Origin of the sequence: Flavobacterium sp. WV_118_3 (assembly GCF_039778605.1) — a bacterium.
Taxonomy (GTDB): domain Bacteria; phylum Bacteroidota; class Bacteroidia; order Flavobacteriales; family Flavobacteriaceae; genus Flavobacterium.
Genome location: NZ_CP156060.1, coordinates 1,655,138 through 1,712,808, shown reverse-complemented (window position 1 = coordinate 1,712,808; position 57,671 = coordinate 1,655,138). Strand labels below are relative to the sequence as shown.

At 40.0% G+C, this 57,671-nt stretch carries 55 protein-coding genes (2 of these 55 running past the window's edge); 27 read left to right on the top strand and 28 right to left on the bottom strand.

The window, feature by feature from the left end:
- From ABFU83_RS07980 to ABFU83_RS07970, 3 genes are all read left to right on the top strand, one after another.
- Window positions 1-921, top strand: the end of a protein-coding gene (locus ABFU83_RS07980; RefSeq protein ID WP_347069999.1) for an efflux RND transporter permease subunit. 2,364 nt of this gene lie to the left of the window's left edge; only the last 921 of its 3,285 coding nucleotides appear in the window; its start codon lies beyond the left edge, outside the window; it ends in the stop codon at window positions 919-921.
- A complete protein-coding gene (locus ABFU83_RS07975; protein ID WP_347069998.1) occupies window positions 911-2,005 on the top strand; it encodes an efflux RND transporter periplasmic adaptor subunit in 1,095 nt (364 codons plus the stop codon). Before ABFU83_RS07980 ends, ABFU83_RS07975 begins: the two co-directional genes overlap by 11 nt.
- Window positions 2,006-2,117: 112 nt before the next feature.
- Window positions 2,118-2,630 carry a ClbS/DfsB family four-helix bundle protein gene (locus ABFU83_RS07970; RefSeq protein ID WP_347069997.1) on the top strand — a complete coding sequence of 171 codons (513 nt, stop codon included), beginning with the start codon at window positions 2,118-2,120 and terminating at the stop codon, window positions 2,628-2,630.
- Between the two features lie 48 nt (window positions 2,631-2,678).
- Here ABFU83_RS07970 and ABFU83_RS07965 read toward each other — a convergent pair whose 3' ends face one another.
- From ABFU83_RS07965 to ABFU83_RS07945, 5 genes are all read right to left on the bottom strand, one after another.
- Entirely contained in the window at window positions 2,679-4,514 is a 1,836-nt protein-coding gene (locus ABFU83_RS07965) for a hypothetical protein (protein ID WP_347069996.1), read from the bottom strand.
- 105 nt (window positions 4,515-4,619) lie between these two features.
- The gene (locus tag ABFU83_RS07960) at window positions 4,620-5,297 is read right to left on the bottom strand and encodes a response regulator transcription factor (protein WP_347069995.1); all 678 of its coding nucleotides are present in this window, start codon (window positions 5,295-5,297) and stop codon (window positions 4,620-4,622) included.
- Entirely contained in the window at window positions 5,294-6,058 is a 765-nt protein-coding gene (locus ABFU83_RS07955) for a histidine kinase (protein WP_347069994.1), read from the bottom strand. Before ABFU83_RS07955 ends, ABFU83_RS07960 begins: the two co-directional genes overlap by 4 nt.
- Window positions 6,043-6,681: a hypothetical protein gene (locus ABFU83_RS07950; RefSeq protein ID WP_347069993.1), complete on the bottom strand. Its 639-nt coding sequence runs from the start codon at window positions 6,679-6,681 to the stop codon at window positions 6,043-6,045. Before ABFU83_RS07950 ends, ABFU83_RS07955 begins: the two co-directional genes overlap by 16 nt.
- A 3-nt stretch (window positions 6,682-6,684) precedes the next feature.
- Window positions 6,685-7,302: a hypothetical protein gene (locus tag ABFU83_RS07945; RefSeq protein ID WP_347069992.1), complete on the bottom strand. Its 618-nt coding sequence runs from the start codon at window positions 7,300-7,302 to the stop codon at window positions 6,685-6,687.
- A 311-nt stretch (window positions 7,303-7,613) separates the two neighbouring features.
- Between ABFU83_RS07945 and ABFU83_RS07940 the strand changes: the two genes are divergently transcribed.
- Entirely contained in the window at window positions 7,614-8,105 is a 492-nt protein-coding gene (locus ABFU83_RS07940) for a DNA-deoxyinosine glycosylase (RefSeq protein ID WP_347069991.1), read from the top strand.
- Window positions 8,106-8,179: 74 nt separating this feature from the next.
- Here the strand turns inward: ABFU83_RS07940 and ABFU83_RS07935 are convergent, their stop codons facing one another.
- The 4 genes from ABFU83_RS07935 to ABFU83_RS07920 form a co-directional block, all read right to left on the bottom strand.
- A complete protein-coding gene (locus tag ABFU83_RS07935) occupies window positions 8,180-8,872 on the bottom strand; it encodes a Bax inhibitor-1 family protein (protein WP_347069990.1) in 693 nt (230 codons plus the stop codon).
- 79 nt (window positions 8,873-8,951) lie between these two features.
- The gene (locus ABFU83_RS07930; protein WP_347069989.1) at window positions 8,952-10,016 is read right to left on the bottom strand and encodes an FAD-dependent monooxygenase; all 1,065 of its coding nucleotides are present in this window, start codon (window positions 10,014-10,016) and stop codon (window positions 8,952-8,954) included.
- 29 nt (window positions 10,017-10,045) lie between these two features.
- Window positions 10,046-11,923 (bottom strand): LodA/GoxA family CTQ-dependent oxidase, encoded by a 1,878-nt coding sequence (locus tag ABFU83_RS07925; RefSeq protein WP_347069988.1) that lies wholly within the window; start codon window positions 11,921-11,923, stop codon window positions 10,046-10,048.
- 9 nt (window positions 11,924-11,932) lie between these two features.
- Entirely contained in the window at window positions 11,933-12,952 is a 1,020-nt protein-coding gene (locus tag ABFU83_RS07920; protein ID WP_347069987.1) for a hypothetical protein, read from the bottom strand.
- A 523-nt stretch (window positions 12,953-13,475) separates the two neighbouring features.
- Between ABFU83_RS07920 and ABFU83_RS07915 the strand changes: the two genes are divergently transcribed.
- The 6 genes from ABFU83_RS07915 to ilvA are packed head-to-tail and all read left to right on the top strand — an operon-like array spanning window position 13,476 to window position 20,680.
- Window positions 13,476-14,372 (top strand): branched-chain amino acid transaminase, encoded by an 897-nt coding sequence (locus ABFU83_RS07915; protein WP_347069986.1) that lies wholly within the window; start codon window positions 13,476-13,478, stop codon window positions 14,370-14,372.
- A complete protein-coding gene (ilvD, locus tag ABFU83_RS07910; protein ID WP_347069985.1) occupies window positions 14,369-16,045 on the top strand; it encodes a dihydroxy-acid dehydratase in 1,677 nt (558 codons plus the stop codon). The genes ABFU83_RS07915 and ilvD overlap by 4 nt, the downstream gene beginning before the upstream one ends.
- A gap of 12 nt (window positions 16,046-16,057) precedes the next feature.
- Entirely contained in the window at window positions 16,058-17,803 is a 1,746-nt protein-coding gene (gene ilvB / locus ABFU83_RS07905) for a biosynthetic-type acetolactate synthase large subunit (RefSeq protein WP_347069984.1), read from the top strand.
- A gap of 12 nt (window positions 17,804-17,815) precedes the next feature.
- Entirely contained in the window at window positions 17,816-18,334 is a 519-nt protein-coding gene (ilvN, locus tag ABFU83_RS07900) for an acetolactate synthase small subunit (protein ID WP_347069983.1), read from the top strand.
- A 34-nt stretch (window positions 18,335-18,368) separates the two neighbouring features.
- The gene (gene ilvC, locus ABFU83_RS07895) at window positions 18,369-19,415 is read left to right on the top strand and encodes a ketol-acid reductoisomerase (RefSeq protein WP_347069982.1); all 1,047 of its coding nucleotides are present in this window, start codon (window positions 18,369-18,371) and stop codon (window positions 19,413-19,415) included.
- A gap of 2 nt (window positions 19,416-19,417) precedes the next feature.
- The gene (ilvA, locus tag ABFU83_RS07890; RefSeq protein ID WP_347069981.1) at window positions 19,418-20,680 is read left to right on the top strand and encodes a threonine ammonia-lyase IlvA; all 1,263 of its coding nucleotides are present in this window, start codon (window positions 19,418-19,420) and stop codon (window positions 20,678-20,680) included.
- A gap of 86 nt (window positions 20,681-20,766) precedes the next feature.
- On the opposite strand, the gene ABFU83_RS07885 is transcribed toward ilvA, so the two are convergent.
- From ABFU83_RS07885 to ABFU83_RS07855, 7 genes are all read right to left on the bottom strand, one after another.
- Window positions 20,767-21,984, bottom strand: coding sequence for a lanthionine synthetase LanC family protein (locus tag ABFU83_RS07885; RefSeq protein WP_347069980.1), 1,218 nt, complete (start codon window positions 21,982-21,984; stop codon window positions 20,767-20,769).
- Between the two features lie 11 nt (window positions 21,985-21,995).
- Window positions 21,996-22,946 carry a T3SS effector HopA1 family protein gene (locus tag ABFU83_RS07880; RefSeq protein ID WP_347069979.1) on the bottom strand — a complete coding sequence of 317 codons (951 nt, stop codon included), beginning with the start codon at window positions 22,944-22,946 and terminating at the stop codon, window positions 21,996-21,998.
- Window positions 22,939-24,036, bottom strand: coding sequence for a phosphotransferase (locus ABFU83_RS07875; protein ID WP_347069978.1), 1,098 nt, complete (start codon window positions 24,034-24,036; stop codon window positions 22,939-22,941). Before ABFU83_RS07875 ends, ABFU83_RS07880 begins: the two co-directional genes overlap by 8 nt.
- Window positions 24,037-24,107: 71 nt before the next feature.
- Window positions 24,108-25,466 (bottom strand): hypothetical protein, encoded by a 1,359-nt coding sequence (locus ABFU83_RS07870; protein WP_347069977.1) that lies wholly within the window; start codon window positions 25,464-25,466, stop codon window positions 24,108-24,110.
- A gap of 348 nt (window positions 25,467-25,814) precedes the next feature.
- Window positions 25,815-26,561: a response regulator transcription factor gene (locus tag ABFU83_RS07865; RefSeq protein ID WP_347069976.1), complete on the bottom strand. Its 747-nt coding sequence runs from the start codon at window positions 26,559-26,561 to the stop codon at window positions 25,815-25,817.
- Window positions 26,554-28,284 (bottom strand): tetratricopeptide repeat-containing sensor histidine kinase, encoded by a 1,731-nt coding sequence (locus ABFU83_RS07860; RefSeq protein ID WP_347069975.1) that lies wholly within the window; start codon window positions 28,282-28,284, stop codon window positions 26,554-26,556. Before ABFU83_RS07860 ends, ABFU83_RS07865 begins: the two co-directional genes overlap by 8 nt.
- Before the next feature lie 42 nt (window positions 28,285-28,326).
- Window positions 28,327-28,785, bottom strand: coding sequence for a hypothetical protein (locus tag ABFU83_RS07855; protein WP_347069974.1), 459 nt, complete (start codon window positions 28,783-28,785; stop codon window positions 28,327-28,329).
- A 202-nt stretch (window positions 28,786-28,987) separates the two neighbouring features.
- Between ABFU83_RS07855 and ABFU83_RS07850 the strand changes: the two genes are divergently transcribed.
- The 10 genes from ABFU83_RS07850 to ABFU83_RS07805 all read left to right on the top strand — a co-directional run bounded on the left by ABFU83_RS07850 (window position 28,988) and on the right by ABFU83_RS07805 (window position 39,670).
- Entirely contained in the window at window positions 28,988-30,982 is a 1,995-nt protein-coding gene (locus ABFU83_RS07850) for an ATP-binding protein (protein WP_347069973.1), read from the top strand.
- A 64-nt stretch (window positions 30,983-31,046) separates the two neighbouring features.
- Entirely contained in the window at window positions 31,047-31,412 is a 366-nt protein-coding gene (locus ABFU83_RS07845) for a response regulator transcription factor (protein ID WP_136404239.1), read from the top strand.
- A 27-nt stretch (window positions 31,413-31,439) separates the two neighbouring features.
- On the top strand, window positions 31,440-32,261 hold the full coding sequence (locus ABFU83_RS07840; protein ID WP_347069972.1) for a hypothetical protein: 822 nt from the start codon (window positions 31,440-31,442) through the stop codon (window positions 32,259-32,261).
- A 10-nt stretch (window positions 32,262-32,271) separates the two neighbouring features.
- Window positions 32,272-33,702 (top strand): glycosyltransferase, encoded by a 1,431-nt coding sequence (locus ABFU83_RS07835; protein WP_347069971.1) that lies wholly within the window; start codon window positions 32,272-32,274, stop codon window positions 33,700-33,702.
- 148 nt (window positions 33,703-33,850) lie between these two features.
- Window positions 33,851-34,657 (top strand): AbaSI family restriction endonuclease, encoded by an 807-nt coding sequence (locus ABFU83_RS07830; protein ID WP_347069970.1) that lies wholly within the window; start codon window positions 33,851-33,853, stop codon window positions 34,655-34,657.
- Window positions 34,658-34,798: 141 nt separating this feature from the next.
- Window positions 34,799-35,152, top strand: a complete 354-nt coding sequence (locus tag ABFU83_RS07825; RefSeq protein ID WP_347069969.1) for a DUF1622 domain-containing protein — start codon at window positions 34,799-34,801, stop codon at window positions 35,150-35,152.
- 198 nt (window positions 35,153-35,350) lie between these two features.
- On the top strand, window positions 35,351-36,487 hold the full coding sequence (locus ABFU83_RS07820; RefSeq protein WP_347069968.1) for a helix-turn-helix domain-containing protein: 1,137 nt from the start codon (window positions 35,351-35,353) through the stop codon (window positions 36,485-36,487).
- A gap of 157 nt (window positions 36,488-36,644) precedes the next feature.
- On the top strand, window positions 36,645-38,114 hold the full coding sequence (locus ABFU83_RS07815) for a serine hydrolase domain-containing protein (protein WP_347069967.1): 1,470 nt from the start codon (window positions 36,645-36,647) through the stop codon (window positions 38,112-38,114).
- Between the two features lie 376 nt (window positions 38,115-38,490).
- Window positions 38,491-39,084, top strand: coding sequence for a hypothetical protein (locus tag ABFU83_RS07810; protein WP_347069966.1), 594 nt, complete (start codon window positions 38,491-38,493; stop codon window positions 39,082-39,084).
- A 109-nt stretch (window positions 39,085-39,193) separates the two neighbouring features.
- A complete protein-coding gene (locus ABFU83_RS07805; protein WP_347069965.1) occupies window positions 39,194-39,670 on the top strand; it encodes a hypothetical protein in 477 nt (158 codons plus the stop codon).
- A 268-nt stretch (window positions 39,671-39,938) separates the two neighbouring features.
- Here the strand turns inward: ABFU83_RS07805 and ABFU83_RS07800 are convergent, their stop codons facing one another.
- The 4 genes from ABFU83_RS07800 to mnmE all read right to left on the bottom strand — a co-directional run bounded on the left by ABFU83_RS07800 (window position 39,939) and on the right by mnmE (window position 43,423).
- The gene (locus tag ABFU83_RS07800) at window positions 39,939-40,643 is read right to left on the bottom strand and encodes a hypothetical protein (RefSeq protein WP_347069964.1); all 705 of its coding nucleotides are present in this window, start codon (window positions 40,641-40,643) and stop codon (window positions 39,939-39,941) included.
- 114 nt (window positions 40,644-40,757) lie between these two features.
- The gene (locus tag ABFU83_RS07795; RefSeq protein ID WP_347069963.1) at window positions 40,758-41,345 is read right to left on the bottom strand and encodes a nucleotidyl transferase AbiEii/AbiGii toxin family protein; all 588 of its coding nucleotides are present in this window, start codon (window positions 41,343-41,345) and stop codon (window positions 40,758-40,760) included.
- Window positions 41,346-41,398: 53 nt separating this feature from the next.
- Complete coding sequence (locus tag ABFU83_RS07790) at window positions 41,399-41,893, bottom strand: helix-turn-helix domain-containing protein (RefSeq protein WP_347069962.1); 495 nt, start codon at window positions 41,891-41,893, stop codon at window positions 41,399-41,401.
- 141 nt (window positions 41,894-42,034) lie between these two features.
- Complete coding sequence (gene mnmE / locus ABFU83_RS07785) at window positions 42,035-43,423, bottom strand: tRNA uridine-5-carboxymethylaminomethyl(34) synthesis GTPase MnmE (protein ID WP_347069961.1); 1,389 nt, start codon at window positions 43,421-43,423, stop codon at window positions 42,035-42,037.
- A gap of 156 nt (window positions 43,424-43,579) precedes the next feature.
- Between mnmE and ABFU83_RS07780 the strand changes: the two genes are divergently transcribed.
- From ABFU83_RS07780 to ABFU83_RS07760, 5 genes are all read left to right on the top strand, one after another.
- On the top strand, window positions 43,580-44,410 hold the full coding sequence (locus ABFU83_RS07780; RefSeq protein ID WP_300487162.1) for a universal stress protein: 831 nt from the start codon (window positions 43,580-43,582) through the stop codon (window positions 44,408-44,410).
- Window positions 44,411-44,497: 87 nt separating this feature from the next.
- Window positions 44,498-44,722, top strand: coding sequence for a hypothetical protein (locus ABFU83_RS07775; protein WP_347069960.1), 225 nt, complete (start codon window positions 44,498-44,500; stop codon window positions 44,720-44,722).
- A gap of 119 nt (window positions 44,723-44,841) precedes the next feature.
- A complete protein-coding gene (locus ABFU83_RS07770; protein WP_347069959.1) occupies window positions 44,842-46,140 on the top strand; it encodes an anthranilate synthase component I family protein in 1,299 nt (432 codons plus the stop codon).
- 55 nt (window positions 46,141-46,195) lie between these two features.
- Entirely contained in the window at window positions 46,196-47,509 is a 1,314-nt protein-coding gene (gene tilS / locus ABFU83_RS07765; RefSeq protein WP_347069958.1) for a tRNA lysidine(34) synthetase TilS, read from the top strand.
- A 20-nt stretch (window positions 47,510-47,529) separates the two neighbouring features.
- A complete protein-coding gene (locus tag ABFU83_RS07760) occupies window positions 47,530-49,539 on the top strand; it encodes a cytochrome c biogenesis protein CcdA (RefSeq protein ID WP_347069957.1) in 2,010 nt (669 codons plus the stop codon).
- Between the two features lie 29 nt (window positions 49,540-49,568).
- On the opposite strand, the gene ABFU83_RS07755 is transcribed toward ABFU83_RS07760, so the two are convergent.
- Complete coding sequence (locus ABFU83_RS07755) at window positions 49,569-49,946, bottom strand: PH domain-containing protein (RefSeq protein WP_211089559.1); 378 nt, start codon at window positions 49,944-49,946, stop codon at window positions 49,569-49,571.
- A gap of 234 nt (window positions 49,947-50,180) precedes the next feature.
- Here ABFU83_RS07755 and ABFU83_RS07750 point away from each other — a divergent pair, with 234 nt between their 5' ends.
- On the top strand, window positions 50,181-50,834 hold the full coding sequence (locus tag ABFU83_RS07750) for a DUF6624 domain-containing protein (RefSeq protein WP_347069956.1): 654 nt from the start codon (window positions 50,181-50,183) through the stop codon (window positions 50,832-50,834).
- Window positions 50,835-50,906: 72 nt separating this feature from the next.
- Window positions 50,907-52,442, top strand: a complete 1,536-nt coding sequence (locus tag ABFU83_RS07745; RefSeq protein ID WP_347069955.1) for a YifB family Mg chelatase-like AAA ATPase — start codon at window positions 50,907-50,909, stop codon at window positions 52,440-52,442.
- Here ABFU83_RS07745 and moaCB read toward each other — a convergent pair whose 3' ends face one another.
- The 7 genes in view from moaCB to moaA are tightly spaced (at most 20 nt apart) and all read right to left on the bottom strand, a layout consistent with a single transcriptional unit that may run on beyond the window.
- Window positions 52,443-53,351, bottom strand: a complete 909-nt coding sequence (moaCB, locus tag ABFU83_RS07740) for a bifunctional molybdenum cofactor biosynthesis protein MoaC/MoaB (RefSeq protein WP_347069954.1) — start codon at window positions 53,349-53,351, stop codon at window positions 52,443-52,445.
- A gap of 20 nt (window positions 53,352-53,371) precedes the next feature.
- Window positions 53,372-53,830, bottom strand: coding sequence for a molybdenum cofactor biosynthesis protein MoaE (locus tag ABFU83_RS07735; protein WP_347069953.1), 459 nt, complete (start codon window positions 53,828-53,830; stop codon window positions 53,372-53,374).
- Window positions 53,827-54,894, bottom strand: coding sequence for a HesA/MoeB/ThiF family protein (locus tag ABFU83_RS07730; protein WP_347069952.1), 1,068 nt, complete (start codon window positions 54,892-54,894; stop codon window positions 53,827-53,829). The genes ABFU83_RS07735 and ABFU83_RS07730 overlap by 4 nt, the downstream gene beginning before the upstream one ends.
- Before the next feature lie 11 nt (window positions 54,895-54,905).
- Entirely contained in the window at window positions 54,906-55,133 is a 228-nt protein-coding gene (locus ABFU83_RS07725; protein WP_347069951.1) for a MoaD/ThiS family protein, read from the bottom strand.
- A gap of 3 nt (window positions 55,134-55,136) precedes the next feature.
- Window positions 55,137-55,718 (bottom strand): molybdenum cofactor guanylyltransferase, encoded by a 582-nt coding sequence (locus ABFU83_RS07720; RefSeq protein ID WP_347069950.1) that lies wholly within the window; start codon window positions 55,716-55,718, stop codon window positions 55,137-55,139.
- 4 nt (window positions 55,719-55,722) lie between these two features.
- On the bottom strand, window positions 55,723-56,919 hold the full coding sequence (gene glp / locus ABFU83_RS07715) for a gephyrin-like molybdotransferase Glp (protein WP_347069949.1): 1,197 nt from the start codon (window positions 56,917-56,919) through the stop codon (window positions 55,723-55,725).
- Between the two features lie 16 nt (window positions 56,920-56,935).
- Window positions 56,936-57,671, bottom strand: the 3' portion of a protein-coding gene (moaA, locus tag ABFU83_RS07710; protein ID WP_347069948.1) for a GTP 3',8-cyclase MoaA. It continues 242 nt past the right edge of the window; 736 of the gene's 978 nt are visible here — the last part of the coding sequence; its start codon lies beyond the right edge, outside the window; the stop codon is at window positions 56,936-56,938.

Below are 57,671 nucleotides of genomic sequence, written 5' to 3'. Positions count from 1 at the left end.
ACGGAAAAGAATACCTGGATCGATGAAAAGGCCGGATTGTCGTATAACGTACAGGTTCAGGTTCCTTTGGACAAAATGACTGATATCAAGCAAATAGGAGAGATACCGTTGTTGAAAAATACAGCCCGTCCGGTATTGAGTGATGTGGCTACGATTACGCCGTCGTTTACCTATGGTGAAAATGATAACTTAGGTGCGATGCCGTATATTTCGATCACCGCAAACATTGATCATAAAGATTTGGGATCGGCTTCGAAAGATGTACAGCAGGCGATAACGGCGTTGGGCGAATTACCACGAGGTTTGTTTATCGAACAGATCGGTTTGGGGAAAGTGTTGAGTGAAACGATGGGAAGTCTGGAATCGGGCTTATTGGTTGCGGTAATCGTGATCTTCCTGATGTTATCGGCCAATTTCCAGTCGTTCCGTATTTCACTGGTTATTTTAACAGCTGTTCCGGCGGTAGTTTTGGGATCGTTGTTACTGTTATTGGCAACCGGATCGACCTTAAACTTACAATCGTATATGGGAATCATCATGTCGGTAGGGGTTTCGATCGCCAATGCCGTGTTATTGATCACCAATGCGGAACAACTGCGGAAACACAATAACGATGCGTTGGTTTCGGCACGGGAAGCCGCTTCGTTGCGATTGCGTCCTATTATCATGACCAGTATCGCGATGATTGCCGGAATGTTGCCAATGGCAATCGGACATGGTGAAAGTGGCGAACAGGTTTCCCCATTAGGAAGAGCAGTAATCGGAGGACTTTTATTTTCTACTTTTACAGTATTGGTAATCCTGCCGGTTATTTTTGCCTGGGTGATGGGTAAAACCGGAACCCAATCGGTATCTCTGGATCCGGAAGATAAAGAAAGTAAACATTATATAGCGGCATTAGCACAAACAGATGAGAAATAAAGTAATACAAGCAATTGCATTTTTAGGATCGGCAGCCTTAGTGGTAGGCTGCCAGACCAAAGCAAAGGAAAGTGAGAACCCGGTAACGGAAGCTGCGGCACCGGTATTGGAGACTTTTGTACCGAAAAAAGAAATATTGTCAACCGAATTACGTATGCCGGCCGAAATCAGCGGTTTCCAACAGGTCGATATTTATGCAAAAGTGAGCAGTTATGTAAAAGAATTAAAAGCCGATATCGGAACAGAGGTTAAAAAAGGACAGTTGTTACTGGTACTGGAAGCGCCGGAATTGAGCGCACAGTTAGCCGCGGCACAATCCCGTTTAAAATCGCAGGAAGCAGTGTATACGGCGAGTAAAAGTACGTACAACCGTCTTTTTGAAACCAGTAAAGTAGAAGGAACGGTTTCCCGTAACGATCTGGAAGTAGCGGAAGCGCGTAAAAATTCCGATTTTGCACAATATCAGGCGGCAAAAGCGTCGTATAGTGAAATTCAGACCTTATTGGGTTATTTACAAATCCGTGCTCCGTTCGATGGTGTTGTAGCTACGCGTAACGTCAACCACGGCGCCTATGTTGGTCCGGCCGGGAAAGGTTCGGAACAACCGTTGATGACGATTCAGCAACAAAATAAGTTACGTCTTTCGGTATATGTTCCGGAACAATATTCGGGTTATCTGAAAAACGGAGAAGCCTTGAAGTTTACGGTAAAATCGTTACCGGGTCAGGATTTTTCGGCCACCATTGCCCGTATGTCGGGTGCATTGGATAGCCGACTTCGTTCGGAACGGGTTGAAATGGATGTGATTAATACCGGAAACAAACTGTTACCGGGTATGGTTGCCGAAGTGCAATTACCGTTAACCGCAAAAGACAGTACCTATGTTGTACCGAAATCGGCAGTAGTTACTTCGAGTGAAGGAACGTATGTGGTATCGGTAAAAGACCATAAAACTAGTCGACTACCAGTTCAGAAAGGACGGATCCTGGAAGATAAAATCGAGATTTTCGGATCGATCACACCGGATATTCTTTTGATCAAACAAGCTACTGAAGAAATTCCGGATGGAACGCCGGTAAAATAAACGATACCGAAAACTATATAAATGCAGCTAAACCTGTCAGGGACTTTAAACCTGACAGGTTTTTTTATGATTTATGATTAAATTTGAAAGAGAAAAGAGAAAAGAGAAAAGAATGGCGGTACCAACAGATAAAACAGTTTTGATCAATGCAATACAAATCAATTACGGAAAACTTAAAAAAGAACTGATTACAATTCCCGTTGAATTGACGGTTAGTAAAGAATTGGAAGGGCATTCCAAAGGAACCCAAATGAGTCTTCACAATCTGGTTGCTTATCTGGTAGGATGGGGCGAACTGGTTTTAAAATGGAATCAGAAAATGGATGCTGGTGAAGCCGTTGATTTCCCGGAAACCGGTTATAAATGGAACGAGTTGGGAAAACTGGCACAGCAATTTTATAGCGATTATGAGCAGGTTGATTGGACTGTGTTGCTTCAGCAACTGGATCAAATGGTTAATCGGATTTTGGAGCTAATCGAGTGTAAAACAAATACGGAACTTTACGAACAAAGCTGGTATGGAAAATGGACGCTTGGCCGAATGATACAATTCAATACGGCTTCACCCTATACCAATGCCAGCGGACGAATCCGAAAATGGAAAACAGCGCGTAAGTTGTCATAAAAAAGGAGGGAGATAACCCAAACTCCCTCCATACTTATGAAATAGAAATTACCCCGCCATCTCGTTTACTTCCTTAGGAAGGACCGATCTGTGCGTGATGTTGTTGTAAATTTTGGTTAGCAATTCGGCGATAAACGTCGGACGCGCATATTCCGTATAATCGAGATAAAGGATATTTGGAAAATAACCGTTTGTATTAGGTTGTAGATACGACATAACCCGACCAAGATTACTATTGGCTTCTTTGGCGAACAACCAAACACCGGTTGGCGGTGTTAACGTCCACGATAGCAGAAAAAGGTCGCAAGGGGTTTGTGAAAACTCCTGACATTCCCAACTACTATTTTTTTGTTTGCTACAACATTGCCCGTTAAAAGCATTGAATTTTTGCAGCTGATCGGTTTTCATAGTATTATAACGCATCGTATTGGAATAAATATCAAAAACAGTCAGATCGCCTAGATTTGCCGTACTATCCTGCCAGTCGCGGTAGACCCAGAAGCCGTCTTTTGGTTGATCGGTTACTGCCCAGTCTCCGTCGATTACCACTAAAATTTGTCCGCTTTCTTTTAGGTAGGTTCCCATCGGAATATCGGCCAATCGTTGGTATCCTTCAGGAATAGAACGAAACAACCACGGCCCGATGGTGTCATTGATCATTGTTTTTAACTGCTCGTAAATGGCAGGTGTAAACGTATCGAAATGCGAAAATTTAAGGATAGCCAGTTCGCGATGGCCTTCTTCATAAAAAAGCTTTACGTCATTTAAGACTTCCTGTACCGAAGGTCCGGCAAGACCATGATAAATATTCAGATTTTTATCCGGTCGCAAGTCAAAATAACGCACGCCGGCTTGTAATTGTTGATAGAGGTCGAGATCCTGCGTTTTGCCAAGTGTTTCCAAGCCATGGGTGTACATTCCGGCATCGTGACTCGCCGGGAAAACCATTTTTTTAAACGGAAGATCCTGTGTTAAGGGGAGTAAGTTCCTCATAAAATCGGCGGTATTCATTAATCGGGACAGGGAATACCATAATCCAAAAGAAAGTCCTTCGCTGGCATGTACCTGTACGGCAACTTGTCCGCTGGATGAAATCGCGGCTTTCGGAGTCGAACCGGAATCGAAGTTTGTTGCTTCCGACCATAAGATTGACGTACCGTTTATCACACCGGACATTTGCCATAGTCCTGATATACCCTGCGATTCGTGTACTTCGATAATACGGCCGTCATCGGTAATTGCTATACTCGGATTACTACCATCCTGATACGGAATGCTATTGCTCCAATTGATAGAATCACCGTTGATGTGACCCACTCTGTAGTGTAATTTAGCTGCACTTTCGGATTGATGCACTTCAACAACCCATCCGGAGTTGGTAATGGCAACCGAAGGCTTACTACCTTTTTCATAGCTGCGACTCTTTCCCCAACTAATGGTTTTGCCATTGAGTTTTCCAACACGGTAATAAAGGACATCATGGGATTGCGATTTGTGAACTTCCACCAACACTCCATAATCATTTATTGCGATGTTGGGTTGGACGCCGGTATCGTATTTTTCATCTTCTCCCCACCATTCGATGGTAGAACCGTTAACAAATCCGACTTTAGCATACATCGAATGCGTAAGGATGTTACTGGTTTCGTGTACTTCGACCACAATGTTTTTATTGTTAAGAGCAACCGACGGAAAAAAACCGTCGCTATAAGGAGTGCTTTTTCCCCATTCGATAGTTGCTTTATTGATCAAACCGATATGGTACCACATTTTCCCGGAACTTTCCGAATTGTGTACTTCGATACTGATCTGTTCGTTGGTTGCGATGGAGTTATAGCGACCACTATCGTAATTGTTGGCCAATCCGAATTGAATACTTTCCATACTGTTACAAATTAAGTTGAGATAGGTTTGGGACCTGCATCTCAAAGATCGGATTAATTTTGTAACGTTGTATGGATGAAATTACCTGTTTTTCAGATAATTGGGTTAAATCATAGGAAGTTCTTCCACACTGATGATGTTATTCTGGATGGCATAAATCACCAGTCCGGCTATGTTTTTGGCACCGGTTTTAACAAAAAGATTGTTTTTATGGCCTTCAACAGTTCGGGCGGTAATAAAAAGCGCATCACCAATTTCTTTAGCTGTTTTCTGTTGACTGATCAGGCGTAATACATCGATTTCGCGTTTGGAAAGTTCAGTACCGTTGTCAAAAATTGACTTTTGGTTTGTTTTGGAAGCTGCCTGTTCCCGAATAGCTTCCATTTGATCTTCCATAAAAAAGATTCCTTTTTGATGGACAATCGGAATGATTTCGGCCAGTAAAATAGGGGAAACTCCTTTTGGAAGAAAGGCCGAAGCACCGGTTTTTAGCATAAAGTTCATAAACGACCGCTGGTAATGCGACGACACGATAATCACCTTGATATCCGGAAAATGGTTTTTAAGATGACGGGTGACTTCAACACCATCCATACCTTTCATTTTCAGATCCAGTAATAAGACATCGGGAAATTCGGTGGCTCTTTCGAGGTACGACAGCAAAACGTCACCACTTTCGGCGGTGTAGACCACTTCGAATCCCGGCTGCATACTCAGGAAGTTTTCCAGTAGTTTTACAATTAAACCATCATCGTCTGTTATGGCAATTCGAATGGTACTCATATCAGGTCTTTATAATCTTCAAGTAATAGTAAAGCCGAGGTTCCTTTGCGAAGCGGTTTGATACTGTGTTTACCGTTTAGGTAAAGCATCCGTAGCTCAATGTTTTGTAGTCCGAGTCCTTTTTTATTCTGATTCGGATCAAAACCTTTACCGTCATCTTTCACCAAAAGGCAAAGCAATCGATCACTTTGTCGCAGGTGAACAGTAATTACGGAAGCACCGGCATGTTTGTAAATATTGGTAATCAATTCCTGTAAAACACGGGTAAACTGAATTTTAATACTATTGGGTAACGTAACATCAGTACGTACATCATGATAAAAGTCGACCGCAATGTTTTTTTTCCAGGGGGTAATAATTCCGTCAATTAATTCACACAAAGATATGAATTCTAACATAGGTGGACTCAAATCGTGTGAAATTCTTCGCGCATCGGCTATACTTTCACTTAATAAATAGTCCATTTCGTCACTATTGTAATCCAGTTGGTGCTTTAATTTAAGCGAAGTGAGTTTTCCGATAAGCGAATCATGCAAATCGGCAGCAATACGCGTACGTTCCTGTTCCTGAACCAAAATACCGTTTTCAAGTAGTTTTTTTTGATGCTCCAGCTTTAAACGGGATTCTTCCAACTGGGCTTCCGTCATTTGCTTAAAGTTGAGATAGGCAAGCCGTATAAACGAAAAAACCAGTATGGAAACCACTGTAATCGCAATGATAATCCATAACATAATGGTTTTGGGGTCTAACCATTTTTCCATATTTCCCAGTTTATAAAAGCATAAAAAATAAGTGTAACGACCAGATTAGCCATCCAGAAATAAAACTTAAGTCCGGAACTTACATTGATCAGGAAGTTAATGGGCAGAAAAAACAAAAGGTGTAATGAAAAAAAGAGTAAAATGGCGGCATTAAGCCGTAATTCTTCCTTTTGCGTAGTTTTGTATTTTCCTACTTTCTGGAAAAAATAAGCCAGTGCAAATAATATGATTACAAAGGCATCCATAACTTTGGAATAGGACTGGAATTGTTGAGGAGCGATGGTACGTAATGAAAAAAGCTCCCAGACAATAAATCCACTGGCAACAAGCGTAAGCGAAAAAAGAGTTCTGCTTTTCTTTTCAAAAAAGCAGAACTGGTATAAAATTGTAAAAATGATCAGTTCTAATAAACTGAACATAATGATGAATATCAGGTTGTTTCCAAACAAATGACCGTAAAGGCGGCTGCTAAGATCCGTGCAGAGTGCCACACCGATGTAGAGCAACAGCATTTTATGAGAAAGGGCGAGCGATTTGTAACGATACATGCCAATCCCAATCCCGGTGAGCAGAAGCGCCGGTGATAAATACGTCAGATAGTCCAGAAACTGATAAAACGTCATATATTAGTTTTCGGCCAATTGTAATAAATAGAAATCACCTTCCAAAGGAGCAAATGGTGGAACCGGTCGTACCGTATCATAGTACACCGATTTTTTAAGTTCTTTATCCACGATAACCAAATCGGCTATATAACCGGAAACAGCTGCAGTACTGGCTCTAAGTGCAAAATCCGCATCATATGGAATCGCTACTTTTTCTTTGATATAATCGGTTGGAATGGCAAAAGCCTGGAAAATACCTTCCGGTGCATCGATTTGAACCGAAACCCATTCTTTTACGTTATTATCCCAGTTGTCAATTCGTTCTTGTGCCTCTTTTTCAGGAAGCTCCTGTCCTCCGTTGCCCATTCCAATATTTACCGGAGTAGCGTTAATATGCGCATCGATATCGGCAACTGCTTTCGAATCCGGGGAATCAAATTCCGAAGGGATCAAAAAGAAATATAAGTGGTTCTCGTAGATACCCGGATACGCATGCAGGTATTTTGAAGTCCCTTTGTCGGCACATTCAAAAGAGAAATATCGAGCGGTACTTAAATAGAAAGTTGCTAATTCACGGTCTTTACGGACTTTGTTCCACTCACGGATTCCATCCAGAATGTCTTGTAGAGGTAATTTCATAATTCAGGCTTTTTTGAGTTAATATCAAATGATTGATTCGTTCAAAATTAGATTTTTGAGACTAAAAAAACAAATAATATCGCGGGTAAGTTAGAATACTTTAACAAGATAATTTTTAAGATAAAGTAAAGAAGGGATAACCGCTTTAACACCAACCGCTAAAGCAACCGTTACAATTTTATTTTTGTTTTCCGGAAAGGCTGAAAACACTAGTAAATACAGACTTTTTTTAAGGCGATTACGCAAATCCTTTTTGAATTTTGCCGGATTGTTGCTACTTTGCAGTAGGAATCTTTTTAAAAATAATGTCCATGCTCATTTATTCTTTTCCTTCCGTATCGGAAACCAACGCCCGGATATTGATTTTAGGAACCATGCCCGGTGTTGCTTCTTTAATGGCAGAAGAATATTATGGCAATGCCCGGAATCATTTTTGGAAATTGATGTTTACCATTTTTGAAACTTCTTTTTCTAATGATTATGCCACCAAAAAAGCATTGTTGTTGCAAAATAAAGTTGCGCTATGGGACGTATTGCAGGCTTGTAAAAGAGAAGGAAGTCTGGATAGTGCGATCGAGCAGGAAGTACCTAATGATTTTAATGATTTTTTAGAAAAACATCCTGAAATCACGCATATTTTCTTTAACGGACAAAAAGCAGCTGCATATTTTAAAAAATATGTAAAAACAACCAAAGCCTATCATTTACAGGTATTGCCATCGACTAGCCCTGCGAATGCCGGTAAAGGTTTTGAAGCCAAATTAACCGAATGGAAAGGGATACGAATACCGTTAGGATTATAAAAGCAACATACGATACAATCAAAAAAGACTACCTATTCTGGCAGTCTTTTTTAGTATAAATATAAATTGTAAGATTAATTTCTTCGGCTCATCAGGATACGTAATACATACCAGAATAAAAGCATTACGGATGAAAATAATTGTAATGCAGCACCCACATATTGTTGCGTACCGTATTGATTTTTAATTTGATGCGTTTGGTAAAGAATACTGGCAGAAGCCAAAATCACCATTCCGACAGAAAACCATAATCCGAGATTAAATCCGAATAAGGCTCCGGCAACGATTAAACCCAGTGAAATAAAACCACCAATAATAATGGCCGTTCTAAGGAACGAGAAATCGGCTCGGGTAAAAAATACCACAGCGGTCAATCCGGAAAACATAAACAGGGTAATGATTGCAGCCTGAGTGATCAACTCGGCACTATTAGTAAGCGCTACAGCAATTACAATCATCGGAAGGAAAATAATAGCTTCCAGAATTACATACAATCCCAGTCCTAAATATTGTTGCTCGCGCGACGGGTTAAAACTCATTTTTTCGGATAGGGTGGTTCCCAACCAAAAAAGTCCGATGATAAACAACCATACGAATTTTCCGCCAACCATTGCAGCTATCCATTCCATGGGAACGGTATGAATTAAAATCGTTTCTACAATAATAAAAGCAAGAATGGCAATTGCCACGTGTAGATAGGTTTTTTTGTAGAAAGTAGCTTTTTCCAGTTCGGAAGCGTAAGCGACAATAGTGTTTTCGGATTGCATATTTAGGTATTAAGGTTTTACAAAACAAATATAATCTTTTTTTTAAATTATCCCGATTATAGGAAATATCCTGGCCCGTTTAAAGGCGTCGCTTCCAAAACGGCGAATCGGTCCAACGTTGTTCCTGTCGGTATTGGTTGTGCAACATGGCAACCGATTTATTAAAAAGTGCCATTTGTTTCGAGAGGTAATCGCTGGCAGCAGTTCCGTCGCCATGGCGTAAACCGGTAATGGCTTTGGCAGCGGCATAACCGGCTGTTAGTGCATTGGTAATACCAAATGAGGTCAGTGGATCATAGGAACACAACGCATCACCAGCCGCGAGCCATCGGTTGCCACCGGGAACTTCCAACAGGGAAGTAGAAGCGGTTTTAATTCCGGAATGCATCAGGTTATCAAAAGCATTTTCTGAAACTAAAGCCGAAAAATGCCGCGTTTGTTGTATTTTCTGTCGCAACCAGTCTTTGAGTAGTTCTGGTTTGACCATATGCAGGTCACTGTCCGACATAAAATTGACTACAGTTTTACCATCGTTGACCGGAGCCATGTACCACCAGCCATCAGCAACCGATTCGATATAGGTCATTCCTTTTAAAACGGTTTCCGGTTTTGGAATCATAAAATGATAGGAAACCAGATTATCCAATGTTGTTCTTTTTACACCGGATTTTTTGGCTACAATACTGGCTCTTCCACTGCAATCGAGAATAAAATCGGTTTCGATTACGGTAAAATTTCCGGCAGGAGAAAGACATTCCAGAAACATCTTGTCGGGAGTTTCGGTAATATTTTTGATCTGATAATTAAGAAATAAAGAAATACCGCGTTCAATGGCCGTTTCGAGTAACTGATTTTCAAAGACCACACGGTTTAGGTGTAATCCGTTACCATAGGGTTCATTTAAGAAATAACGTTGGCGGGGCATAGTATCGCCCCACACAACGTTATTACCTACATATGTATTGTGAAAACCGGAAGCTGCTATCTTGTGAAGTCCGAGTTTGTCCAGGATAAAGTTGGCACCCGGCGCTAAAGATTCCCCAGGTTTAAAAACGTTTTCCCGACGATAGTCGATAACGGCACAGGTTACGGATTCTTTTTGTAAGGTCAATGCTGCGGCCAATCCGGCCGGGCCAGCTCCCACAATAACAACGGGTATGTAATATCGGTTTTTTATAATTCGTGACGTTTTAACGGTTGACTTTCACGCGGCGCTTCTTCGGCCATTAATCCTCTTGCGGTAACGATCGGATCTTGTTCGGCATGACGTACCTGTACCAATGTCGGATCAGTACCGGTCGGACCTTTGCGGTCGGTTTCCACCCATAAGGCTTCCGGAAGGAATTGGGACGGATTTTCCAGATCATGTCTGGTAATGATACCCAGTTGATGCCATTTGGCAACCATATTGTTAATACGGGTCACATAGGTAGTGGTGAAATCACGCATCCAGTCCACACGATAGGAGAAATGTTTTAATTTTTGACCGTCGCTGGTTGTGGAAACATTCAAACGATCAAAACTATCTTTCGAAAGTACGGTATTCGGAACCCTAACCGACCAGAATGACGGTAACGGAAGGTATAAGGTTAGGTCATATCCGGAAAGACAACTCGCTTCGTCGGTTTGCCACGGAACACCCAACCAGCGGGTGACCGATCCCGGACCACTTCCGTCCAGCGGACCATTAGGCGACAGTGCAATTTCGGAGGTTAGCATACCACCGTAATCGTCGCGAACACCGGAATCTTCCGGAAGGACTTTTAATCGGTATGGTTCACTCCACATCATCAGGTGACGGAATGGCCATGTAATTTCAATTCCCGGGTGGAAAGGGCCGCCCAGGCATTCTTCCAATGGCGCTTGTAATAACGCCAACACTTGTGAACGCACGGGTAATTCGTCAAAGACAACTGGTTTCCGGGGCTCTCCGGTTGTAAAATCCCCTTCGGCCCAACGGCGCAGCATGTCGTATTGCGTATCGGTTACCGCCAGATCTACAGCGGGAAGATCGTTGTAGTCGCCAAATAAATCGCCATAGTGCGGTGGAATTTTGGCCGGTTCGTATACCGTCGAATTCCGGTCGCGGAACCATTCGAAAACACGTCTGCGTTCGGCTTCATGAGCCGGGTCCGGACTTTCCAGCTGGGCAATAAATTCCGGATTTTCAAAATCGCTAGGCGAATTGGTTCCAAACAACATAAAAAAGCCTTCGTTTACCCATTGCGTACTACTCATACGGGATAGTATCGGATAAATATCCCGGTAAAAGATAATCTTTTCTTTAGGAGGGAACCAGCCTTCGCGGATGTATAAATCGTCAACCACATCCAGCATACTCACTACCGGAAACAAACCTTGTCCGAAGTTGGGAGGCGTACAAACCACAATAGAAGGTTTCGCCTCGAAGGTTTGTCCGCCAATGGTAACGGTTGCTCTTACGGTACCGTCGGAAGTATCGTCGTGCCAGTCGTCGTTATTGGCAAATGTAATGGCTTTTATTCCCAATCGGGATTCGCTTTTTCCATCACCACCAAAAAACAACAAACGTCCTTTATCGTCGGTACGGATTTCGCCCAGGGATACTTTTTTATCGTAGAATTTCCCGGAGTCAAAGTGATATTTTGGTCCGGATATGTTTTTTCCGCTAATGGTTCGCGGTCCGGGATCGATCACCAGTTGATTCCGATCCGGATCGGGAACAGCGCCATTACGTTTGGTACTCGGAATGCTGTATTTGCCCAAATCCAGGGCATTATTAAACTGATACCAGGCGGCTTTTCGGTTGGCCACGTGTACCCGCCATTCAATATTCACATTGTCAGTATCGGTATTGATTTCGCCCAGGGGTTCGTTATTTTCGTCCAGGGCATAAATACGAAATCGCGGCACCTGTTTTTTGAACAAGTTGTCGTTATCTTTAAAACCGCCTTCCGCTACGGGAGCCACACCCGGTAAATCGGAAGCCAGATAATATTCTTTTGAATTTCCGATGCGCGCCACACCGATGGCCGGGTAGATTGCTACACTTTTTATTGAGTTGATATCCATAGCACTATTTTATTTAAGGTTAAGGGGTCTTGGCGTATTTGGTTCTACGACCGGAACACCATTTTTAAAACGTCTCAATTCGGCACCGGCTTCATATACTACTTTACGGGCAGCACTGATACTACCTTGCGGTTCGTGTACTTTTAAAGTACGCCATGGGTTAAACGACAGGTTTTCGCCATATTCGGCCTGTCCCTGATTGGTAATGTCCTGTTTTTGAATTACAAGAGTGGCAATATGTACCGGTTCGGATTCCGTTTCGCTCCAGGGTGTCATGGCTTTATCCAAAGGCATTGTTTCCGGGTTGGTTTGAAACTGTACCATAAAATTAAATTGCGCTTCACCCATATTGAGGCGGGCTTGTAAATCGGCCTGTAGGTAATCGGAAGTATTTTGCGATGGCGGCACACCGAATGGCGGTCCGATCGGTTCCAGTTTATATTTTACAAAGCGATCGCCAAAAGCATAGGGTAGTCCGCTCCAGTAAGGAGTTGTCAGGCAGCTATCTACGGCTTTAGCCATTTCGTCCAGAATTTTTTGTGTTTCCGGGTGGTCTTTCAGATAGAGATCATAATTGTGATCTACGACACCGGCTTTCGTGAATTTGCACATTTCGGTGGCATTGTCTACAAAAAAGACATTCATATTTTGCAATAGAAAATCGGCAGTGGTTGCGTGTTTACTGGATTCCAGCAATTTTTCACCCGGAACATCAAAAAGTTTGATTCCGATTCCGACAGTCGATTTCATATCCGGAGCATGCGGCTGTGTATCGCTCGAAAAGCGAACCCAGGCACTAAAACGCTCGTGCGCAAAAATCCCAACTTTATACTGTTCCGGTAATCCCGGTACCATAATAAAATCGGCTTTGGCCACACCATGAGGTTTTAAAAATACAGCACGTCGCACCGGACATTGCCCGGCCATAATACGGTTGCCCATAGTACTGTCGATAAACATTTTCTTGAGGGAAGCAGTCGGATTAGTTTCGCAATCCATAGCCGCTTTGTGGGGTAGGTCATTTTGCATGGTAGTTTGTTTGGTGGTTTGTTATTGCAATTTAAAAAACCAGAATTGTTAAAATTCAGGTAGTACTACGTGATTTTTAGATAAAAAAAATAAAATGTTATACTTTGAGAAAAGCAATTGTTTTTAATGTGGAATTGTTTAAAATAAATAGCGTACTAAAAAAATATAAATAAAACTTGTATTTATGTGTTTTTTATGTACATTTACGTTAATTACAATTCACGTGATTACTACCAATATTATTACAGTTACAGTTAGTAGCATTATCGCAGTTAGCGCTGGTGCAGGAAGGGTATAGTAGTAATATAAAAGATGAATCATACAAAGCCGTTCCGATTTTGGGGCGGCTTTTTTTATTTTTAAATGTATACTAAATGAAACCAGAAGTTACACATACAATTTCAAACACTATTATACTCTTGCTATCGTGAGTAGGAAGCTATATATCATATTTGTATATGATTCAGGCCCTTCTCACATCGAGAGGGGCTTTTTTTTGAACGAAATTTAAAAAGTATTTACTATGTATTATGACAACGACACCATTATCTATTTCGACGGAAACTTTGTAAAAGCCACAGAAGCTAAAACCGATCTTTACGGACAATCGCTTCATTACGGGTATGCTGTATTCGAAGGTATAAAATCGTATAAAACCCCAAATGGCACACAGATTTTTAAAGTTGCGGAGCATTACGACCGTTTGCGGTTTTCGGCCGAAACGATGCACATTCCGTTTTCGTATACTACTCCGGAATTGATTGAATTATCCTATGAAATACTCAAACAGAACAACTTTAGCGATGCTTATATACGCCCTTTGGTAATCAGTTCACCTAATATGGGACTTTCAAAAGCAAAAGAAAGTCAGCTGGTTATTGAAGCATGGGAATGGAATAATGGCTATCTGACCAACCAGTTACGGGTAATGACTTCATCGTATCGCCGACCTAATCCGGAAGCTTTTCATGTCAAAGCCAAAGTAAGTGGGCATTATGTTAATTCAATATTAGCTTGTCAGGAAGCCCGGGATAAGGGATTCGATGAAGCCTTATTGCTCGATAGCAATGGAAATGTTGCGGAAAGTTCCGGAGCGAACGTGTTTTTCGAAAGAAGCGGAATATTATTCACACCGCCAAAAGACAATATTCTTCCGGGAATAACCCGTGCTGTGGTTATTGAAATCAGTAAAAAACTGGAAATTCCGGTAGTGGAAAAATTTTTTAAACCGGAAATGATGAAAGGTGCTGATGCTGCTTTTTTTTGCGGTACGGCAGCCGAAATAGTCACGTTGGCTTCTTTGGATGACGTTCCGTTTTGCAAAAAATGGGGTGATACTTATAGTAATCAGATACAAAAAGCATACAACAGTCTGGTTTTAGGGAAAAGCATGGATGCGATTGGAAATAAAATAAAATGAAAAAAAATAAATATTCAGCGCTATTAACGCAAGGTGACAATTATCCGGCAGCCAAAGCCATGTTATACGGGATCGGTTTTACTGATGCTGATATGGACAAAGCACAGGTAGGGATTGTCAGTATGGGATATGATGGAAATCCGTGTAACAAGCACCTGAATGATCTGGCGCAACTCGTAAAAAAAGGAAGCTGGGAGGAAGGATTGGCCGGATTGGTTTTTAATACGATTGGTGTGAGTGACGGTATAAGCAACGGTACCGACGGCATGCGTTATTCACTGGTAAGCCGGGAAGTGATCGCCGACAGTATCGAAGCGGTATGTGGTGCTCAATATTACGATGGTTTGATTGCATTACCGGGTTGTGATAAAAACATGCCGGGGAGTATTATCGCCATGGGACGACTTAACCGACCGGCTTTGATGGTTTATGGCGGGACCATAGCACCGGGTTATTATAACGGAGAAAAACTAAATATTGTTTCGGCCTTTGAAGCGTTTGGAAAAAAAATCGCCGGGCAATTAAGTGAAGCAACGTATAATGGTATTATCAAAAATGCTTGCCCCGGACCCGGAGCCTGTGGCGGAATGTATACGGCCAATACGATGGCTTCGGCAATAGAAGCACTGGGCATGAGTCTGCCGTATTCGGCTTCCAATCCGGCGATGAGTTTCGAAAAGCGACAGGAGTGTCTGGATGCCGGATGGTATTTAAAAAGGCTCTTGGAACAGGATATTAAGCCAACAGATATTATGACCCGTAAAGCCTTTGAAAATGCAATGCGCCTAACGATCATTCTCGGCGGAAGTACCAATGCTGTATTGCATCTGATAGCCATGGCCAAAAGTGTAGGGATACTATTGACTCCGTATGATTTTCAGAAGATGAGCGATAAAACACCGGTTCTTGCCGATTTAAAGCCTAGTGGGACATATCTCATGCAGGATATACACGAACAGGGAGGAATACCGGCAGTAATGAAATATCTACTACGGGAAGGTTTGCTTCATGGGGATTGTCTTACCGTAACCGGAAAAACGGTAGCCGAAAATTTAGAACAGGTTAAAGGACTCGATTTTACCCGACAATCGATCATAAAACCGTTAACAGATCCGATTAAGGCCACCGGGCATTTAAGAATTTTATACGGCAATCTGGCTCAAAACGGAAGTGTTGCCAAAATCAGTGGAAAAGAAGGTACTTTTTTTAGCGGTCCGGCACGGGTTTTCGAAAGCGAAAAAGAACTGATTGCCAGTATTCAAAATGGAAAAATACACCATGGTGATGTGATTGTAATTCGCAACGAAGGACCAAAAGGTGCGCCGGGTATGCCGGAAATGCTAAAACCAACCAGTGCCTTAATCGGAGCCGGTTTCGGAAAAAGTGTTGCTTTATTAACAGATGGACGGTTTAGCGGAGGGACCCACGGTTTTGTTGTAGGGCATATTACCCCCGAAGCTTATGAAGGTGGATTGATCGCTTTTATTCAGGATGGCGACCGTATTGCTATAGATGCGGTTAATAATACACTGGAATTACAGGTTTCAGATAAAGAAATCGAAATCCGGAAACAACAATGGAAACAACCGAAATTAAAAGTCACAAAAGGATTGTTGTATAAATACGCATTAACGGTATCATCGGCCTCGGAGGGTTGTGTGACAGATGCATAAATTGTGATTGATATGATGGAAAAACGCGATATAGAGTCGGATGAGATAAGCTTATCGGTAAATAGAACCGGTAGCCAGGTTATACTCGAAATATTTAGGAATGAAGGAGTTACAACCCTTTTTGGTTATCCGGGTGGTGCTATTATGCCATTATATGATGCTTTGTACGATTATAAAGGAAAACTAGAACACATACTGGTACGCCATGAACAAGGAGCTATTCACGCAGCTCAGGGCTATGCACGGGTATCCGGAAAAGTTGGTGTCGTATTGGCAACCAGCGGACCGGGTGCAACCAATCTGGTTACCGGGCTTGCCGATGCCTTGTTAGACAGTACACCAGTAGTTTGTATTACCGGTCAGGTGTATGCCCATCTTTTAGGAACTGATGCTTTTCAGGAAATCGATGTGATTGGGATTACCACACCGGTAACCAAATGGAATTGTCAGGTAACCGATGCCGAAGAACTTCCGGTAGTATTAGCTAAGGCATTTTATATAGCCCGATCCGGAAGGCCGGGACCAGTTGTAATTGATGTTACCAAGAATGCCCAATTGCAAAAAATAGTTTTTGAACACTATACACCATGCAATTTTCTCAGAAGTTATAAACCAATAGCCGTTCCGAATATAGAATGTATCGCGCAGGCAGCTATGTTAATCAACATGTCAAAGCGTCCTTTTGCAATTATCGGACAAGGGGTTTTACTGGGAAAAGCAGAAATCGAGTTGCGGCATTTTATTGAGAAAACCGGTATTCCGGTAGCGTGGACAATACTGGGGATGAGTGCGATTCCAACTGATCATCCACTGGCGGTAGGGATGGTTGGGATGCATGGAAATTATGGCCCCAATTTGTTAACGAATGAATGTGATGTGTTGATTGCGATCGGGATGCGTTTTGACGATCGCGTGACAGGCCGTCTGGATCGGTATGCCACCCAGGCAAAAGTAATTCATCTGGATATTGATCGTGCCGAAATCCATAAAAATGTAAAAGCTGATATTCCGGTGTGTGGTGACTGTAAAGAGACGCTATCATTACTAAGCGGACTTGTTATTTCCAATACACACAAGGATTGGTACAAACGCTTTGAGGATTGTGCCGTGATAGAAAATAAAAAAGTAATCCAAAATGAAATTTACCCTTCCGGGGATGAGCTAACAATGGGAGAGGTAATTCACAATCTTAATAAACTGACCAAAGGTGAAGCGATTATGGTTACCGATGTCGGACAGCATCAGATGATAACCTGTCGTTATGCACATTACAAACATTCGAAAAGCAACATCACCAGTGGTGGACTCGGAACGATGGGATTTGCTATTCCTGCTGCTATCGGTGCATATTACGGAGCTATGACACGTCAGGTAATCGCGATTATGGGGGATGGTGGTGTTCAGATGAGCATACAGGAACTGGGAACAATCATGCAATTTAAGCCCAATATAAAGTTACTAATCCTGAACAATAACTTTTTAGGGATGGTGCGGCAATGGCAGGAACTTTTTAACGAAAGTCGCTATTCCTGCGTGGCTATTGAAAGTCCGGATTATGTTCAGGTAGCCCGAGGGTATAAAATTCCAGGAAAACGGGTGGAAAAAAGAGAAGACCTGCAAAATGCATTAGAACAAATGTTTCATCATAAAGGGAGTTACCTGTTGGAAGTCGTAGTAGGAAGAGAAAATAACATCTTCCCGATGGTACCACAGGGAAAAAGTGTATCGGAAGTTGTATTCAATAAAAATGAAATTTAAAATGCTATAGAAATGAATCGAAAACAGGAATTTACGATTACAATTTACACCGAAAATGCTATCGGACTTATAAATCGTATTGCGTTATTATTTTTTAAGATGAAAATCAATATCGATAGTATCAATGCCGGACCAACAGAAGTTTCCGATATTCAACGGTTTACGATTGTTGTTGTGGATACCGATGATACTATCCGGAAACTAGCTTATTTATTAGAAAAACAGGTAGATGTTTTAAAAGTCTATTACTATACCAACGAGGAACTTATCTGGCAGGAAATGGCTTTATATAAAGTACCGACAAAAATAATGGCCTCCAAGACAAAGGGGATACAGATTTTACGGGAATACAAGATCAGTATACTGGTCATACGTAAGGATTATACAGTGTTTGAAGTCACCGGACACCGGGATGAAATCAACGAGCTTATGGAAGTTTTAAAACCATTGGGACTGGAAGAATTTTCAATGAGTTCCCGGATAGGGCTATCAAAAAACCGACATGAATTGCATCAATTCATGGGGAAATAAACAAAGAAAATAACAATCTAAAAAGGGAATTAATATGGCAACATTGTATTTTGGAGGTATAGCAGAGCAGGTCGTTACACGGGAAGAGTTTAGTTTGGAGCATGCGTGTGAGGTATTAAAAGATGAAGTTGTCGCGATAATCGGATATGGAGTACAGGGACCCGGTCAGGCACTAAATCTGCGGGATAACGGTATTACGGTTATCATTGGACAACGGAAGAATTCAAAATCATGGGATAAAGCAATACAGGATGGATTTGTGCCCGGAAAAACCCTGTTTGAGATTGAAGCCGCATTGATTCTGGGGACGATTATTTGTTATTTGTTAAGTGATGCCGCCCAAATTGAATACTGGCCAAAAGTAAAAAAACACCTCACATCGGGTAAAGCCTTATACTTTTCACATGGTTTTGGTATAACTTTTAATACCCATACCGGAATTGTTCCACCGTCGGATGTAGATGTTTTTCTGGTTGCACCAAAAGGTTCGGGAACGTCATTACGCCGAATGTTTTTAGAAAACCGGGGATTAAACAGTAGTTATGCGCTCTATCAGGACGCCACCGGAAGGGGAAGGGAGCGGGTTATAGCTTTGGGTATTGCGATTGGAAGTGGCTACCTGTTTGAAACGGATTTTAAAAAAGAAGTCTATAGCGATCTGGTGGGTGAACGTGGCACTTTAATGGGAGCGATTCAGGGACTTTTTGCGGCACAATATGAAGTATTGCGAAAAAACGGGCATAGTCCATCCGAAGCATTTAATGAAACCGTCGAAGAACTGACGCAGTCGTTAATGCCGTTGGTGTCCGAAAACGGAATGGACTGGATGTATGCCAATTGCAGTACGACGGCCCAAAGAGGAGCGTTGGACTGGTGGAAACGTTTCCGGGATGTGAACCTGCCACTTTTTGAAGCCTTGTACGAGAGTGTAGCCACCGGACAAGAGGCACAGCAGGTTATTGACAGTAATAGTAAATCCGATTACAGAATCCGACTTGAAGCGGAATTATCAGCGTTACGTGAAAGTGAAATGTGGCAGGCGGGAAAAATAGTTCGTAGCCTTAGACCTGAAAACAATTAGTTATGAAAAGCAATGCGTATTTTCCAAAACTTGAGGCTATTCGTATGGCAGCGGGTAATTTAAAAAAAGAAATCCACAAAACACCATTGCAGTATCATACGAATTTATCGACGGCATTAAAAGCCAGGGTAAGTCTGAAACGGGAAGACTTACAACCGGTACGTTCCTATAAGATAAGAGGTGCTTATAATAAGATGATTTCGCTTACGGCGGAGGAGTTGCAAAAGGGAATCGTATGTGCCAGCGCTGGCAATCATGCTCAGGGAGTGGCACTGGCTTGTAAGAAAATGAAAGCCAAAGGAACCATTTTTATGCCGCTAACGACTCCAAAACAAAAACTGGAGCAGGTAAAAATGTTTGGAGAAGAGTATATCACGATAATTTTATCGGGAGATATTTTTGATGAAGCCAAAGAAGCCGCTATGGCTTTTTGCAGGGAACACGACGCTGTTTTTATTCACCCGTTTGATGATCCGGTGATTATTGAAGGACAGGCTACTGTGGCATTGGAAATACTCGAACAATCTAAGGAACCGATCGACTATGTTTTTGTGCCAATAGGAGGCGGTGGACTGGCAGCGGGTATCAGTGCCATATTTCAAATGCTTTCGCCGGAAACCCGAGTGGTGGGTGTCGAACCGGAAGGAGCAGCCAGTATGTTAAAAGCCGTCGAAAGCGGCAAACCGGTACGCTTAAATACGATTAGTCATTTTATAGACGGAGCGGCCGTGCAACAGGTCGGTAATTATACATTCGGAATATGTAAGAATACCTTACACGACATTATAACCGTTCCGGAAGGATTGGTTTGCGAAACGATACTTTCGCTTTACAATAAAGATGCGATTGTAGTGGAACCGGCGGGTGCTTTATCGGTTGCGGCACTTAAAAGTTATGATACGGAAGAACTGGCCGGTAAAAATATTGTATGTATTGTTAGCGGAAGCAATAATGACATCACCCGTATGGAAGAAATCAAGGAAAAAGCGTTGTTATACAAACAGTTGAAACATTATTTTCTGGTGAAATTTCCGCAGCGACCGGGGGCTTTGCGTCATTTTGTGATGGATGTATTGGGACCGGACGACGATATTACGTATTTTGAATACACTAAGAAAAATTCAAAAGAAAAAGGAATGGCTATTGTTGGCATTGTTGTCAAACAATATCAGGATTTTGAATCGTTACTGTTTAAAATGAAGCAACAGGGCTTTTATGTCAATTATTTGAATGATAAACCGTTGTTGATGAATTTACTGATTTAAAATTTATCAAATAAAAATCCTGATCTTTCATGATCAGGATTTTGAGTTTAAAATAGTATATGGAAACAAATTATGGAGCCATTTTATTAACATCCGGGTAAGAGTAACGATTTATGTTTTTCCGGATCCAATAATCTGAGGTAAAAATAGCCGGTTCCGGCAATTCCCATCATCAACCCCGGTGTATATTGACCACTATTGACACCCGTTGGCCACGGAAGTCGGTTTGTTTTGTATTTATAAATTCCCGCTGTTCCTACCGTTTCTGCCAGTTGATAGTATTCCGGACTACAATCCAGTAATATTTCGGCATTGCCGGCAATACCGTGGCATAGCGAATAATTGGTATGGTTGAGGTTGTCCATAAGATTGTGGTAGACATTGTCTTTTGTGGTCGTCAGTGCGACAAACATTTCCTGTTCAAAAGTGCTATCCGGTTTTATCCGATTCGCTTTTAATCGGGATAAAGCAATACCCGGCGCGCCATGACACCAGGCCAAACCGCAAACCGTATTGTAGGTCGTCGATACGCCATCCCTAAAATCCGGCCAGTTGTGTTGCGTGGCATCAAACGATTGCCTTTCGTAATTGAAACCGCCCGTCGCAGCTTCCAGAAATTGCGGGTTTTCTGTCACTTCATATAATTGAAGCAGTGCCAGTGCAATACCGGACGATCCGTGTGAAAAACCGGTAAGGTTCTTTTGCGACGGAACGGTACGCCAGGACCATACATCCTTATTTTTTTCAGCGGAATGATAGAGCAAATCACCAAGCGCGATGGCCTTATCCAGAAGTACAGGATTAGGATAAGTTTTGTAAACATCCAATAGTACCGGAATAGTACCGGCAGCACCGCTAATCACATCTATTTCATATGATTGTAATGAAGTAGTTGGAATACTTTCGAGTAATTTGATCCCCGCGGCAACAATTTCGCTTCGCTCCAGTTGACTTCCAATTTTGATCAATGCTGAAGCGATACCCGGTTTCCCGGAATAAAAACCGTGATCGGGTGCCGTATGCATTAAAGATGTCATCTGCGACAAACAACCTTCAATTGTTTTGAGCAATACAGCATCTTTCTTTTCCGAATACAAAGCGGCTAAAAACAAAGCGATACCGGAAGTTCCGGAATAGATATCGGCACCGAATGTCCGTAAAATGCCTTCGTATTTTCCGTTAACGGCTTCCATGGAATAACCCTGCCAGGTACAGGAATCGCCTTGCCATATACTGCTTTTGATCAGTTCACAGGCAATGTCCCAGGCGGTTTCCAGAAAAATGGTTTTATCGGTTGTATTCATGCTATTTGTTTTTAATTGTACAGGATTTTGGATCCTTTATTAAGATACGTAGCCAATGGATTGATTCCCTTTTTTTGAAAGGCAGTTGCTATTTCGCGAAGGATGACCTTGGTGGGTAAATTCTTTGATGTGGTTTGAAGTAATGTCTCCGCCACGATAGTCATGCGATTCATGCCAAAGCTTTCCTGTGCGCTCGGGTTTTCGGCTATACCTACGCCTTTACTGTGGCGATAGGAAAAAAGCGGAACATCTTCTTCAAGATAAGGCTCCATAGCGGAAATCAGTTCGGGCAGTATCCGTTCCAGAAGCGGCATAAGACTCTCGTCGATATATAAAACGGCGGCATCACGACGAAAATAATGTTCCGGATGACTCAGGCATTTAAAAAGAAACGGAATGTTATACTGATTCAGACGGGTTGTCAGGACGTCAAGTAATACGGGAGCACCTTCACAGGTACAATTCCAGTAAATACGAACCAGTTTTGTGATCGTATCCATAGGCGCATTACTAAAGGCATAATAAAAAGTTGGTTGCCGGTAGCGGTCTTCTTTTGGGAAAAGCACCGAAACGGTTTGCTCTCCGGGAGCAAGCTTTTTTATAGCGGACGCATTTACGATTTGTTTTTCATTGTTTCGGACGATCTCGACATAGCCGTTTGTATAGGTTTGTTGCACTTCCCAACCCAGTTCCAGTTTTTCTTTGGTATGGTTGTTTTGGGAAAGAAGATGAATAAAACCACTGGCATCGTTTTGTAGAAGATCAAAATTTTGTAGCGGTTGTAACTGATAGCGTTCTTTTAACATATAGCATTCTGAATAAAGCAAACCGGTGAGTACGGTAACAGCGTTTTCAGACGTAACCGGAAAAGATTTTCCATTGTAATGGATATGCGTAGTTTCGATTTTGATTTGATCAATAATCCGGGTTAGCTCTTTAAGTATTGTTTTATCCTTAAACATAATGGAATGATTTTATAGTAAAAAGTTCGTCCAGTGCAGTCATTGGGTCTTTCATAATGTTATAAGCCAGTTGGATACAACGCATATAATTGGCTTCAATCTTACGGTTAAAAGTAGTTGCTTCCACGCTGGTCTGAATAATCCTTGCCGCAGTGAGTCGCATGACTTTGTCGTAAAAATGGTTGTGGTATTCGGTTGGATAGCCTTGTAAGGTTATATATTCCTTTAGAAAAGCCTGTGCCGAAGGTTGCAATGCCCGCATATCAAAAGGTTTCATATAATCGGGTAGTGTATTCGAGTAAGGATTGGCATTGTCAAAACCCAACACCCATATGGAAATATACGACTGCAGAAGACCGGCAACATCCCAAAGCGGATCGCCAATATCGGCCAGTTCCCAGTCGATAAGTTTTTGAGTTAGTTGGTTCGTATCATTTGTTGTTACCAGAAAATTGATCCATTTGATATCCCCGTGAATCAGATGTGTATACTGCCAGGAATCGGCCAGATGGATAAGGGCATTTTGTAAAACACTGTTGTCTTTGATCAATTGTATTATTTCGGTACTGGCCTGGTTTCCGACAAAAAAATCAGCGGCTCTAAATTGATGTAAACGCAGTACCCAGGGTAATATTTTCGGAAATCCGGAGGTGTCGGTTTTGGCATCGGGTACGACATGACATGCCGATAGTATATGGGCTTGCTCGCGGGCAAGAGTAAGATCGAAATTTTTAGTGAGCATATAATACTCGGATAGATTTTTAGCATCGGGGAGTAGCCTTGTAATCAGAATGTTGTTTTCATCATCATAGTCGAGCATATCCGGAACAAGATGGGCCAGCGTCGAAAATTCGGCATTGTTTTTAAATAGGGCATAGGCGTTTATTTCCCGTTGAAACTGACTTACAGAGACTGGGTCTTTTCCCATTTGTTTAGCAAACAAAGAGTTGTCTTTTCCGACCATTATTTTTAAAATGGTATTGCGTGTATTGGCGGGAATGACCATAAAATTTCCTTTTACAACGGCATGATTATCAATAAGCTGTCGTTTGTGTAAAAAGCGGTATATATTTTCGGGTGTTAGTTGCATAAGTGGGGACATTTAAGTAAAAGGATATAATACCGCGGAGCAAAGCCCCGCGGTAAGAAAACATAGGAATATTAACAAACAAACGGAATTCCGGTACAGCTCATTGTAGGAACACAAGGCAATGACGGAACGCAACCTGCAGTATTTACACAGGAACTAACCGGTAAGGTTGGTAAGGCACCAGTATTTACGTCGCCTGACTGACAACCCGGGATTAGTGTTGTAGGGTGCAAACATCCAGGTATCAGAGTTGTTACATGCTGACAACCCGGTAGTAAAGTAGTTGGGAAACCACCTTGCTGGGCACCGTTACAAATAAACGGAATACCGGTTACACACGAAGTGATTGTAGGTACACACTGTCTGGTTGGGATACAAGACGCTACGGGAATCGTAGGAACGTTGGCTGTACCTTGTACACCACCTGACTGACAGCCTGGTAGTAAAGTCGTAACGTGCTGGCAATTTGGAAGCAATGTTGTTGGAAAACTTCCCTGTAAAGCACTGTTACAAATAAACGGTATGCCGGTTACACACGAAGTGATCGTAGGAACACATTGTCTTGTAGGAATACAGGATGCTACCGGAAGGGTAGGTACTGCGGCATCCGCTATGTTTGATTTGGACAACATTACCTGCGAATCGTCCGATGTAGGTTGCTGACATCCCGGTAACAATGTTGTTACATGCTGGCAAGCCGGAAGTAATGTAGTTGGGTAACCTTGTAAGGCACCGTTACAAATAAACGGTATACCGGTTACACACGAAGTGATCGTAGGCACGCACTGTCTTGTTGGAATACAAGAAGCTACCGGAAGCGTTGGTATCGATGCTTCTACACCACCACATACCAATGGCGGTAGGGTTGGCATACAAGGTCTGGTTGGTCCGCATACCGGAGGAATGGTAAAGATATTCCCCTGATTCAGGTAGTTGTTGTAAATATCCCCTTTTAATAAAGAAGAACCACTTGCTTCATCGAAACCATTTCCGGAATGGAAGGCCAGAACGCTGGCAAATTGACTGTCGTCGATATCATTTTGAATACCTGTAAGTACCAGTGGCACTTCAAAATGATGGCTAAACATAAAACATTTCCATCCCATAATCGGAACTTCCACACATGGGTTTGCGCCCAGATCAAAACTAAAAACACCACCGGCTTCGTTAAAGTTGGTGATGCTTATCGTTAGTTTAAAGCGGCTTAAAGGCTGCCAGGTGTAGCTAACATTCGAATTAAAATTAAACGTTTTGCTAACATTTCCAAAAGGAGTATTAAATCCAACGGAAATGGTAACCATTCCTTTTACGGCACTGGCGCTCACACAGACGCTACAGCCTAAAAAGGAAGGAGAACACCACTGAATGGCGTTTATGCTGTCGTATCCTTCATATACGGCACCATTTTCTACGATTGCTATTTTTGACATGATTTGTTGATTTTATAGCTGCCTACTCTTTTTTAGGGTTTTTCGGCATACCTCCCTGTAATTAGTTGTGGTTGACTTAATGGAAGATACCTCCTGCGATCGGGCATATGACGGGTTAACCATAGGCAGACGGAACAGGAAAAGCATTGTTTCCTTGCAAGTCGGAACACAAAATCTGCTAGCTTTCTTTTGTTTTCGATACTAAAATTACAGTTGCGGGACAGCCCATTTTAAAGAAATGATACGGATGCGGGAATTATTGACATGAACACCGAAAATCGAGGTATGGGAAATAAAGGCATAAAAAAACGCCTCCGGTTTTGGAAGCGTTGTATATGGTGTAGTGGTTTATTTTAAAATATTGAATTTTTTAAGGAAGTCCTTGTGCTTATCACTAAGGGTTACTTTGTGGTTGCCCTGTAAAATAAGCAGGTTTTCGGGCAGTATAATTTCTTCGATCTTACTCGTGTTTACGATATAATTCCGATGCGTACGTACAAATTTGCTACTTTCCAACAGTTCGCTTAGCTTGGTGAGCGAAATCATAATAACAAACTTTTCGTGTTCGGTAATGATGTTGCAATAGCGTTCTTCGACTTCAATATAGATAATGTCGTCCATGCGGACTTTTTTAAGCGTATTTTTCTTTTTAATAAAAAGCGAATCAGTACTCACCACCGTATCCTGATCGTCACTAAGGAAAACATTGGTTTGCCCGTAAAATTTTTCGATGGCAATTTCCAGGGCGTATAAGATTTCCAGTTCGTTAAAAGGCTTTAGTAAAAAACTAAAAGGCTTGGTCAGTTTGGCGCGATCAAAGATTTGCCGGTCGTTCGAGCTCGTCAGAAACACAAACGGTCGGGCGGCATCAGGCATAATGTTTATCGTTTCGGCAAAGGCAATACCATCGGGATTTCCGTTTAGGAAGACATCAATGATCACAATATCGACCGTTTGCTGATAAAACAACGCCAAAGCATCACTAAAAGTTCGGGCCACCCCGGCAATGGTATAGTTGTTTTCAGTCAGTACCTGTACCAGTGCCTCGCTTTCCGCCGGAGTATCTTCTATAATAAGTACGCTTACATTATTCATTTGGATTCATTTTTTGTAATTGTATACGGATGGTAGTTCCTGTATTTTCGGTGCTTTCAATTAGCATTTTGCCATCGTTTTTACGGATCATATCGCTACAAAGCTGTATTCCCAGACCGGTACCGTTTTTTTCATGCGTTCCTTTTTTAGAAGCACTAAAGTTTTCATTATTCAAATGATTCAATAGTTCTTGAGGTATTCCAACACCGGAATCTTCGATACAAAGGATACAATGATCCGCTGTAATTTCAGCCGTAATAAAGATACGACCCTTTTCGGGAGTAAACTTTATTGCATTATCCAAAAGATTTCGCAATACGATTTTTAACGAACTTGGATCGGCCAATACAAAAACGCTTTTTGGGACCTGATTTTCAAAATGGATGTTTTTATCGGTCAGCAGTGGCTTATAATTAAAAGCAACCTGTTGTACGATCGAAAGTAGGTGTACCGATTCCTTATGGAAATAAAACTGTTTGGTTTGCAACATGGCCCAATGAAGCAGATTGTCCAGTAAATTATAGGAACCGTTGGCGATGGCACTGTTGTGATGTAAGAGTTTATCCAGTTCGTGATACTCTTTATTTTCGAGGCTTTTTAATAATTTGTCATTGCTGTTTTTTAGGGCATTTACCGATGAACGCAAATCATGACTAACAATTGAAAATAGCTTGTCTTTTGAGGTATTTAGCGCATCCAGTTCATTCTTTTGCGATAAAATGATTTTATTGGTTTTACTCTTCTGACGGTAAAAATAGATACCCGTTCCAAACAGGATCAGCAATAGTACAGAAGAATAAAAAAAGCCATTCCTTTCGGCAATTTTAAGCTTGTTTTCGGCTTCAAGTACGTCGATTTCTTTTTCTTTTTGACGAACGGTAAACCGTTTTTCGAGATCGGCTATCGCCCATATTTTATTTTGATCATTAAGCGTATCCCGCCAGTTTTCATATTCCTTCCGATAGGTTAGTGCCGTCTTAAAATGCTGATCGTTTTCGGCCACCACGGCCATATTGAGCGCCGCATTCATTTTGAGCTGCGGATCTTTTATCTTTTTGGATAGCGCGTAGGCTTTTTCAAAATAGGGAATCGCCAGATGGTCCTTATATTGTTCGTAATAGAGGTTAGCAATGTTCATATACGCAACGATAAGCGATACGGTGTCTTTCTCTTTTTGCAATAAAGCAAACCCCTCGGAAAGGTAGGTATCGGCATCTTTAAAATCGTTGAGGTGCAAATAGGAGAGTCCAATATTATGGTATACGACACCTTTTTTAAAATCGTAACCGTCGGCCGGTGGCAGTTTGTCAATTTCGGTAAAATAAGCAATCGCTTTTTTATAATTGCCTTCTTCAAGGGCGATTTCACCAAGATAAAGATTGACTTTATAATAGAATTGAAACGCTTTGGAGATGGTTTCAAATTCCTTTCGCGCTTCGTGATTCAACACTTTATTTTTAAAACTGAATCCCCTGAAATAATGGCAATAATCGGCAACTTCGGTAGTGTTTGGCAAAGCGAGTTGCTTCATCGAATAGACCAAAGTCGAATCCCAGTTTTTCTCAAGGAAAAACTGATGCGCTTTATAAAAATAACGTTGGTCCTGATACTGCTTTGCTTTCTCTTGGATTACAGCATTCAGGGAAGACTGTTTTTGCGAAAAAAGAAAGGAGGGCACTAAAAGGAACAGGAAAAAAAATACGGATTTGTTGTTGGAAATCATAGGGTGTCTTTAGGAAACACAGATTGATTTTCGGTTTGCTGTTTAACTTTGTAATACCTGTGTTACGGTTCCTCTGGACGTTCTCGGATTGGCGTCATCCGGGATAAGATCTTCAATACGGGTTGTGATAATTTCTATTTTATCACTTTCAGAAAGTGGATGCAGGTAATTAACATACCAGGGGTAATATTCCGGAGCGACCAGTTCGTTACTATTCGATTTTACAACCAGTTTTAATTCGTTTTTCGGGGGATTATCCAGATCCTGATAAAGTGTAATCGGTTCTTGTCCTAACAAGGTTTGCGGAATTAAAACAACGATTTTGATATTGATCACTCTTCCGTTGACGTTATTCTGAATTTCAGCGGATACCATAGGTTCCAGATGATCGGCAGTTCTCACAATACCGGAAAGTCCCATACTTTTAGTATTGATCTGTGTTATTTGTAGAGGCTTTAACCGATTGAGGTTTTTGCTTGCTTTTGGTGTTGATGTATCCATAATAGTAAGGTTTAGTTTGGTTTGGTCGAAAGTGGTACTTTTTATGGCGTATAAAGATAATTGATTTATTTAACAAATTTGTTTTTGGTAATAGGTATTTGAGTTAAGAATTTTACGGAAGTCACGGCATTCGGTACAAAATTTTTTTGCGACCTTTTTTCTCGAATTATTTTTGTATTTATGCATTTTCCCAATTGACACTATGAATACCCAACCCTATCCCATCCCTGAAAACGAACTGGAACGCTTAGCAGCACTAAAACGCTATAATATCCTGGATACGCTGCCGGATAATGCTTTTGACGATGCTACCAAATTGGTTTCGTATATCTGTGGCGTACCCATCGCTCATATTTCTTTTATCGATGCAAGCCGACAATGGTTTAAATCGGAAATTGGAATCGGCGTATCGGAAGTACCAAGGGAGATTTCGTTTTGTCAGTATACCATTATGGAAACTAAAATGGTGGAAATCAACGACACTTTTTTAAACGACCGTTTTAAGGACGATCCGAATGTGACCGGTGGTTTTAAGGTTCGGTTTTATGCTGGAATTCCACTAACCACACCCGATGGTTACAATATCGGAACCATCTGTGCGATCGATCACGAGACCAAAGAACTGAATGAAAACCAACGAAATGCTTTGTCGATCGTGGCAAAACACGTGATCAACCAATTGGAATTGCGAACCAAAAATATCGAACTGGCGGCACAGAAAAAGATTGCCGATAGAGCGGTATTGGCAAAGGATAGTTTCCTGGCCAATATGAGTCATGAAATCCGAACGCCGTTAAATGCTATAATCGGTTTTACCGATCTTTTGGCGCAGACAAAACTGGATAAGGTGCAGCACGATTATATCGATAGCGTACAAATAGCCGGTGAAAATTTATTATTGATCATCAATGATATTCTGGATCTTTCCAAAATCGAATCCGGTAATTTAACCATTGAATCCGAACCGTTTAATTTAAAAAAGACACTAAAACATGTCTATAACCTGTTAAAGGTTAAAGTTCCAAACGACATTGAGTTCAATCTCTTTTTAGATGCCGATATGCCGGAACACGTCATTGGCGATCAGGGTCGACTAAACCAGATTTTGGTGAACCTTGTCGGAAATGCACTTAAGTTTACCGAAGATGGCGAAGTAACCGTTTCGGTAAAAATGCTGGAAGAAACGGAAGACCATTATTCGCTTAAATTTTCGGTAAAAGATACAGGGATTGGTATTCCCGAAGAAAAACTTAAAACGATTTTCGAACGTTTTACACAGGCGGAAGAAAGTACCACACGACGATTTGGCGGTACGGGATTGGGCCTTAGCATTGTAAAACAATTAATCGAATTACAGCATGGCGAATTACAGGTAAAAAGTAAAGTTGGACGAGGTTCCGAGTTTTTCTTTGTCCTAAACTATAAAAAATCAGATTATATCGAAACCAAAACGGAAGCGGCAGCCGGTGAAAGTCTTGGGAAACTTAGAATATTGCTTTGTGAAGACAATGTTTTAAACCAGAAACTGGCCAAAAGCGTGATTCATAATTTTGGTTTTGAATTGGATATAGCCGAAAATGGTGAAATAGGAATCGAACTACTGTCAAAAAATAGCTACGATGTGGTACTGATGGATCTTCAGATGCCGGTTAAAGACGGATATCAGACCACAGAATACATTCGAAATGAAATGAAATTGACCCTTCCAATTATAGCCATGACAGCCCATTCGCTTATTGGCGAACAAGAGCGTTGTTATGAAGCGGGAATGAATGCCTATGTTCCGAAACCGTTTAAACAGGCGATGCTTCTGGATGCGATTAAAACGGCTTTAAATCCGGAAAAGATGCCGCCAATACGCCGAAGAAAAGTTGATTTGTCTTTTATTGAGGAAACAGCCTGTGGCGATCAAAATTTCAAAAAGGAAATCATCAATCTGTTTATCGAAAAAATTCCGGTTGACGTAGCAAACCTTCAGAAAGCTTTTTCCAGAGATGACTATGATGCGGTAAAACGACTCACGCATAATATGAAATCCAGTCTGGATATGTTTATGCTGACCGATCTTAGCAATTGTTTGTCCGTTATCGAAGCAGAAGCCATACTGGAGCGTTTTACGGAAATGGGAGAAGATGAAATCAACACCCTGGCAAGCGGAATTGTTGACGTAGTTAAATATTTAAAAGAAGTACAATAAAAGAACGATAAGAGACAGCTTTGTCTCATTTATAAACGCTCGCTCCAAAATAAATATAAAATCGATGAGAATAGTTTTAGCGGAAGACAATGACATCCTACGCAAATCATTATCCTTTTTCTTAGAATCGAAAGGGTATGAGGTCGATCAGTTTTCAGATGGTAAAGAAGCATTGGAAGCCATTGAAACCAATAATTACGATTTGGTACTAACCGATATTAATATGCCGGGTAGTAGCGGAATGGAAATTACACAATACATCCGCCAACGGATTCAATCGGATATTCCGGTAATCATACTCACTTCTTCCGGTGTAGAACAAACCGAATTGGATTCTTTCGACATAGGAGCCAACGAATTTATTGCCAAACCGGTTAGTCCGGCAGTACTTTTAGTACGCATTAATAAGTTATTAGGTATTCGTATTTAATATAATTTTTACTACTACGTTGCTACAATGAAACACCTTAGGGAACTTTACACACATGGTACATGGAATGAACCTTTTTTAATCGGATCCATTTGCCTGTTTATGGCAGCTTCCATTATCTTATATGTATTGATCATTAGTAGTCGGAATAGCCATATAAAAAATGAAAGACTTCGTACGGAATACGGTTTACTAATCGATAAGCTACTGTTTACGGTGGTTTTTGAAGACCTTCCGTTTTCGGAAATCATTCAGAATGAAAACTATAAAAAGCTAAAGGATAACCGTTTTTTTAGAGAATTCACCACAGAATCGGTTATCAATCTTCATAAAAATTACGATGGCGTTTATGCGCGCAAGCTGGAACAGTTTTATAAGGATTCCGGATTAAAAAAAGATTCCTTAAAAAAGCTTAAAAGCTCGAAATGGGATGTTCGTTGCAAAGGGATTACCGAACTGGCCGAAATGAACGTTCACGAAGTTTTCGATACCATACTGATCAGTTCCAAAGCGCGCAACAAAACCCTGCAGATTACAGCCATCAACGCCTGTATTAAACTGGAAGGGACAAAAGGAATCGCACACCTGACTGAACATCCGTATCCGATCGACGACTGGACACAGGTCAACATCATAGCGGCGTTTAAAAAACACGATGTTGGCGATAGGCAGGGAATTGAAGAGCTGTTGGAATCCAAAAATACTACTGTAGTGGCGTTGGGATTAAAATTGATCAAAGAGCTAAAACTGACGCAAAAAGTACCGTTTGTCGAACAATTGGCAACACAGGCACCAAATACTTTTCTAAAATATGAAGCGCAAAGCGTATTGCAGCAATTAACCGATTAACCCTGGGCAGATGACTTTTTTAAGTGATGAACTAGTATTTTTTATCGATCTTTATTTAAACCTTATTCTGGGTTATGCAATATTGATCATGTCTTCCTACCTGATATTGGCCTATTTGTCCGCTAAAGAATTGCGAGACTACCTTAAAAAGAACAGCTTTGTCGACTATGACGTATTGCTCACCAGTGAATTTGCGCCCAAACTTTCGCTGATTGCACCGGCCTATAACGAAGGATTTACGATTGAAGAAAATGTAAAATCCTTATTGTCATTGAATTACAACAACTACCAGGTGATTGTAGTGAACGATGGAAGTAAAGACGACTCGATGGAAATTCTGATCAAAACCTATGATCTGGAACTAACGGAATTGGAAGTCCATTCCAAAATCGAAACGCAAAAAATCCGAGGTTTATACCGCTCCCGAAATGCGGCCTTTAAAAAATTGATTGTCGTTGATAAAGATAATGGCGGTAAAGCCGATGCGCTAAATGCCGGACTTAACATCGCCGAATATCCTTATGTAGTTTGTATCGATGTGGATTGTATTCTGGATAAAGACGCCCTGCTTAAACTGGCAAAACCTTTTTTGGAGTCCTACGGGAAGCGAATTATTGCCACCGGAGGTGTGGTTCGGATTGCCAACCAATGTGTGATTAAAAATGGCCGTATGGTTGAAGTAAACGTTCCGGACCGATTGTTATCCCGGATTCAGGTTTTGGAATATTTGCGCGCCTTCCTTTTGGGAAGAATGGCATGGGGGAGACTCGACGGACTATTATTGATCAGCGGTGCTTTTGGTGCGTTCGATAAAGAAATTGCCTTATTAGCGGGAGGATATAGCACCAAAACCGTAGGCGAGGACATGGAGTTGGTCGTACGGATGCGTCGCTATATGCTCGAAAAAAAATTACCATATTCGGTGAGTTATATTCCCGATCCGCTATGTTGGACGGAAGCTCCGGAGGATTTTAAGATTTTTAAAAAACAGCGAAGCCGTTGGATGCGCGGAACCATAGAAACATTAAGTTTTCACAAAAAAATGTGCCTAAACCCGAAATACAAACTTTTGGGGATGATCAGTATTCCATATTGGACGTTATTTGAATTTCTGGCACCCGGAATCGAATTTATCGGAGTGCTCACAACCATAGTGTTTTTAGTATTGGGTTTACTCAACTGGCATTTTTTCTTTTTACTGGTGCTGTTTGTCTACACTTTTGCGATTTTCTTTTCGGTTATCGCCTTATACTGCGAAGAGCGTACCTACCATAAATACCCCAAACAAGCCGATTTTTTAAAACTCTTGTTGGCGGCTTTTATCGAACCGTTCTATTTCCATCCGTTAACGGTATATGCCGCCTTGGTTGGTTATAAAGACAAAGTCATGGGCACCAACGGTTGGGGCGAAATGACCCGGAAGGGGTTTACGAAGAAGTAGAAAATATTCGGATTTTGTTTGAAATCGTAAATTTGATTAAAAATATCAAGATAAAGAAAACAAATAGCTTTAAATACTTTATATAGAATACCTATGAATCAAATAGAATATATTACCCGTACTTTAGCGCGAACTCAAAAGAAACGATTTGAAAATATATGTTGTTACTCGTATCTATCATTTATTAAATGATTTATCGATAAAAATAATAACACAGCAATATGTAAGTCGTCCTGAAAATAAACGGGCTTTAACCGATATGTATTTTCCTCAATTTGGTCTTCATATTGAAGTGGATGAACCTTATCATTTAAGTCAAAAAGAGCAAGATCAAATTCGAGAATTAGATGTTGTTAATGCTACAAAAGGACATCAGTTTAGAAGAGTTGATATTTCTAAAGGTTTGGAAAATGTACATGAACAAATTGATGCTATTGTTCAAGAAGTTAAAAGGTTAAAGAATTCTGATCTTGATTTTAAACCTTGGATACCCGAAAAAGAATACGATCCAGAAAGGTATATAATAAAAGGAACAATTTCAATTGATGATAATTGTGCTTTTCTACGTATGACGGATGCTGCCAGTTGTTTCGGTAAAAAATTTAAAGATAAAAGCATTTGGACTGGTGGGATAAATCATCCAATAGAAGAGAATGTTGTGATTTGGTTTCCTAAATTGTATGAAAATGGTGATTGGAATAATTCTATTTCCGATGATGAGAATATTATAACCGAAAAATCTAAAAATAATGAATTAACAGAAAGGCATACAGAGAAAATAATTAATTTGCCATATCACAGACGTATTGTGTTTGCCCGGGTAAAATCACCTTTAGGAGATGTTATGTATCGTTTTAGAGGTGTATATGAATTAGACAGGGAAAAAACTTCTATAAATAGTGGGTTAATCTGGAATCGTATTAGTAAAATCGTTCAAACCTATAGCCCATCTTAAAAATATTCACAATAACACCCGATAGCACGGATTTATTTCATCAGTTCGGCTAAAGCCTCGGTGTAATCCGTCCTATAAAAGTAAATCCCAGCCATTTGGTTGGGATTTTGTATTTTTAAGGAACTATAATCACGTTAAAAAATGGAAGAAATAAAAACCTATATCGAATATGTTGCCAAAGGAATTGAAATTGCGGGAATTATTACCATCATTATTGGCGTCGTAATCGCGATGGGAAAGTTTATTTTTACGTTACAAGGAACCGTTCCGCGTTCGTATAAAATACTCCGACAAGAACTCGGTAAAGGAATATTACTCGGTTTGGAAATCTTAGTAGCCGGTGATATCATTGGAACCGTAGTCACCGAACCAACCATGGATCGCGTGCTGTCGTTGGCTATAATTGTATTGATTCGAACCTTTTTAAGCCTATCGCTCGAAGTGGAAATCGAAGGCAAATTCCCGTGGCAAAAAAACAAGAATATCGATGCGTAAGACAAACGACAGTATCCTTTACTCCTAAATAAAACAACACGTATCGCAGTGTTTTCCCCGTAGGAAAAATAGATCGAATGTCGATCTAATTTTTATATTTGCACCTATCGGATTTTGAATTTCAAGACATTTGGAAATTCCGATGAAAAGGATACAAATAAAATAACGATAAACTAAGAAGCATACGAAATGGAAAACATGAATTTACTAAATATTGTGACCATAATCTCGTTGTTTATTTCGTTGTTTCTTGCTTTTTTCCTGATAACTGCTAAAACGGAGCACAAAAGTAGTAATGTGCTATTGGCACTTTTTTTAGTGATCAATGCAATTGATGTTAGCGAACCTTTAGTGAATAGTTTGGTCAACGGTCCATCCAATCTTGGAATGCTACGGACTACCTTTGCTTTCCTGCAAATTCCGGTCTTTTACCTTTATGTATTATCCGTTTGTTATTCCGATTTTAAACTGAAACCACAACATTTAGTCCATCTGCTTCCGTTTTTGATTGTGAATCTGATGTTACTACCTCGTTTTTATACTGTAGATATTGCGGAGAAAATTAGTTTTATTCAGAATCGTCAGAGTAGGATCGAAGTTCAGCTGATCCATATTATGATACACGTGCAAATTGTGATCTATCTGATTGCTGTTTTTAAGGTATTGCGAAAATCAAAGAAACTCTATCTCGAAAATTACGCCGGTAAGCATATCAATTCCTATAATTGGCTATTCCAGTTTACGCTGGTATTAACCATTATCTATCTGGTAGCGCTTTTAAAAAACATTCTTAAATTTTCGGATTATCCACACCTGTCGGACGCCATAAAAATCGGACTTCAATTATCGCAGCTTTTTATTATTTGCTGGTACCTGTTTAAAGCCTTAAACAACCCCGGTCTTTTTAGAAATATTGATACCAAATTAAAACTGGTTGACGAGATGGTGTCGGAAGAAAAAAGCAAAGCACCATCCGTAAAAGAAGATAATGAAAGTCTGTATACGGAAGAATTGTTGAAATTAAAGCAATTTATGACCGAAGAAAAACCATTTCTGAATCCGGCGCTAACCATACAGGATGTTTCAAAACAGATCGGAATTCCGGTTCGCGATTTATCGCTTTTGATCAATCATCAATTAAGACAGCATTTTTATGATTTTGTCAATACTTATCGTATCGAAAGTGCGATGGAAATTTTAAGAGATACCACCAAAAGCGAGCTTACCATTCTTGAAATTCTCTACGAAGTGGGTTTTAACTCCAAATCATCGTTTAATACCGCTTTTAAAAAGCATACCAATTGCACGCCGACATTCTATCGTAAGAATTTGTAATACAGCTTTTTGTAATTATTCGTACGCCTCATTGTAACGATTCGTACGCATTTTTTAGGCAAAATGTGACCGACTACTTTTATTCGGTCGCATAGCTGTAGTGACAATCCCATCTTTGTATCGAAATAAGTTTATAACCTAAAAACGATACAATAAAATGAAAAAGAGCCTTTATTTACTCCTCCTTGTCGCACTGATTTCTAGTTGTCAAACCAGTAAAAAAGTTGTAGCAGAAAAAAAAGACTATGGTTTTCTGACCGATAGTTTAAAGATCGAACAACAATTAGAAAAATACAAACTTCCGGGATTTAGCGTTGTTGTTTTCGAAAATTATAAGATCGTATATTCCAATCAATTCGGCGTAAAATCGATGAATGCTCCGGAAAAGATCGATGAAAATACGGCTTTTTCTACGGCTTCTATTGCAAAACCCATTACGGCACTTCTTTGTCATATGCTGGAAGAAAAAGGTTTGATCCATTTAGATGATCCGATAGACAAGTACTTAAAACGTTGGCATTTACCTAAAAGTAAGTTTACTGAAGGCCACAGTCCGACCTGGAAACAGTTTCTGAATCATACCGCAGGAACGACTCAGAGTGGGTTTGAAGACCATTATGAAGGAGAAGTTATTCCAACGCTAACCCAAAGTCTTTTGGGACAAATTCCGAGATATGATAGAGAAATTGAATTTACGTTCGAACCTGGAACCGATTGGAGTTACAGCGGTGGTGGTTATACCATTGTTCAAATGGCATTGGAGGACTATTTAAATAAACCGATTGCAGAATTGGCACACGACCATATTTTTTCGCCGCTTGGTTTAAAAAACACAACCATGATACAACCGAATGAAGCTGGATTTCTAAAGAATGTGGCACTGGTTCACGATAAAGATGGAAAAGTAATCAAAACGGGTTTGCCAATTACCCCACAAGTAGGACCATCGGGATTATGGTCGACACCAACCGATTTAGCAATACTGGCTATTGAGATGCAAAACGCCTTACGAAATAAGAATAATAAAGTCATTTCACAGCGTATAGCCAAAAAAGTAACGGAGGTTTCAGTTTTAAAGAATGCTGTTGGTGGCTGGTCGTATGGATGGCAAAAATCGTTTGGATATAACAACAACGAATGGTTTATGTGTAACGGATCCAATACCGGAGTTGGTGGAAGTTTGTTTGCCACGATGACCGATGGAAATGGTTTTGTATATCTTGCGAACGGTGAAAAACCAAACCGCTTTCCTGTGATGGGACAAACGCAAAAAACGATTCTGACATTGATGGATTGGACTAAAAAAAGTAAGGATGGAGCAACGCAGGAAATTCCTGCCGACATAAAAGCAAAACTAATCGGAACCTACGATGATTTCCTTTATGCGCAAAAAGTGGAAACCAAAATCGTAGAACGAAACAATCGTTTGTATGTAGAATCCGTATTGTTGGATCATTTTAAAGGGAAAAACGACAATGAGTTAGTGTATTTGAAAAATGGATTATTTAAAATTGTAGATTATCCGAACTTGTTACAATTCGATTTCAGTAATGGAAAAGTAAACTCGGTAACCTTACTAAGGGATACACTAAAAACTACGGTTTACGACATTAAAAAAGAGAAATAACGAGTGGCTTTCAATAAAACAATTAGTGGATGGAATTTTTTCATTCACTAATTGTTATACGAAATGAACATACTATAGGGTTCTGAATATTCCTGATATTTATAAATAGTATCAAAAGGAATTACTTGAGATTTTAGAAGAAAAAGTTACTGCATACTTAAAAGATTTTGCTGAAAATTGATCCCTTGTTGGTTAAGAAATTGCTAAAATTAACTATTTTTCTTACTTTCGGAAGCGGATGTGAATTCGACGTATTTTATTTATATTGAATACCAAATCAATACTATTATTCACACTAGGTGAATTCCTTGAAGGCACTCCAAATCTGGGTACGTTTTCACTTTCGTAATTTACTATAACTTAAAAAACAATAAGAATGGGATTATTTGAAAAATCTAAAAAACAACCAAGCGCTGAGCTGGATATGACTAACCCTATTATTAAAGAAATGGTAGAATGGATAGAGCATCCATTGGAATTCAATAAAAAGCCCGATAGCGCAATAATTTTGGACCAGAGAGAATTGTTTTGGCCAACCCATAATTATGAATTATGTTCATTAGTAAAATTTAGTGTTGACGGTACTGAATATATCGGTTTTACAGGTCCCATAACCTGGTGTTTCTTTTCCATAGATTTTACAAAACTATCTGTAGAACAGCTCTATGAAAGATACACAGGATGGTATATAGCATTTAGCGTATCAAATTCAGACTCTTATGATAAGAGCTTAGAAGGTACAAATGGAGCAATTGTAATTGAACAGCTTCGAAGTACAGGACTTGAAGAAATTATTACAGTCGAAAAAATATATATCGGAGGTTTTAATTACTATGAATTTTCGGCAATAGATAATGGACAAAAAGTTAGGGTTGTAGGTACTGAAGATAATATGCAAAAATATCCGATGGATTATATACTGCCCTATTTTGAACGAATTGGTATTGATTGGAATCCATTGGATTTATAAATATGAGCTCTGATTGGAGACCTAAAAAAGGTGGAGATCTGGATCACCTATAAAAACGAGGCGTCACCGAAAAGCCAAATGAGTAGGGTAACTTAAAAAAAAATATAAAATGGGACTATTAAAGCTTTTATTTGGAAAAAAAGAAAATACACTGAATGATTTAGATAAAAAAAATGATGAATTTATTGCTAAAAATCCTGTAGCAAAAGACGATGAAAACGAGATGATGCGCAATGCTTCTAAGTTAATGACAAGTGGAAAATTCCAGGAATCGTTAGCGTTATTTAAAACTCTATCGGAAAAGTACCCAAATAATAAAGGTTTATATGAAAGTCAGGTTGGCGCGGCCTATTATTTTTTAGGGGCGTATGAAAATGCAGTAGATTATTACATTTCCTCAATGAAAAATGGTGGTGATAAAAGCATGATGGATGATAATATTTGGGAGGCTGCTGAAGCATATTCTAAATTAGATAGTCACACAAACGATGGTTCAGTTAACCCAAAAAAATTGATCGAAAAATATTTAGAAATTTTTCCGAATGGAAGTTATTCAAAAAAAGCAAAAAGTATTTTAGAGAAATAAAGCAACTTGACGGGGTTCGATAATTTGATTCTACACACAAACGGGAAATCAATAATTTTAGAAAAGGGGGAGAACCTTGACCTGATAACACGGATTTTTAATCCATGTTATCTGGTTTGTTTTAATGGATTTCCCTGATTTAGGACTACTTCCCAATATAAAAAATCGCAAAAATATTACCAAGCAATTCATCATTCGTCACCTGACCGGTAATTTTATCAAAATAGAATAATGGCTTACGAATAGCAATGGCAATAAGCGTAAAAACTTAATTTCTACGTTCAATTATATAAAGCGCATCTGATATTCTTTCGGCAAATTCATTGTCAATCGTTTCATAATAGAAAAATCCCTGTTCTAGTAGCTCTTTTTTGTTGATCACCCACATTTGCAGTATGTCAATAGAAGCTTGATCAAGTCCTTCTGACTTCCTACTTGTTTTCATCAGCTCATAGTAATAAGAGTCAAGCAAGTCAATTAAGTTTTTGAAACTGTTATTATCAAAAGTGATGTGCCAGTTGTCGAGAAGAGGGTTTATAGCACCAAATAATTTGTAAATTTCTATAAAAACCTCGTGGTCAAAAGAATCTTTGTGTTTTGTACTATCGATCCACCATGCCATTAAAAAATCGTTAATAGCTTTTTGTTCTTCAGTTGACCAGGTTTCCCAATTAGCATACTTTAGCTTACCCAAAACAACAAAGGTGTCAACAATAAAATCGGTTGTTGAAAGTAACTCAAAAATCCGGGGTAAATAGTGTTTAAAGTCATTGGTGTTTCCCCAGGTTGTGATCGCCTTAAAAGCATACCTCGAAAGATCGTCACCATCTAATTGCCGAAGCGGCTTGGTGTGTATCTTTTCCTTATCGGTAGAAGAAACACAACAGGGACAACCTTCCATTTTTTCATTAAATGGATAGGACGAAAAGGTATCGTAAAGCCTTTCTATTGCTATTTTTAATTCGTCTGTCATTGTTTAGATGGTAGATTTTATATGATGTACTTTTCGATATACTATTTTATCTTTCTTTATTTATTTATATGGGTTAGATAGGAGAGAGGTGTTACAAAATAGGAATAAAAAAGCCTAAAAATTGTTATTTATTATTTCTTCAAAATCTTCTTTTATGAATTCCCAATATTTGCCTTTGAAACAAATTGGATCAAAATCATCATCAGCTTGATCGAAAATAGTAAAGTTTTTAATGATTAATTCGTGATCATGATCATAAGGATATCTTTGTTCGTGTAGTGCTATCATTCGACTTATAGAATAGGAATCAAGTAAATCATGTAAATCCCAGAAATCTTTTTTTCTACCGCCCCTTTGAATAACATCCACCTTCATCGCAATAATTTCTTCAATAGTAGCCATTCTTATTCCATCTACCTCCATGTAAGCTTGGATAAAAGAATCAGTATAGAAAATATCTAATTTTATTGTATTGTTCTCATCATCGCCAATAAAATAAGATGTCCCTAACGCAGGTGGAGTATTTAATGCGTTAACGCAACTAAAAGTAGCTCTCAAAAAAGTTTCAATTTCTTCAAAATCAATTGTACCGTAGTCTGCATCACTAAATAAATCAATGTCTATGGATTCTCTATGTCCAATTTGTAAACTTAAAGCAGTTCCGCCGACTAATCTAAAATTTTCAAAAATAGGCGCATTCATTACAATAATGAGACTATTTTTGAGTAAATCATTTACAGTATTATAATAGAGCATTATGCTTTATTTTTGTTTTTATAGATAGTGTAAGGTTTTCTGCTTGTGTTACAAAGAGCTGTTTCAATTTTAGGTAGTCCATAAAAAGCTTCTAATTCTTTTTTTTCAACTTCATTACCTCTTTCATAAACACGTTGAATAATTGTGCGATATTGCTTGTCCCAATTAATTTTAGAAATATCTGTATCCCAAAAAAGTGATTTTCGTAAATTAGATAGGTTAGGAGTGTGAAGTGCTTTCTTTTTTTCTTGAGCAATTTCGTAATAGGTTTGAAGAAATGCCAATGAGCCTTCTTCTAAACTTAGAGCAGCTTCGATTTTTAAAGCTAATGCAGTATTAAGACTTCTTCTTCCTTTTGTAATAGCATTAATAGTTTGTGGATGTTCTCCTATAGAAAGCGCAAAAGGACGCTGTGAAATCTTTTTTTTAGCTAATAAACGCTCTAAAACGATTCCTGGATGAATGCCTTTATATTTCTCTAATTGAAAACTCATAATACAAATGTAAACAAATTTGTTTATATTTTGTAAAAATGTTGCCAGAGGTTTTATTTCGAGATTGTTAATTAATCCGATGGCGCGGATTTTCAATCCGTGATTATAAAGAAAGATTTATTTCAACAGGTTTTCCTTATTCTACTTCCCAATACAAAAATTCGCAAAAATATTTCCAAGCAACTCATCATTCGTCACCTGACCGGTAATTTCACCAAAATAGAAAAGTGCCTGACGAATATCAATCGCCATAAGGTCGCTGGAAAGATTCGATTGCAATCCCCATTGTACTTTTTGGATTTCTTCCAACGCTTTTAATAACGAATCATAATGACGCGTATTCGTAACGATCGTTTCATTGTTACGCAACGCTCCGGTGTTTACGAACGACAATAATTTTTCCTTTAACGTTTCAACGCCCAGATTTTCTTTGGCACTGATCAATAGAATACCCGGAATTTCCGTTTCGATAATAGCTTTATCCGCTTCACTAATTTTGTCGGCTTTATTTCCAATCACCAATAGCGGTTTTAACGGAAACTGGTTTTTGATTTTTTCGATTTCTACCTGAACGGCTTTTAGATCACCGGTAATGGAAGAACCATCAACTAAATAAACGACTACCTGAGCCTGTTCCATTTTTTCAAAGGTCTTTTTAATTCCGATGCTTTCTACATAATCGGACGTATCACGAATTCCAGCCGTGTCGATAAAACGAAATCCAATACCGTTGATCACTAATTCATCTTCGATCGTATCGCGCGTGGTTCCAGCGATATCCGATACAATGGCGCGTTCTTCGTTTAATAAGGCGTTGAGTAAGGTCGATTTACCCACATTCGGTTCGCCTACAATGGCTACCGGAATTCCGTTTTTGATCACGTTTCCAACGGCAAATGAATCGATCAGTCGTTTTAAAACAAATTCAATTCGATTTAGCAGTTCATAGAATTGTGTTCGATCGGCAAATTCCACATCTTCCTCGGCAAAATCCAGCTCCAGTTCGATTAATGAGGCGAAATTCAATAGTTCCTCGCGTAATTTCGCAATTTCATTACTAAAACCACCGCGCATCTGTTGCATTGCGATCTGATGTGAGGCTTCATTATCCGAGGCGATCAAATCGGCTACGGCTTCGGCTTGCGATAAATCCATTTTGCCGTTTAAAAACGAACGTAAGGTAAATTCCCCGGCATTCGCCATTCGCGCGCCTTTGCGAAGTAGTAATTGGATGATTTGCTGCTGTATAAAAGTCGACCCATGACACGAGATTTCAACAGTATTCTCTCCGGTATACGAATTCGTTCCTTTAAACAACGATACCAAAACCTGATCCAATACCTTATCGCCATCCACAATATGCCCCAGATGTAAGGTATGGGTACGCTGTTTGGTCAGATCTTTTCCGGAAACCGATTGGAAAACCGATGCCGCAAGGGTAATGGCCTCTTTTCCCGAAATACGGATTACAGCAATGGCACCGGCTCCCGAAGGTGTCGCCAGTGCAACTATAGTATCGTGTGAAATCATATGAATCAAGCTAAATGATGGCAAAGGTACAAAAGAAATGCGGTTTAAAACAAAGCGGTTTTAGTAGGGTTAAATAATTGTGAAACTGATTTTTGTAATATGTTTTTTATAATTCTTTTACTAACTTTATAGAAACTATAAATCACAGCATAAATTATGAAAAAGATACTTTTCCCTACCGATTTTTCAGAAACTGCCAACAATGCATTTGTGTACGCCTTAAAATTTGCTAACAAACTACAGGCGGAAGTACTCGTTTTGCATGTTTATGATTTGCCACCGATTTCCTATGAAGGACACGCTACGGCCATAGTAGAAGTTTTTGAAACAATAGAACTCGACAAATTTGAAAATTTTAAAGATCAGATTCCGTATTTGCGAAAAATTGCAGAAGATAACGATCTGGAATATATCAAAATGAACCATATCCTGATGCAAGGTGACCTGATTCATTCGATCAAAGAAGTCGTTAAAGACGAAACAATCGATTTGGTAGTGATGGGAACTACCGGTGCGTCCGGATGGCAGGAAACCTTTTTTGGTTCCAACACCGGAAGTGCGATTACCAATGTTCATAAAAATATACTGAGTGTACCAAACGAAGCCAAATTTGATGTGATCCGGAATATTGCCTTTACAACACGATTCCGCGATCAGGACAAAAAAGCACTGTATGAAGTGATTCAGTTTGCCAAAATGTTTAATGCGAAAATTAAATGCCTGGCAGTAAAGACCAAAAACTTTGAAGGAGATGATGAAGAAATTATTGCCTGGAAAAAAGAATTCGAAAAACAGCCGGTGGAGTTTTTTATCGTTCCCGACGACGATGTAAAACAAACCATTTACGACTTCCTGGATAACCAGCACATCGATATTCTGGCAATGGTTACCTACAAACGTTCCTTCTTTGAAGAATTGTTCAAACAGAGTTTGACTCAGAAATTGTCGTATCATTCTAAAATTCCGATTCTGGTATTGCATGAATAATGGCGCTTACAATGGTCGGAATAATGTAATTACCGGATAAATTGTATAATGATGAAGTAAAACGACTAGGATTAATTGGATATGGATATGGGAAATTTAGAAATTAAAAAGGAACTTCACAGAATCATCGATACGAGTGATGCCAATTCGGCAAGTGATTTTTTTATGTTGGTAACCGACTATATGGCGCAAACTGAAAAAGGCATCATTACCGTTGCAGAAGAAAATATCAGTGATGCCAAAATCAATTGCCATCAGTATTTAAAAGACATTGTATCCGGCTGGGAAGGCTGGTCAAATCTGTTCTTTTAAAGAATAACGAGTATAAACCCTATAAGTATGAAGGACTTTCTGAAATCAGAGAGTCCTTTTTTATTGCCCTTTTACAGCAAACAGGTATTTTGTATTTTTGAAAACTTAAAACCGACTTTTTGAGAACAACGATACTAAAAAAAATACCCGATCCGATTGCTTTTAAAGAAAAACTCTTGTTTTGGGCACAACAATTCCGGGAAATCGCCTGGCTCGACAGTAACGAATATCCGCAGCACTATGGCAGCTATGACGTTTTACTGGCCGTTGATGCTTTTACCGCAATCCAAACCGACACTAAAAATGCTTTCGACGATTTGAATCAGTACCAGTCGCAGGCTAAAGACTGGCTTTTTGGCTATTTGTCTTATGATCTGAAAAACGATACGGAAATCTTACAATCGGAGAATTATGACGGTTTAGGGTTTCCGGATTTGTTCTTTTTTCAACCTAAAAAGGTAATTCTGTTAAAAGGTGATACAATAGAATTACACTATTTGGCGATGTGTGATGATGAAATGGAAAGTGACTGGAGTGAAATACTGACGCAACAGCTACCGGTTACCGAAATAGCAGATTCCATTCACATACAACAACGTATTAGTAAGTCGGAATACCTGTTTAAAGTTGGCAAAATGTTGGAGCATATTCATCGTGGCGATTGCTACGAAGCCAATTTTTGCATGGAATTTTTCGCGGAAAATGCGACGATTAATCCGTATCAGACTTACAAGCAACTTAACGCAATTTCGGAACCGCCATTTGCGACTTTTTTCAAACACAACAAACACTACCTGTTGTCGGCTTCGCCGGAACGTTATTTACGAAAAGAAGGTACAAAAATCATATCACAGCCGATAAAAGGAACGGCAAAACGCCATACAGTCACAGCGGAAGATAACCGTATTAAAGTTGCATTAGCTGCAAACCCGAAAGAGCGTTCCGAAAATATTATGATCGTTGACCTCGTTCGCAACGATTTGTCGCACACTGCCCAAAAGGGAAGTGTACAGGTTGAGGAATTGTGTGGCATTTATACTTTTAAGCAGGTACATCAGATGATATCTACAGTAGTATCGGAAGTAAAAGAAGGGATTACACCGGTTGACATACTCAAAACAACCTTTCCGATGGGAAGTATGACCGGTGCGCCCAAAATAGCCGCTATGCAACGAATTGAAGAACTGGAAGAAACCAAAAGAGGCCTTTATAGCGGTGCGATGGGCTATTTTACCCCGGAAGGCGATTTCGATTTTAATGTAGTTATCCGTAGTATTTTATACAATGCGGCAACGCAATATGTCTCTTTTTCCGTAGGAAGTGCGATTACGGCTGCGGCTTTACCGGAACAAGAATACGACGAATGCCTGCTAAAGGCCAAAGCCATGCGCGAAGTACTCGAAATAACGGCAGGTTAATGTACATTTTGTAAATTTGTAGGAACTCCAATAGGACGGAATTTAAAAAATAAAAATGCTAGAACAGTTACAACAACACCTCAACAAGAATTTTGCTTTCCTGGAAGGGAAACAATTGTTACTGGCCATTAGTGGCGGGATCGATAGTATGGTGTTGTTAGAATTGTTTCGAAATTTACCGTATAGCATTGCTGTAGCGCATTGTAATTTTGGGCTCCGTGATGCTGAAAGCGATGGCGACGAAGACTTTGTAAAACAATGGTGTGCCAAACACAGCATCCGTTTTTTTACAACCCGTTTTGCAACTCAGGACTATGCCGATACCCAAAAATGCTCCATCCAACTGGCCGCACGGGAATTGCGCTACAACTGGTTTTCCGGATTATTGGAAAACGAGGGTTTTGATTATCTGCTAACGGCACATCATCTCGATGATACACTGGAAACCTTTTTGATCAACCTTACTCGCGGTACCGGATTGGAAGGATTAACCGGAATTCCGGCACAAAACGGCACCATAATCCGCCCTTTATTGCCCTTTGGACGCAACGAAATTGAAGCCTATGCCACGGCCAATTCCATAGTATGGCGGGAAGATAGTAGTAATACTTCCGATAAATACCTGCGAAATCGCATACGTCATCAGATTGTACCGATTTTAAAAGAATTGAATCCGAATTTTTTAAACGGTTTTCAGAATACGCTCGGACATCTGCAACAAACGGAAACGTTGGTACAGGATGCCGTTACGGAATTATATTCGAAAATAGTAACCAAAAAAGAAGAGCAGTTGCATATCGCGATTGAAAAGCTCAAATTGATCCCCAATTATAAAGCCTATTTGTATCAATGGTTAAAACCCTACGGATTTACGGCCTGGGACGATATTTATAATCTGATCAATGCTCAGTCGGGGAAACAGCTGTTCTCTGAAAACTACCGACTCTTAAAAGATCGTGACTATTTACTGTTGGAAAAGCAACATACACACCAGACAGAAACGGTCCAAATAACCGAAAATCAGGAAGTAACATTAGAGCAGGTGCGGTTAACAGTATATTCCGTAACAAATGTTACAGAGGACCGGGGTGGTAAGGTTATCTTTGTTGATAAAGATAAGTTAAAATTACCACTGATCTTACGAAAATGGAAAGAAGGTGATTACTTTTACCCATCCGGAATGACAGGCCGAAAAAAAATCAGTAAATACTTTAAAGACGAGAAGTTTTCGCTGATCGATAAAGAAAATTGCTGGTTGTTGTGTTCCGGAGATGAAATCGTATGGGTAGTGGGAAAACGTTCCGACCGCCGTTTTGAAATTGAACAAGAAACCAATAACATTATAAAAATAGAATTACAGCTTTTGTAATTCGATGACCAATACAGTACATGAAAAAGTTAAATGCCCTATTATTTCTGTTTTTTGCTTTTATAAGCACGCAGGCCCAAATGTTGGATCCTGTAAAATGGAAAACTTCTGTAGAAAAAAAATCCGATAACGAAGTCGTTTTAGTATTCGAAGCCACAATCGATAACGAATGGCATATGTATTCCCAATTTACACCCGATGGCGGTGCTTTGCCAACAGAATTTACTTATAAAGACCAGAAAGGAAATTTCGAACTGGTTGGAAAAACCAAAGAAAGTGAATATAAAAAGGTTTTCAACGATGTTTTCGAAGTCGACGAATACTATTTTGCCAACAAAGCCCGGTTTACGCAAACCGTTAAAGTAATCAATCCGAACCTGAAAACGCTTAAAGTAGCGATTTCGTATCAGGTTTGTAAAGAAGCGTGTATCCAACAGGATAAAGTATTTGATTTTACACTTCCGGCATTAAAAATTGATGCTTCCGAAGTAGTTCCTGCTACTACAGGCGATTCGGCATCGGTAGCACCTGCGGCTGACAGTACTAATTTTGTGACGGCAGGAACAACAACGTCAACCACACAACCGGTGGGTAAAAAAGAAGAACAAAAAGGATTGTTTACGATCTTTATCATTGCGTTTCTTTCCGGGTTTGCCGCCTTGTTAACACCATGTGTTTTCCCGATGATCCCAATGACGGTAAGTTTCTTTACCAAACAAAGTAAAAACAGAGCGCAGGGAATCCGTAATGCGGTATTCTATGGTGCTTCGATCGTTATTATTTATGTATTGCTGGGATCCTTTGTAACCGCTGTTTTTGGAGCCGATGCGCTAAATGCATTGTCTACAAACGTATGGTTTAACATTATTTTCTTTGTACTATTAGTGGTATTTGCATCGTCTTTTTTGGGGGCATTCGAAATCATGTTACCAAATTCATGGGCGAATAAAGTAGACCGTCAGGCCGATAGAGGCGGAATCATCGGAATATTGTTTATGGCTTTGGCACTGGCAATCGTTTCGTTCTCTTGTACCGGTCCGATTGTAGGTACCTTATTGGTTGAAGCAGCTTCCAAAGGTGGTATTGCACCAATCGTAGGGATGCTTGGTTTTTCAACAGCTTTGGCATTACCGTTTATGTTATTTGCGATGTTCCCGGGTTGGTTAAATTCGTTACCGAAATCCGGTGGTTGGTTAAACACCGTAAAAGTGTTTTTAGGATTCCTGGAATTGGCTTTAGCCTTTAAATTCCTATCGAATGCCGATTTGGTATTGCAAACACACCTGTTGGAAAGAGAGATTTTCTTAGCGATCTGGATTGCGATTTTCGGAACCTTAGCCTTATACCTATTTGGGAAAATTACCTTACCACACGATAGTCCGCTATCGCATATTTCCGTAGGACGATTGGGATTAGGACTTTTAGTATTGTCGTTTACCATTTATATGATTCCGGGCTTATGGGGCGCGCCGTTAAAATTAATTTCCGGATTCCCGCCACCTATGACGTATAGCGAAAGCCCGTATGGTGTAGGATATACAAAAGGAGGCGGAGCGGCCACGACGGAAGCATTACCGGACGGAGCCAAATTTGGACCTCATGATATTATAGTTTTTACCGATTATCAGAAAGGAATGGCGTATGCGAAATCGGTTAACAAACCGGTATTATTGGACTTTACCGGATTTGCGTGTGTAAACTGTCGTAAAATGGAAGACTTCGTTTGGTCGAAACCGGAAATTCTTTCGATCCTGAAAAAAGATGTGGTGTTGATTTCATTATATGTAGACGACAAACGCGAATTACCGAAGCATGAGCAATATATTTCCAAAGAAACCGGAAAAGAAATCGTAACGATAGGAAACAAATGGAGCGATTTCCAGATTACGCATTATAAAGCGAATGCACAACCGTATTATATCATATTGGACAATCAGGAAAACCGCTTGTCAGAACCGGTAGGTTATACGCCGGATGTAGAAGAATATAAAATCTGGCTGGAAACGGCCATTGCAAAATATAAAAAGTAACAAAAAACCTCCGCATTGCGGAGGTTTTTTTATTTTAGAATATGCTGACTTAAAATTTTATAAACCGCATTGATGTTATCATTTTTACCGAACTGCTTTTTAATTGGAGCGGCTTCACCGGTAATCCAGATTTTCAAATCGGCATCCAGATCCATAAGACCGGCACTTTCTTTCGAAAATTTCTTGATACTGGTATACGGTATCGATTGATAGTCTACTTTCGAACCGGTTAATCCCTGTTTGTCAACCAGGATTAGACGTTTGTTGGTAAAGACAAACATATCGCGAATCACTTTAAAAGCGATTTCAATATGTTCTCCGTCAATTAAAATAGGCTCAAATTCTTTGGCTATTTTTTCGGTGCTTACTTCAGAAGCATTGCCCATGATGGCGTTAAATAATCCCATAATTATGTTTGAATAAAAACAGGCCAAAAGTAAAAATTTGGTTTGATGTTTTACGCTTTTTGTAAAAAATCTTTACGGATTTAGATGATAGGATATTTTGAGTGCTGAAATCAGTAATAAAGAAATTATGGACATTCGTATCAGATAGAAATCGAAATAAGGAAAATAGTAGTATTTTTAATCTATATATTGATCAATGAATACTTTGTTTTTATTTTTTCCAAAAATGTAACAATGAAGAAAATAATTTTATTTTTCGGATTAGTACTGTCACAGGTGGTTCTATCTCAAACAAAACCGATAAAAGATATTGCTCAGGAACTCCAAATCATAGGAGAGAACGATCAGAAAGATCGGGCGCAAATTGAATATATTCAGAGCAAATACGGTAGCCAGTCGCCCGAAATGAATGCCTTATGGAAATCGATTGGAACGAGTGATTCGATTAATATTATAAAAGTCAGTGCCATTTTAGACCGTTACGGTTGGTTGGGACCACAGGAAGTGGGAGAGGAAGAAAGCAAAACCTTGTTTATGGTTGTCCAGCATGCCGATTTGCCGATCCAGGAAAAATACCTGCCGTTAATGCGAAAAGCTGTAATCGACAAAAAAGCCAAAAGCAGCAGTCTGGCCTTACTGGAAGACCGTGTAGCGTTACGCCAAGGAAAAAAGCAAATCTACGGTTCCCAGATTGCGTGGGATATGAAAAATAACCGCAATTATATTTTGCCGTTGGAAGACCCGGACAATGTAGACAAACGCCGCGCCAAAGTCGGACTTCCACCTTTAACGGACTATATCGCCTATTGGAATATGAAATGGGATCCGGAACAGTATAAAAAAGACTTACCGGAAATTGAAAAAATGCAGCAGATGAAAAAGAAGTGATCATCTAAGTTGTTGAAAACAAGTATTTTATTTTACTAAAAAAGCCGTATCTTTAAAACTATACTCTACGCCATGTTAGTAAAAGTTTTTGGAAGCGCTGTTTTTGGAGTGGAAGCCACTACAATCACTATTGAAGTCAATATCGATAAAGGAATTGGCTACCATTTGGTTGGATTACCGGATAATGCGATCAAGGAAAGCAGTTACCGTATCGCGGCGGCACTTAAAAACAACGGCTACCAACTACCCGGAAAAAAGATTGTGATCAATATGGCACCGGCCGATTTGCGGAAAGAAGGATCGGCTTACGATTTACCCATTGCGATTGGAATATTGGCTGCATCCGGTCAGATTAATCCCGAAAATACCGATCGTTTTATGATAATGGGCGAATTGTCTCTCGATGGGAGTCTTTTGCCTATTAAAGGCGCGTTACCCATCGCGATCAAAGCTCTGGAAGAAGGATTTGAAGGATTGATTGTTCCAAAAGAAAATGCCCGTGAAGCCGCAGTAGTTGAAGGAATTACGGTTTACGGTATTTCAAACGTAACCGAAATCATCGATTTTTTTAGAGGCATTGCCGCACCAGAACCGGAAACGGTCGACTTTGAAAAAGAGTTCGGTCCGTTATCGGATTGTTCCGAATTTGATTTTGCCGATGTCAAAGGTCAGGAAAGTATTAAAAGATGTCTGGAAATTGCCGCTGCCGGTGGTCATAATATTATATTGATCGGTCCGCCAGGTTCGGGAAAGACCATGCTGGCCAAGCGATTCCCGGGGATTTTACCGCCTATGACAATGCAGGAAGCGTTGGAAACCACCAAAATCCACAGTGTCGCCGGAAAGATTAAAGAAAGCGGATTGATTCGGCAACGACCATTCCGGTCACCGCATCATACGGCTTCTTCCGTTTCGCTGGTTGGCGGCGGCAGTTATCCGCAACCGGGTGAAATTTCACTGGCGCATAATGGTGTTTTATTTCTGGACGAATTACCCGAATTTAAAAGAGAAGTCCTCGAAGTGTTGCGACAACCGTTGGAAGATCGTGAAGTGACCATCTCAAGGGCGAAATTTACCATAACCTATCCGGCTTCCTTTATGTTGGTGGCGAGTATGAATCCCAGTCCGGGTGGTTATTTTAGCAGTCCCGATGCGCCAATTGCCTCTTCACCGATGGAAATGCAACGGTATTTGGGAAAACTGTCCGGTCCGTTATTGGATCGGATCGATATTCATGTAGAAGTGAATCCGGTACCGTTTGAAAAATTATCGGATATGCAACCCGGAGAAAGCAGTGTGATCATACGGGAACGCGTAACAGCAGCCCGACAATTACAAAACCGACGTTTTGAACATCAGAAAAACATCCATTACAATGCCCAAATGACTACCCGTCAGATTCGGGAGTATTGTATTTTGGACGATCAGGCGTTGCAATTACTAAAAAGCGCGATGGAACGCCTGAATTTATCAGCGCGTGCCTACGATCGGATTTTAAAAGTCGCCCGTACCATTGCCGATCTGGAGGCTTCGGAATCGGTACTTCCGGTTCATATTGCCGAAGCCATACAATACCGTAGCCTCGATCGGGAAGGTTGGCTTGGATAATTAATGTTTCCCGGAATGTATCATTTTAAAAAGATGCAATACGTGTGGAAACAGCGCATCCATCGACTCTTTGGCACCTTTTGTAGAGCCGGGTAAGCAAATGATCAGCGTATCACCGATCAGACCGGCCAGACTTCGGGACAAGATGGAATACGGCATTCGATTTTGTCCGTATTGCCGCAGGTATTCTCCGATACCCGGTATTTCCCGATCCAACATCGGCCGAATGGCTTCCGGAGTGAAATCCCTTTTGGATAATCCCGTACCACCGGTTAGTAGAATCAACTCGATATTTTCGGTAAGATAGTGATTGATTTTGGTTTGTATGGAATCGACACCGTCGGGAATAATGGTATAATCCCGGATCGTTACCGGATGTGCTGCTAGTTTTTCGATAATAGCCTTGCCGGAAGTATCTTCTTTTTGGCCTTTACTAATGGAATCCGAACAGACCACCACCGCTGTGACAATCGGATTTTCAAAAAATTCTCTGTATTTGGATTTACCGCCTGTTTTCTGTAATAACCGTATACTTCGAATTTCGATTTCCGAATCGATAGGCTTTAGCATATCATAAAAAGTAAGTGCTACAACCGATGCGGCATGCATGGCCTCAACCTCAACCCCCGTTTTATAAATCGTTTTAACAGTAACTTGTATTGTGATTTCCATATCCTCGATTGTATACGAAATTCCGGTATATTCAATTGGGATCGGATGGCAATCGGGAATCATATCGGGTGTTTTTTTGGCGGCAAAAAGACCAGCTGCTTTGGCCATTTCAAAAACATCTCCTTTTGGAACAGTTTTATTCCGGATCGCATCAATTGTTTCGGTTTTACTTACTTTAACCACCGCCTGAGCAATGGCGGTTCGCAAGGTGTTATTTTTAGGCGTAATATCTACCATAGTGTATTTGGCTGCATTAATTATGGTTGATCAATCTGCCGATTGACTTTCCAGTGATAGGATTCGTCTTCAAAAATTTCTTTTCCCCAAATAGGAACCTCAGCTTTTATCCGTTCGACGAGTTCATTACAGGCTTGTATGGCCGCCTTTCGATGTTGGGATGAGGTAAAGACAAAAAAGCACAATTCCCCGGTATTAATCAGACCAAGACTGTGATAAACATGCATGCAAACCAAATCGTATCGGGCAAAAATAGCTTCCCGTATTTCGGCTATTTTTTGCTCGGCCATTTCGGTATAGGCAGAAAACTCGATAGACGCTACAGTTTTGCCATTAATCGAATCATTTCGTACCTGTCCGAGAAAGATGGAATGCCCGCCAATATGGGTTTTAAGCAAGTGTCCGGCGATACTTTTTGCCACTTTTTCCGGTGAAATCGGACCTTCAATAAAGCTGTTTTTAAGTTGTTTGTTTTTCATTTTGTAAATAAGGCAATGCCGTTTTTGAGGTTGTAGTAATTTTTATCGGGATAGTGTTTTTGCACCAATGCGATTGCTTTTAGACTACGGATACCGCTCTGACAGGTAAAAACCAATGTTTCGGAATCGGCCAGTTTTTCCAGATGGTATTCGAGTTCCGGCAAGGGAATCGCCATCACATTAAAGCCGACGATTTTGGGTAATTCATCAGTATTTCGGACATCAATTAGCATCGTTTTTTTTCGATAAAAAACGTTTTTCAATGTCTCCAAATCATTGATATGGGTTATGTTTTTACAGTGGTAATCATATGACTGATTTAAAATATCGGTCTTTGTTTTCGGTTTGAATACGGTAGTTTTGGATTTGAACCGGAGTAATTCCGACTGATAATCCAGACTGTTAAAGGTTAATAGCTGTCCGGACATGACTTCACCGATACCGGTAATAATTTTAAGGACTTCATTCGCCTGAAAGTTTCCCATAATACCGGCTAATACACCAATTACACCGGCTTCGTTACAAGATGGAACATGTAACGGATTTGGTATTTCCGGAAAAAGATCCCTTAAGTTGACCGGATTTTCACCGTAATGAAAAACCGATAATTGTCCTTCAAATCGGAAAATGGCAGCATAAACCAATGGTTTTTGCAGTAGTTGGCAAACATCGTTTAACAGATACCGCGTTATAAAATTATCGGTACAATCTACAATAATGGAATAGGAGTCAACCAGTTCAAAAACAGTATCGATACACAGACGATACGGATAGATACGAATGGTGGTGTCACTATTTAGTATTGCGAGTTTTTTTTGTACGATTGTAACTTTCAGATCACCAATATCCTGTTCGTCGTATAGCACCTGACGTTGTAAATTACTAAGCGAAACGGTATCTGCATCAACCACGCCAAGTTCGCCAACACCGGCGGCACAGAGATATTGCAAAACGGGACAACCCAAACCTCCAGCACCAATAACAAGTACTTTAGCATCGGCCAATTTTTGTTGTGCGGTTATCCCAAAACCCGGTAAAATAAGCTGTCTGTTATAGCGTTCCATAGTATATCGTTTTATCCTCCTGAAAAAGGAGGCAATAAGGCAATTTCACTGTCTTCGGTTAGTAGTAACGTTTCGTTTTCATTCATTTGCTGATCAATAGCGATTTGAAAACTAATGGATCGGAGTTCCGGAAAATGTTGGTGTAAAATGGTTTTGAAGGTTCCTAAAGAAACCGGATAGTCTACCGCAAACGGTTTGTTTACGATATCGTTGAGTTTCCCAAATATTCGTATAGCCATAGATTATGCTGTTTTAAAATTGTTACTGATTTCATGTTCGGCTTTCGACAAATCTTCCGGCGTATTGATATTTCGAAAACCGTTGCTTTCGAAAGGTATTGCGATACTATTGGCGTCATTTTCGGCTAAAAAATCCATCATTTTTAGTTTATTAGCGATCAGATTGCATTCGACTTCCGGTAGGAGTCGAAAGGGATATAAACCGCATAGTGGTTGTGTTTTGCCGTTGTAATCCAATACGTTAATTCGATCCGCTATATGGTGTCTGATCAGGTATTCAATAGTCTGTGAATCCACAAAAGGCGTATCGGCACTAATAATAAGGACGTTTTCCCTGGCGTGAGAAAGGGCGGTATAAATACCTCCTAACGGGCCTTTGTCTTTGATTTTATCCGGAATAACGGTCAGACCAAACGATTTATAATTGGGATGATGCGCAATGATAACCGGTTTGATATCTAACTGTTGTAACGTATCCACTAAATAAGAGATCATTGGTTTTCCGGAAAGGGATTTTAGTCCTTTATCGTCTCCCATCCGGGAACTTTTTCCTCCGGAAAGCAAATAGGTTTTTATGGTTATCATTTGTTTATAGTTTTATATCCTTGTAATTGTAAAAGAAAATGATCCTGACTTTTTCACCGATTTTAAAATCTTCCTGTTCTTCATTTAATACTACAAAAGCATTGGCTTGAGCGTAAGTATCCATCTGGTAGGAAAGTTGTTTGTCCAATATTGTCGCTTTTCCACCTTGTACTCGTGCTTTTACAAAATGCGTCAGCCCGCTTTTTTTGCGATAAGGTGTAACCAATATCGCATCGTGTTCGGCTTGCGGTTGGTCTCCGGTTATCTGTAGCAAAGCGGGTTTTATATAAGCATGAAAGCAAGTAACCACGGCACTTGGATTTCCGGGGAGTCCGAAAAAAAGTGTCTGATCTTTTTTTCCGAAAAACAAAGGCTTTCCTGGTTTTTGTTGGATCTTATAAAAGATTTCGGTAGTCCCAATTTTATCCAGTATCCGTTTTACAAAATCATAATCGCCAACCGAAATACCACCGGTAAGTAGTAATACATCTACCTTTGTAAAGTTTTCAGAGACAAAATGAAACAATTCGGATTCATTATCGTCAATCCATTGGGAAAAGACAACAGGAATCTCCAATTGTTGTAATAATACTTTTAAAGCGACCGAATTGCTTTCGTAGATTTGTCCGTTTTGCAATGTATTTCCGACCGGGACAAGCTCCTTACCGGTTATAATAATACCGACTTTCGGTTTGGGAAAAACAACAACAGAATCGATTCCTAAAGTGGCCAGAAAACCGATATATTCAGCGGTAAGCAGATTCCCTTTGGATAGAACCCGATCGCCTTTTCGGGTTTGTGTTCCCTGTTTTCGAATATGATCACCTATGGAAACAGTTTGTAAACAATTTAAAATTCCATTTTCAACCGTACAATTTTCCTGTGGTATTACGGTATCGGCACCAATGGGAATCGGTGCTCCGGTAAAAATACGAGCGACTTCTCCTTTATGGACTTCGGGTATTTCGGTTTTTCCGGCTTCGATCTCGTAATACAGCTGTAGTGGAATCGTATTTTTGAGGTCTTCGTAGCGGATCGCATAACCATCCATAGCCGAATTATCAAAACACGGTACATCAAGAGGAGCATAAATTGTTTCAGCTGCAATAAAATTACAGGCGCTATCCAGTGGAATACGAATAGGAGGCAATGTATGACACTGCTGCCGGATATGGTGTAACGCTTCTTTTACAGTTATCATTTTTACGGTTTTAAGTTTAGCCACCAATTTTGATCATGCTTCGGTTTTGTAATTTGTCCGGGTCGATATTTGTATAATCATCAAATTGACCGCCAAGCATTTTATGTTTTTTCAGAAGACACCGTTCGATGATAGGAATAATATTTTCACCCTTTCGGAAAGCACCGAGGATGTCAAATTCCTCCGCGCCAAACAGGCAGTTTTTCATCTTACCGTCGGCCGTGATACGCATCCGGTTACAGTTACCACAAAAGGAATCGCTCAAAGTAGAAATAAAAGAAACCGTACCGGCATGGCCAAAAATTCCGAATTTTTTAGCGGTGTCATTTTTGTCGTCCCGGAGTTTAAACAATTCATACTGTTGTGCGACGGATTCCAATACCAGTTGGTTATGAACCACTTTATCTTTATTCCATTCATTTTTATCAAAAGGCATAAATTCGATAAAACGCAAGTGTACCGGTATCTTTTTGGTCAGGTTTATAAAATCGAATACCTCATCGTCGTTAAAACCTTTGATCAAAACGATATTCAGTTTGACATAAATCCCCTGATCTATACACATCAGGATATTATCCCATACTTTTTGAAACTGATCTCTTTGCGTAATCTGTAAAAATTTAGCCGGATCGAGTGTATCGAGACTAATGTTAACCGATTGGATTCCAGATTTTTGAAATGCCGTTTTATAGCGATCTAATAACATACCATTAGTGGTTAATGCCAACTGAACGGGTAGCATCGACAAGCGT

Excerpts from the sequence above, each read along its gene's own strand:
- ABFU83_RS07975 (WP_347069998.1), top strand. The coding sequence starts at position 911 with ATGAGAAATAAAGTAATACAAGCAATTGCATTTTTAGGATCGGCAGCC.
- ABFU83_RS07970 (WP_347069997.1), top strand. The coding sequence starts at position 2,118 with ATGGCGGTACCAACAGATAAAACAGTTTTGATCAATGCAATACAAATC.
- ABFU83_RS07965 (WP_347069996.1), bottom strand. The coding sequence starts at position 4,514 with ATGGAAAGTATTCAATTCGGATTGGCCAACAATTACGATAGTGGTCGC.
- ABFU83_RS07960 (WP_347069995.1), bottom strand. The coding sequence starts at position 5,297 with ATGAGTACCATTCGAATTGCCATAACAGACGATGATGGTTTAATTGTA.
- ABFU83_RS07955 (WP_347069994.1), bottom strand. The coding sequence starts at position 6,058 with ATGGAAAAATGGTTAGACCCCAAAACCATTATGTTATGGATTATCATT.
- ABFU83_RS07950 (WP_347069993.1), bottom strand. The coding sequence starts at position 6,681 with ATGACGTTTTATCAGTTTCTGGACTATCTGACGTATTTATCACCGGCG.
- ABFU83_RS07945 (WP_347069992.1), bottom strand. The coding sequence starts at position 7,302 with ATGAAATTACCTCTACAAGACATTCTGGATGGAATCCGTGAGTGGAAC.
- ABFU83_RS07940 (WP_347069991.1), top strand. The coding sequence starts at position 7,614 with ATGCTCATTTATTCTTTTCCTTCCGTATCGGAAACCAACGCCCGGATA.
- ABFU83_RS07935 (WP_347069990.1), bottom strand. The coding sequence starts at position 8,872 with ATGCAATCCGAAAACACTATTGTCGCTTACGCTTCCGAACTGGAAAAA.
- ABFU83_RS07925 (WP_347069988.1), bottom strand. The coding sequence starts at position 11,923 with ATGGATATCAACTCAATAAAAAGTGTAGCAATCTACCCGGCCATCGGT.
- ABFU83_RS07920 (WP_347069987.1), bottom strand. The coding sequence starts at position 12,952 with ATGCAAAATGACCTACCCCACAAAGCGGCTATGGATTGCGAAACTAAT.
- ABFU83_RS07915 (WP_347069986.1), top strand. The coding sequence starts at position 13,476 with ATGTATTATGACAACGACACCATTATCTATTTCGACGGAAACTTTGTA.
- ilvD (WP_347069985.1), top strand. The coding sequence starts at position 14,369 with ATGAAAAAAAATAAATATTCAGCGCTATTAACGCAAGGTGACAATTAT.
- ilvB (WP_347069984.1), top strand. The coding sequence starts at position 16,058 with ATGATGGAAAAACGCGATATAGAGTCGGATGAGATAAGCTTATCGGTA.
- ilvN (WP_347069983.1), top strand. The coding sequence starts at position 17,816 with ATGAATCGAAAACAGGAATTTACGATTACAATTTACACCGAAAATGCT.
- ilvC (WP_347069982.1), top strand. The coding sequence starts at position 18,369 with ATGGCAACATTGTATTTTGGAGGTATAGCAGAGCAGGTCGTTACACGG.
- ilvA (WP_347069981.1), top strand. The coding sequence starts at position 19,418 with ATGAAAAGCAATGCGTATTTTCCAAAACTTGAGGCTATTCGTATGGCA.
- ABFU83_RS07885 (WP_347069980.1), bottom strand. The coding sequence starts at position 21,984 with ATGAATACAACCGATAAAACCATTTTTCTGGAAACCGCCTGGGACATT.
- ABFU83_RS07880 (WP_347069979.1), bottom strand. The coding sequence starts at position 22,946 with ATGTTTAAGGATAAAACAATACTTAAAGAGCTAACCCGGATTATTGAT.
- ABFU83_RS07875 (WP_347069978.1), bottom strand. The coding sequence starts at position 24,036 with ATGCAACTAACACCCGAAAATATATACCGCTTTTTACACAAACGACAG.
- ABFU83_RS07870 (WP_347069977.1), bottom strand. The coding sequence starts at position 25,466 with ATGTCAAAAATAGCAATCGTAGAAAATGGTGCCGTATATGAAGGATAC.
- ABFU83_RS07865 (WP_347069976.1), bottom strand. The coding sequence starts at position 26,561 with ATGAATAATGTAAGCGTACTTATTATAGAAGATACTCCGGCGGAAAGC.
- ABFU83_RS07860 (WP_347069975.1), bottom strand. The coding sequence starts at position 28,284 with ATGATTTCCAACAACAAATCCGTATTTTTTTTCCTGTTCCTTTTAGTG.
- ABFU83_RS07855 (WP_347069974.1), bottom strand. The coding sequence starts at position 28,785 with ATGGATACATCAACACCAAAAGCAAGCAAAAACCTCAATCGGTTAAAG.
- ABFU83_RS07850 (WP_347069973.1), top strand. The coding sequence starts at position 28,988 with ATGAATACCCAACCCTATCCCATCCCTGAAAACGAACTGGAACGCTTA.
- ABFU83_RS07845 (WP_136404239.1), top strand. The coding sequence starts at position 31,047 with ATGAGAATAGTTTTAGCGGAAGACAATGACATCCTACGCAAATCATTA.
- ABFU83_RS07840 (WP_347069972.1), top strand. The coding sequence starts at position 31,440 with ATGAAACACCTTAGGGAACTTTACACACATGGTACATGGAATGAACCT.
- ABFU83_RS07835 (WP_347069971.1), top strand. The coding sequence starts at position 32,272 with ATGACTTTTTTAAGTGATGAACTAGTATTTTTTATCGATCTTTATTTA.
- ABFU83_RS07825 (WP_347069969.1), top strand. The coding sequence starts at position 34,799 with ATGGAAGAAATAAAAACCTATATCGAATATGTTGCCAAAGGAATTGAA.
- ABFU83_RS07820 (WP_347069968.1), top strand. The coding sequence starts at position 35,351 with ATGAATTTACTAAATATTGTGACCATAATCTCGTTGTTTATTTCGTTG.
- ABFU83_RS07815 (WP_347069967.1), top strand. The coding sequence starts at position 36,645 with ATGAAAAAGAGCCTTTATTTACTCCTCCTTGTCGCACTGATTTCTAGT.
- ABFU83_RS07810 (WP_347069966.1), top strand. The coding sequence starts at position 38,491 with ATGGGATTATTTGAAAAATCTAAAAAACAACCAAGCGCTGAGCTGGAT.
- ABFU83_RS07805 (WP_347069965.1), top strand. The coding sequence starts at position 39,194 with ATGGGACTATTAAAGCTTTTATTTGGAAAAAAAGAAAATACACTGAAT.
- ABFU83_RS07800 (WP_347069964.1), bottom strand. The coding sequence starts at position 40,643 with ATGACAGACGAATTAAAAATAGCAATAGAAAGGCTTTACGATACCTTT.
- ABFU83_RS07795 (WP_347069963.1), bottom strand. The coding sequence starts at position 41,345 with ATGAATGCGCCTATTTTTGAAAATTTTAGATTAGTCGGCGGAACTGCT.
- ABFU83_RS07790 (WP_347069962.1), bottom strand. The coding sequence starts at position 41,893 with ATGAGTTTTCAATTAGAGAAATATAAAGGCATTCATCCAGGAATCGTT.
- mnmE (WP_347069961.1), bottom strand. The coding sequence starts at position 43,423 with ATGATTTCACACGATACTATAGTTGCACTGGCGACACCTTCGGGAGCC.
- ABFU83_RS07780 (WP_300487162.1), top strand. The coding sequence starts at position 43,580 with ATGAAAAAGATACTTTTCCCTACCGATTTTTCAGAAACTGCCAACAAT.
- ABFU83_RS07775 (WP_347069960.1), top strand. The coding sequence starts at position 44,498 with ATGGGAAATTTAGAAATTAAAAAGGAACTTCACAGAATCATCGATACG.
- tilS (WP_347069958.1), top strand. The coding sequence starts at position 46,196 with ATGCTAGAACAGTTACAACAACACCTCAACAAGAATTTTGCTTTCCTG.
- ABFU83_RS07760 (WP_347069957.1), top strand. The coding sequence starts at position 47,530 with ATGAAAAAGTTAAATGCCCTATTATTTCTGTTTTTTGCTTTTATAAGC.
- ABFU83_RS07755 (WP_211089559.1), bottom strand. The coding sequence starts at position 49,946 with ATGGGATTATTTAACGCCATCATGGGCAATGCTTCTGAAGTAAGCACC.
- ABFU83_RS07750 (WP_347069956.1), top strand. The coding sequence starts at position 50,181 with ATGAAGAAAATAATTTTATTTTTCGGATTAGTACTGTCACAGGTGGTT.
- ABFU83_RS07745 (WP_347069955.1), top strand. The coding sequence starts at position 50,907 with ATGTTAGTAAAAGTTTTTGGAAGCGCTGTTTTTGGAGTGGAAGCCACT.
- moaCB (WP_347069954.1), bottom strand. The coding sequence starts at position 53,351 with ATGGTAGATATTACGCCTAAAAATAACACCTTGCGAACCGCCATTGCT.
- ABFU83_RS07735 (WP_347069953.1), bottom strand. The coding sequence starts at position 53,830 with ATGAAAAACAAACAACTTAAAAACAGCTTTATTGAAGGTCCGATTTCA.
- ABFU83_RS07730 (WP_347069952.1), bottom strand. The coding sequence starts at position 54,894 with ATGGAACGCTATAACAGACAGCTTATTTTACCGGGTTTTGGGATAACC.
- ABFU83_RS07725 (WP_347069951.1), bottom strand. The coding sequence starts at position 55,133 with ATGGCTATACGAATATTTGGGAAACTCAACGATATCGTAAACAAACCG.
- ABFU83_RS07720 (WP_347069950.1), bottom strand. The coding sequence starts at position 55,718 with ATGATAACCATAAAAACCTATTTGCTTTCCGGAGGAAAAAGTTCCCGG.
- glp (WP_347069949.1), bottom strand. The coding sequence starts at position 56,919 with ATGATAACTGTAAAAGAAGCGTTACACCATATCCGGCAGCAGTGTCAT.